27 protein-coding genes and 1 pseudogene are annotated in these 51,808 nt (G+C 37.6%); 16 read left to right on the top strand and 12 right to left on the bottom strand.

Annotated features, from left to right (window positions below; genetic code table 11):
- Positions 1-265 precede the first annotated feature (265 nt).
- The gene (locus ACP6PM_RS18740) at positions 266-601 is read left to right on the top strand and encodes a hypothetical protein (protein ID WP_426587244.1); all 336 of its coding nucleotides are present in this window, start codon (positions 266-268) and stop codon (positions 599-601) included.
- Between the two features lie 502 nt (positions 602-1,103).
- Positions 1,104-16,640: a CHAT domain-containing protein gene (locus tag ACP6PM_RS18735; protein WP_426587242.1), complete on the top strand. Its 15,537-nt coding sequence runs from the start codon at positions 1,104-1,106 to the stop codon at positions 16,638-16,640.
- Between the two features lie 835 nt (positions 16,641-17,475).
- Here ACP6PM_RS18735 and ACP6PM_RS18730 read toward each other — a convergent pair.
- The gene (locus ACP6PM_RS18730; protein WP_426587240.1) at positions 17,476-17,877 is read right to left on the bottom strand and encodes a late competence development ComFB family protein; all 402 of its coding nucleotides are present in this window, start codon (positions 17,875-17,877) and stop codon (positions 17,476-17,478) included.
- A 415-nt stretch (positions 17,878-18,292) separates the two neighbouring features.
- Between ACP6PM_RS18730 and ACP6PM_RS18725 the strand changes: the two genes are divergently transcribed.
- The 3 genes from ACP6PM_RS18725 (at position 18,293) to ACP6PM_RS18715 (ending at position 21,734) form a co-directional block, all read left to right on the top strand.
- Complete coding sequence (locus tag ACP6PM_RS18725; protein ID WP_426587238.1) at positions 18,293-19,741, top strand: sensor domain-containing diguanylate cyclase; 1,449 nt, start codon at positions 18,293-18,295, stop codon at positions 19,739-19,741.
- Positions 19,742-20,121: 380 nt separating this feature from the next.
- Positions 20,122-20,730: a cob(I)yrinic acid a,c-diamide adenosyltransferase gene (gene cobO / locus ACP6PM_RS18720; RefSeq protein ID WP_426587236.1), complete on the top strand. Its 609-nt coding sequence runs from the start codon at positions 20,122-20,124 to the stop codon at positions 20,728-20,730.
- A 428-nt stretch (positions 20,731-21,158) separates the two neighbouring features.
- Positions 21,159-21,734, top strand: a complete 576-nt coding sequence (locus ACP6PM_RS18715) for a tRNA-dependent cyclodipeptide synthase (RefSeq protein ID WP_426587248.1) — start codon at positions 21,159-21,161, stop codon at positions 21,732-21,734.
- Positions 21,735-21,843: 109 nt separating this feature from the next.
- On the opposite strand, the gene ACP6PM_RS18710 is transcribed toward ACP6PM_RS18715, so the two are convergent.
- Positions 21,844-23,571 carry a diflavin flavoprotein gene (locus ACP6PM_RS18710; protein WP_426587235.1) on the bottom strand — a complete coding sequence of 576 codons (1,728 nt, stop codon included), beginning with the start codon at positions 23,569-23,571 and terminating at the stop codon, positions 21,844-21,846.
- 208 nt (positions 23,572-23,779) lie between these two features.
- Here ACP6PM_RS18710 and ACP6PM_RS18705 point away from each other — a divergent pair, with 208 nt between their 5' ends.
- The 3 genes from ACP6PM_RS18705 (at position 23,780) to ACP6PM_RS18695 (ending at position 27,580) form a co-directional block, all read left to right on the top strand.
- Positions 23,780-24,385, top strand: a complete 606-nt coding sequence (locus ACP6PM_RS18705; protein ID WP_293106214.1) for a hypothetical protein — start codon at positions 23,780-23,782, stop codon at positions 24,383-24,385.
- A 216-nt stretch (positions 24,386-24,601) separates the two neighbouring features.
- Positions 24,602-25,726 (top strand): THUMP domain-containing class I SAM-dependent RNA methyltransferase, encoded by a 1,125-nt coding sequence (locus ACP6PM_RS18700; protein WP_426587233.1) that lies wholly within the window; start codon positions 24,602-24,604, stop codon positions 25,724-25,726.
- 927 nt (positions 25,727-26,653) lie between these two features.
- Positions 26,654-27,580, top strand: coding sequence for a spermidine synthase (locus ACP6PM_RS18695; protein WP_426587231.1), 927 nt, complete (start codon positions 26,654-26,656; stop codon positions 27,578-27,580).
- Positions 27,581-28,862: 1,282 nt separating this feature from the next.
- Here the strand turns inward: ACP6PM_RS18695 and ACP6PM_RS18690 are convergent.
- The 3 genes and pseudogenes from ACP6PM_RS18690 to ACP6PM_RS18680 all read right to left on the bottom strand — a co-directional run.
- A complete protein-coding gene (locus ACP6PM_RS18690) occupies positions 28,863-29,282 on the bottom strand; it encodes a peptidylprolyl isomerase (RefSeq protein ID WP_426587246.1) in 420 nt (139 codons plus the stop codon).
- Between the two features lie 227 nt (positions 29,283-29,509).
- Entirely contained in the window at positions 29,510-30,130 is a 621-nt protein-coding gene (locus ACP6PM_RS18685) for a thiaminase II/PqqC family protein (protein ID WP_426587229.1), read from the bottom strand.
- A gap of 589 nt (positions 30,131-30,719) precedes the next feature.
- Positions 30,720-31,013 (bottom strand): annotated as a pseudogene (locus tag ACP6PM_RS18680) (IS630 family transposase); the annotation flags it as partial.
- Between the two features lie 163 nt (positions 31,014-31,176).
- On the opposite strand from ACP6PM_RS18680, the gene ACP6PM_RS18675 reads away from it, so the two are divergent.
- Positions 31,177-31,734, top strand: a complete 558-nt coding sequence (locus ACP6PM_RS18675; protein ID WP_426587227.1) for a GrpB family protein — start codon at positions 31,177-31,179, stop codon at positions 31,732-31,734.
- 1,158 nt (positions 31,735-32,892) lie between these two features.
- On the opposite strand, the gene ACP6PM_RS18670 is transcribed toward ACP6PM_RS18675, so the two are convergent.
- Entirely contained in the window at positions 32,893-34,821 is a 1,929-nt protein-coding gene (locus ACP6PM_RS18670; protein ID WP_426587225.1) for an ABC-F family ATP-binding cassette domain-containing protein, read from the bottom strand.
- 564 nt (positions 34,822-35,385) lie between these two features.
- Positions 35,386-35,904 (bottom strand): CDP-diacylglycerol--glycerol-3-phosphate 3-phosphatidyltransferase, encoded by a 519-nt coding sequence (pgsA, locus tag ACP6PM_RS18665; protein WP_426587223.1) that lies wholly within the window; start codon positions 35,902-35,904, stop codon positions 35,386-35,388.
- Between the two features lie 700 nt (positions 35,905-36,604).
- Here pgsA and ACP6PM_RS18660 point away from each other — a divergent pair.
- Positions 36,605-36,841, top strand: coding sequence for a hypothetical protein (locus tag ACP6PM_RS18660; protein ID WP_426587221.1), 237 nt, complete (start codon positions 36,605-36,607; stop codon positions 36,839-36,841).
- A 213-nt stretch (positions 36,842-37,054) separates the two neighbouring features.
- On the opposite strand, the gene ACP6PM_RS18655 is transcribed toward ACP6PM_RS18660, so the two are convergent.
- Positions 37,055-37,243, bottom strand: a complete 189-nt coding sequence (locus ACP6PM_RS18655; RefSeq protein ID WP_426587220.1) for a hypothetical protein — start codon at positions 37,241-37,243, stop codon at positions 37,055-37,057.
- Positions 37,244-37,340: 97 nt separating this feature from the next.
- Between ACP6PM_RS18655 and ACP6PM_RS18650 the strand changes: the two genes are divergently transcribed.
- Complete coding sequence (locus tag ACP6PM_RS18650; RefSeq protein ID WP_426587218.1) at positions 37,341-37,532, top strand: hypothetical protein; 192 nt, start codon at positions 37,341-37,343, stop codon at positions 37,530-37,532.
- Between the two features lie 325 nt (positions 37,533-37,857).
- Here the strand turns inward: ACP6PM_RS18650 and ACP6PM_RS18645 are convergent, their stop codons facing one another.
- Complete coding sequence (locus ACP6PM_RS18645) at positions 37,858-38,139, bottom strand: hypothetical protein (protein ID WP_426587216.1); 282 nt, start codon at positions 38,137-38,139, stop codon at positions 37,858-37,860.
- Positions 38,140-38,676: 537 nt separating this feature from the next.
- Here ACP6PM_RS18645 and ACP6PM_RS18640 point away from each other — a divergent pair.
- Complete coding sequence (locus ACP6PM_RS18640) at positions 38,677-41,598, top strand: tetratricopeptide repeat protein (RefSeq protein WP_426587214.1); 2,922 nt, start codon at positions 38,677-38,679, stop codon at positions 41,596-41,598.
- 900 nt (positions 41,599-42,498) lie between these two features.
- On the opposite strand, the gene ACP6PM_RS18635 is transcribed toward ACP6PM_RS18640, so the two are convergent.
- The 3 genes from ACP6PM_RS18635 to ACP6PM_RS18625 form a co-directional block, all read right to left on the bottom strand.
- The gene (locus tag ACP6PM_RS18635) at positions 42,499-42,873 is read right to left on the bottom strand and encodes an aspartyl protease (protein WP_426587212.1); all 375 of its coding nucleotides are present in this window, start codon (positions 42,871-42,873) and stop codon (positions 42,499-42,501) included.
- A complete protein-coding gene (locus ACP6PM_RS18630) occupies positions 42,870-43,190 on the bottom strand; it encodes a hypothetical protein (protein WP_426587210.1) in 321 nt (106 codons plus the stop codon). The genes ACP6PM_RS18635 and ACP6PM_RS18630 overlap by 4 nt, the downstream gene beginning before the upstream one ends.
- Before the next feature lie 300 nt (positions 43,191-43,490).
- The gene (locus tag ACP6PM_RS18625; protein WP_426587208.1) at positions 43,491-46,091 is read right to left on the bottom strand and encodes a M1 family aminopeptidase; all 2,601 of its coding nucleotides are present in this window, start codon (positions 46,089-46,091) and stop codon (positions 43,491-43,493) included.
- A gap of 939 nt (positions 46,092-47,030) precedes the next feature.
- Here ACP6PM_RS18625 and ACP6PM_RS18620 point away from each other — a divergent pair.
- The 4 genes from ACP6PM_RS18620 to ACP6PM_RS18605 all read left to right on the top strand — a co-directional run bounded on the left by ACP6PM_RS18620 (position 47,031) and on the right by ACP6PM_RS18605 (position 51,083).
- Positions 47,031-47,399: a hypothetical protein gene (locus ACP6PM_RS18620; RefSeq protein WP_426587206.1), complete on the top strand. Its 369-nt coding sequence runs from the start codon at positions 47,031-47,033 to the stop codon at positions 47,397-47,399.
- Entirely contained in the window at positions 47,396-47,788 is a 393-nt protein-coding gene (locus ACP6PM_RS18615) for a hypothetical protein (protein WP_426587204.1), read from the top strand. Before ACP6PM_RS18620 ends, ACP6PM_RS18615 begins: the two co-directional genes overlap by 4 nt.
- A gap of 582 nt (positions 47,789-48,370) precedes the next feature.
- Positions 48,371-49,612 carry a damage-control phosphatase ARMT1 family protein gene (locus ACP6PM_RS18610; protein ID WP_426587202.1) on the top strand — a complete coding sequence of 414 codons (1,242 nt, stop codon included), beginning with the start codon at positions 48,371-48,373 and terminating at the stop codon, positions 49,610-49,612.
- 304 nt (positions 49,613-49,916) lie between these two features.
- Entirely contained in the window at positions 49,917-51,083 is a 1,167-nt protein-coding gene (locus ACP6PM_RS18605) for a pyridoxal phosphate-dependent aminotransferase (protein ID WP_426587200.1), read from the top strand.
- The last annotated feature ends 725 nt before the right edge of the window (positions 51,084-51,808 follow it).

The raw sequence follows: 51,808 nt of genomic DNA, 5'->3' as shown, positions 1-51,808 counted from the left end.
CTCTCACAAAAGATGTTGTTGTTGTGATGGACGTGCAAAAAAATACACAATGACTCGTGGGAAAACGACATTTTGTGTCTTTTTCTCCGCTCAAACTTGCAATTAAGTGCCTTTTTGGCTTTTGCACAACTGGGTTAGTTAGGATATATGTAATGAAACAAGGACATCAGACAAATGATTTTCATCAACTTGTTTGCTGGACATCATAAATAACAGAGCAGCAGGTTGTTGAGAAGACTAACTTATAATTCCCAGGAGAATAATTATGGTGATTTCTAAAAAAACAGAATCTCAAAATGCAGTTATATCATTTCCTGTTTCCTATACAGACAAAGAGGCGATCGCTCAACTTGCTTCTAGTGATGGAGTTAATTCAGCCGACTTCATAGTATGTTGTGCTTTAAATAAACCTCTAGAGACAGCCAAAATGTACGATCTTGAAGTACAACAGTCATTTGAGGAAATGATCCTAAATGTTTATCAGTTATTAGGTTTAGCTAATGATTTATTTGTAGGTGAAGCTAAGGAACAACTACTCAATGCTCTTCAAGATTTAGCAAAAAATTTGAGTCAACTAGAAGCGCATATTTCTCAACGTTAGATGGATACTGTTGGCGAAATCTTAATTAAATTTTAACGTATACACAGAAAGCCTATTCTTGCTCCTATCTAAAGGTTTTTCTATCTGTTGTATGATGCTTGAGGAATTTTTCTACTTGACATAATCTAATAAAATATGAGATAATTTAATTTAGCTTTATTATTACTATTTAGCAATGCTATTTGAATGTAAAACTTAATTACACCCAAATAATCATCAGAAAACATTGCTAGAGCTAAAAATACTTTTCAAATAGGCTACAAAGTTTACAGGGCAAGGGTTTCGCATCTAAGAATCATATTTTTTATCCATTTGGGTTGGAGTCATTTTCAGGGTTTTGACCTATTTCCATTACCTATGTGGGGTTTTGGGTGATTTTTATCACTGGAAATATCAAAGTTTTACTGAATAATCATGTAGGTGGCCTCCTAGTAGGCAGTCCTATGGCTCCTAATACGTCTGATTTTTATCATTTTTTTAACTCCTAGTATTGAATATTGTTATGAAACCTAATTTTGCAGATTCTTACAAAATTACAGCTCTGACTATAATGCTTGGCACATTAGCAGCAGCACCCGCCAAATCTCAACCTATAACTCCTGCTAACGACGGCACCAACACAACTATTAATCAAAACGGTAATCAATTCAACATTGAAGGAGGAACTCGCAGTGGGGCTAACCTTTTCCATAGCTTTGACCAATTCAATGTCAATTCTGGCCAAACTGCCAACTTTGTTACCACCCCAGACACCAGCAACATTCTCGGTAGAGTTACAGGTGGAAATGCCTCTTATATTAATGGTCTCATCCAAGTCATCGGGGGTAATTCCAACCTCTTCTTAATGAACCCCGCAGGCATAATGTTTGGCCCGAATGCTAGCCTCAACATACCCGCCTCATTCAGTGTCACCACCGCCACAGGAATTGGTTTTGATAACAACAATTACTGGTTTAAGGCCATGGGTACAAATGATTATGCTAACTTAATCGGAGAACCCAGTGGTTATAGATTTAATGTATCTAACCCAGGTGCTATAGTTAACGAAGCCAATTTAACATTAAATCCTGGAGAAAACCTAACTTTTGTAGGTGGAACAGTCATCAACACTGGCCAACTATCCACCCCAGGGGGAAACATTACCATCGCAGCAGTAGAAGGTGGCAGCACCTTGAAAATATCTCAACCAGGACATGTATTAAGTTTAGAAGTACCCTCAACAACAGGAAATGAGTCAGAAACCGTAAGTATTACCCCCCAATCTTTGCCCGGACTTTTAACAGGTGGGAGTGAGATGAATGCCACATCCATAACTGTGAATGAAAGTGGGGAAGTGGTATTGACAGCTTCAAATACAGTGGTTGAGGATGTAGCAGGAACGGCGATCGCTTCTGGAAATATAGATGTTTCGATCCCCCCTAACCCCCCTTATGAAGGGGGGGATGAAACAAACGTCGGAGGTCAAGTAAATGTATTGGGAGATCGCGTAGCTCTGGTTGATACTAATATTAATGCTGATGGTTTAGATGGTGGAGGTACAGTATTAATTGGAGGCGATTCTCAAGAGAATAGCACAGTTTTTAATTCTCAACAAACTTCTGTTAATAGTGGCTCAAATATTTCTGCTAATGCTATTGAGAATGGAGATGGAGGAAGAGTAATAATTTGGTCTGATGGAACTACTAATTTTGACGGAAATATTAGTGCTAAAGGAGGAGAATTTTCTGGTAATGGAGGGTTTGTTGAAGTTACGGGAAAACAAGATTTAACATTTGATGGAAATGTGAATGTTACTGCAGCATTGGGAGAAGATGGAACAATATTTTCACAACCAGAAAGTGTGACGATAGGAGAGTCAGAAAATTCTGATACTTCACAAACAGGAGAAGATAATACTGAGGTAGAAACGACAGAAAATTCTGAAGTTGCTGAGGGTTCTGAAACGACAGAAACAGTAGAAAATAATACTGAGGTAGAAACGACAGAAAATTCTGAAATTGCTGATGGTTCAGAAACGACAGAAACAGAAGCAGTAGAAGATAATACTGAGGTAGAAACGACAGAAAATTCTGAAATTGCTGATGGTTCAGAAACGACAGAAACAGAAGCACCAATAGATCCTTTTGCTCAAGATGAGAATGCAGATGTGACAATTAGTGCAGAAAATATTGGGCAATTATCAGGGAATGTAATTTTAGAAGCTGACAATGATATAACAGTTAATGAAAAGATAGAAACTGATTCGTCTGTAGAATTAAAAGCAGGTCGTAGTATTAATATAAATGCGGATATTGATACATCAGTTGGGAATGGAAATATTGATTTACTTGGTAATAATGATGAGATGAATGTTGCTAACCGGAGTGAAGGGGCAGCTTCGATAAATCAGTTAGATGGAACGACGTTAAATGCTGGAAGTGGAACTATTAATATTCAGTTAGGAAATTTAGGAGAAGTAGGTGATATAAATTTGGCAAACTTAACTACAACAGGAGAGGTTTTAGTTAATGCTAATGGGGGAAATATTGCTAGAGTTTCTGAGAATTCTTTGATTAATGCCGGGAGTGTTTTATTTCAAACGAATGGCAGTGGGGGAATAGGTTTAACTGATGCACCTTTGCGGTTGGATGTGGAAAATTTAGAAGCGGTTAGTGGCAGTGGTGGGGTGTTTTTTGATGTAGGAAATGTGAATATTGGTGGTGTGAGTGAGGATGTGGATGGTATTGTTACTGCTGGAGGAGATATTGATATTAATAGTGATGGAGATGTAATGTTAGCAGAAAATATTTCTGCTGGGGATGCAGATATTAATTTAAGCGCTGACAATGATATAACAGTTAATGAAAAGATAGAAACTGATTCGTCTGTAGAATTAAAAGCTGGTGGAAGTATTAATATAAATGCGGATATTGACACATCAGTTGGGAATGGAAATATTGACTTACTTGGGAATAATGATGAGATGAATGCTGCTAACCGGAGTGAAGGGGCAGCATCAATAAATCAGTTAGACGGAACTATGTTAAATGCTGGAAGTGGATCTATTAATATTGAGTTAGGAAATTTAGGAGAAGTAGGAGATATAAATCTCGCAAATTTAACTACAACAGGGCAGGTTTTAGTTAATGCTAATGGGGGAAATATTGCTGGAGTTTCTAATAGTTCGACTATTAATGCAGGTAGTGTTTTGTTTCAAACAAGTGGCAGTGGCGGAATAGGTTTAATTGATGCGCCTTTGGAGTTAAATGTGGAAAATTTAGAGGCGGTTTCTGGTGAAGGTGGGGTATTTTTTGATGTAGGAAATGTGAATATTGGTGGTGTGAGTGAGGATGTGGATGGTATTGTTACTGTTGGAGGAGATGTTAAAATTGAGAGTGCAGGAGATGTGACTTTAACGGAGGCCATTTCTACTTCCTCTGAGGAGGATGGGGGAGATATAACGCTCTCGACTCAAATTGGTAATATCACGACAAAAGAGCTGAATTCCAGTGGTAACAATAATGGTGGCGATATCACACTCTCGACTCAGATTGGCAACATCACCACAGGAACTCAGAATACCGGTGGCAACGAGACTGCTGCTGGTGGTAATATAACGCTCTCGACTCAGACTGGTGACATCACCACAGAAGCGCTGGATTCTGGTGGCAACAATAATGGTGGTAACATCACGCTCTCGACTCAGATTGGTAACATCACCACAGGAAGCCAGAACACAGGTGGCAAGGAAACTGGTGGTAACATCATGCTCTCCACTAAGACGGGTAAGATAACTATAGAAGGGGTGAATTCTTCTTCAAATAACGGGACGGTGGGAGATATTTCTTTGTCTGGAACTGATATTTCTATAGGAGATGAATTTGATGATCGTTCTGGGGATGGGAATATTAAATTGGAGGCAACAAATGATATTACTATTGAGGATATAGAGGATGATGTCTTGGAATTTCAAGCAGGGGAGGGAAAAATAGAATTTCGGGCTGATGTGGATGGGGATGGAGTCGGTATTGTGGAGATGTTGGATAATGAGAAGGATACTATTAAGACTAATGGGCGGAATTTGACTATTACTGGTGCTGGTATTGTTTTGGGTGATATTGATACTTCTTACCCTAGGGATGGTGGAGATATAACTATCTCGACTCAAACTGGTGATATCACCACAGGATACCTCAATTCCTGGTCGCGTAATAGCAATGGTGGAGATATAACTATCTCGACTCAAACTGGTGATATCACCACAGAATACCTCAATTCCGGGTCGGTTTATGGCAATGTGGGAGATATAACTATCTCGACTCAGGATGGCGCTATCACCACAGGATTGCTCAGATCCTCATCGCGTGATAGCGATGGTGGAGATATAACTATCTCGACTCAAACTGGTGATATCACCACAGGATGGCTCAGTTCCTGGTCGTTTAATGGCAATGCTGGAGATATAACTATCTCGACTCAGGATGGCGCTATCACCACAGAATCGCTCAGTTCCGGGTCGTTTAATGGCAATGGGGGAGAGATGATGATATCAACTCAGGATGGTGATATCACCACAGGATCGCTGAGTTCCGGGTCGTCTGAGGGCAATGGGGGAGATATAACCATCTCGACTCAGGATGGCGCTATCACCACAGAATACCTCGAATCCGAGTCGTCTGAGGGCAATGGGGGAGATATAACGATATCGACTCATTCTGGTAATATCACTACAGAATCGATCGACTCCTCCTCGTCTGAGGGCAATGGGGGAGATATAACGATATCGGCTCAAACTGGTAATATCACCACAGGATCCCTGGATCTCTGGTCGTTTAGGGGGAATGGAGGAGAGACAACGATATCGACTCATGCTGGTGATATCACCACAGAAGGAAGCAATACCGGGTCGCTTTGGGGCAATTGGGGAGATATAACGATATCGACTCATTCTGGTGATATCACTACAGGATCCCTGGATTCCAGGTCGTTTAATGGCAAGGGGAGAGAGATAACGATATCGACTCATGCTGGTGATATCACTACAAGATCCCTGGACTCCAGGTCGTTTGGGGGCAATGGGGGAGAGATAACGATATCAACTCAAACTGGTGATATCACCACAGAGGCACTCCTATCCTCGTCGTCTCGGGGCAATGGAGGAGAGATAACGATATCAACTCAGACTGGTGATATCGCCACGAGAGGATTCGTCAATGCTGCGGGATCTCGTGGCGATGGGGGAGAGATAAAGATATCAACTCAGACTGGTGATATCACCACGAAGAGGCTTGTATCACCTGCGTTTAGGGGCAATGGGGGAGATATAACGATATCAACTCAGACTGGTGATATCACTGCAGACTTCCTGCATTCCTCGTCGTTTGATCGTAATGCGGGAGATATAACAATATCAACTCAGACTGGTGATATTACTGCAACACGAATTGATTCTGCGTTATTTCATACCGACGGGGTAGATCTTTCGTCTGAGGGCGATGCAGGAAATATAACGATCTCGGCTCAAGCTGGTGATATCAGGGTGCAGGCCCTCAATTCCTTATCGGCCAGGGGTAATGGGGGAGATATAACGATATCAACTCAGGCTGGTGATATCACCACAGGACCGCTCAATGCCAGGTCGTATGATGGCAATGGGGGCAATGGGGGAGATATAACCATCTCGACTCAGACTGGTAATTTCACCACAGAATCGCTCAATTCTCTTTCCTTTAGTGAATTTGGTAACTCAGGAGATGGAGGAACTATTACTTTGACTGCAGACACAATAAAATTCAACCCTCCAGAATTTGAAGATGCAGAACAACTAGAAATCAGAACATTCTCAGTAGGAGAAAACGGTTCCGGAAATGGTGGAGACGTTAACATTACCACCAACAACCTTACCAACGCAGAAATACTCACCCTATCTTCCGACAGAAATTCAGGAAAAGTAACAATAGAAAGTAAGTCACAAGGAAACCTTAAACTCAATGACTTATCTATTATTACCAGTAAACAAGTAAGTATACAAGTTGATCGGCGTAGAACAATAGAAGTAGACGTAGGAGCCACCGAAGGCCAATCTGGAAACGTCTCTATCCTCAGCAATGGCGACCTCAACCTCAACAACGTCACCATCGAAAGCGATAGCAAAGGTGACAACCCCGCTGGAAACGTTACCATTGAAAGCGAAGGTGGCGCGATAACATTTGACGACAGCAACATCCTCAGCACCACTAACGCCAAAGGAAACGCCGGAGAAATAACCCTCAAAACCCCCCAAGACATCGAACTCACCAACAACAGCAAACTTCAAGCCGACACCCAAGGTACAGGAACAGCAGGCAACATCAACATCGAAGCCGGAAACCTAAACCTAGACCAAAACACTAGCCTCACCACAGAAAGCAACAGCGCTGGAAAAGCAGGAGAGATCAGCATCAACTCCGAAACAGTAACTATAGGAGAGGGAGCAGAAATTAGTGCTACTGCCAAAGTAGGAGCTACAAGCGCACAAGAGGGAAGCATTAGCATCAGCACCAATGAACTCAACATTTCAGGCCAACTAGGAATATTCGCCGAAACCCAAGGCGAATCTCCCGCAGGCACCCTCACCCTCAAATCTTACAACGACAACCCAGATCTAGACATTAACTTTAGTAACAACGGTTTCATCTCAGCCTCCACCACCTCCACAGGTAACGGAGGTAACATTAATATTACTGCGCCAGAAACAATAGACATTACAGGAGACGGCAAAATCTCAGTTGAAACCACAGGAGCAGGAAAAGCAGGGAATATTAACATTGACACCCAAAACCTGACCCTGAGTGAAGGAGTCAATATATCCGCCGAAACCAACAGCGCTGGAGCAGCCGGAAACATAGAAATCAAATCCCCAACACTCACCATAGGAGAAAACACCTCCATCAGCGCCACAGCACTAGAAGGAGCAACCAACACAGAAGAAGAAGGCGGAAACATCAGGATATTTAGCAACACCCTCAACATCTCAGGAGAACTCGGAATATTCGCCGAAACTCAAGGAGAAGCACCAGCAGGTACTCTGACTATCAAACCATACAACGACAACCCAGACCTAGATATTAACTTCAGCAACTCAGGCTTCATTTCCGCCTCCACCACCTCCATAGGCAAGGGAGGTAACATTGATATTACTGCCCCAGAAACCATAGACATTACAGGAGACGGCAAAATCTCAGTTGAAACCACAGGAGAAGGCAAGGCAGGTGACATTAACATTGATACCCAAAACCTGACCCTGAGTGAAGGAGTTAGTATTTCGGCCGAAACCGACAGTGCTGGAGCAGCCGGAAATATAGAAATCAAATCTCCTCAACTCACCATCGGCGAAAACACACAAATTAGTGCCACAGCCAAAGAAAACTCCAGCAACACAGAAGAAGGTGGGGGAAATATTAGGATATTTAGTAATGAGCTGAACATTTCAGGGGAACTAGGAATATTTGCCGAAACTCAAGGAAATTCACCCGCAGGTACTCTTACTATCAAACCATACTCTGACAACCCAGACCTAGATATAACCTTCAGCAACTCAGGCTTCATCTCAGCCCGCACCACCTCCACAGGTGATGGAGGTAACATTAATATTACTGCCCCAGAAACCATAAACATTACAGGAGACGGCAAAATCTCAGTTGAAACCACAGGAGCAGGAAAAGCAGGGAATATTAACATTGACACCCAAAACCTGACCCTGAGTGAAGGAGTCAATATATCCGCCGAAACCAACAGCGCTGGAGCAGCCGGAAACATAGAAATCAAATCCCCAACACTCACCATAGGCAACAACACCTCCATCAGTGCCACAGCACTAGAAGGAGCCACCAACACAGAAGAAGGAGGTGGAAATATCAGGATATTTAGCAACACCCTCAACATCTCAGGAGAACTAGGAATATTCGCCGAAACTCAAGGAAATTCACCTGCAGGTACTCTTACCCTCAAACCATACAATGACAACCCAGACCTAGATATAACCTTCAGCAACTCTGGCTTTATCTCAGCCCGCACAACATCTATAGGTAGGGGAGGCAACATTGATATTACTGCCCCAGAAACCATAGACATTACAGGAGACGGCAAAATCTCAGTCGAAACCACAGGAGAAGGTGATGCAGGTACTATCAAAATCGACACTACTAACCTCACAATAACCGACGGCATAGACATTACAGCCTCCACCACAGCAGCAGGCGATGCAGGCAACATCAACCTAGAAGCTAACAATATTAATATACAAAACAACTCCGAAATACTAGCCTTTACAGAAGGAGATGGAAAGGGAGGCAACATTACAATAGAAGCCACAGAAACATTCAACCTAGACAGCAACACCCAACTCTCAGTAGAAACTAACAGCGCTGGAAAAGCTGGAGACATAAGCATCGACTCCCCCCAAGTCACCATAGGAGAAGGAGCAAAAATCAGTGCCACAGCAGGAGAAGAAGCCACCTACACAGAAGCAGGCGGAAACATCAGTATATTTAGCAACATCCTCAACATCTCAGGAGAACTAGGAATATTCGCCGAAACCCAAGGCAACTCACCCGCAGGCGCACTCGCACTCCAACCCTACAATGGTAGCCCAGACCTAGACATCAACTTCAACAACAACGGTTTCATCTCCGCCCGCACCACCTCCATCGGCAACGGAGGTAACATATCCCTCTTCGCCCCAGAAACCATAGATATTACAGGAGATGGAAAAATCTCAGTTGAAACCACAGGAGCAGGTGATGCAGGCATAATTGAAATTCTCACCCCAAACCTGACAATAACAGACAGTATAGATATTACCGCTACTACAACATCAACTGGAAGAGGAGGCGACATTTTAGTTGACGCTCAAGAAACCATCAATATTACAGGAGACGGAAAAATCTCCGTTGAAACAACAGGTACAGGAAATGCAGGCAAAATTGAAATAGACACAGGCAACCTCACAGTAGCCGATGAAGTAAAAATTACCGCCACCAGTACAGCAGAAGGAAAAGCAGGCAACATTGACCTAGAAGCCAGCAATATCAACATTCAAAACAACTCCCAAATATTAGCCTTCACAGAAGGAGAAGGAAGCGGAGGCAATATCAAAATAGAAGCCACAGAAACATTCAATCTAGACAACAATACCCAACTCTCAGTAGAAACCAACAGCGCAGGCAAAGCTGGAGATATAAATATTAACTCCCCTCTAATTAATATAGGAGAAGGAGCTAAAATTAGTGCCACAGCACTAGAAAATGCCACCAACATAGAAGAAGGCGGAAACATCAAGATATTTACCAACACCCTTAACATTTCTAGCCAACTCGGAATATTCGCCGAAACCCAAGGAGAGTCACGAGCAGGCTCCATCACTCTCAAGCCCTACCAAGACAACCCAGATCTAGACATCAACTTCAGCAACTCAGGCTTCATTTCAGCCCGCACCACCTCCACAGGTAACGGTGGAAATATAAATATTACTGCCCCAGAAACCATAGACATCACAGGAGACGGTCAAATATCAGTAGAAACCACAGGAGCAGGCAATGCTGGAACCATCGAAATTGAGACCCAAAACCTCACAATAGCTGATGGAATAAATATTACAGCTTCTACAACCGGAACCGGAAATGCAGGGGATATCAACATTGATACCAACAACTTTACCCTAGAAACAGGAACAAGCCTCACCACAGAAACAGACAGCAGTGGTAGCGCTGGAGATATTACCATCAAGTCTCCAACAGTCACCATAGGAGAGGGAGCAAAAATTAGTGCCACAGCACTCTTAAACGCCATCGATACAGAAAAAACAGGAAAGATAACTATCAACAGCAACCAACTTGACATCTCAGGAGAACTAGGAATATTCGCTGAAACCCAAGGCGAAGCCCCCGCAGGCAGCCTAACCCTCAAACCCTACAACGAAAACCCAGACATAGATATCAACTTCAGCAACTCTGGCTTCATCTCAGCTCGCACAACCTCCAGTGGTAATGGAGGTAACATTAAAATTACCGCACCAGAAACCATAGACATCCAAGGCAACGGCAAAATAACAGTAGAAACAGAAGGTACAGGCACAGCCGGAGAAATAAACATCCAAACCCAAAACCTGACAATAGCCGAAGGTACTACCATATCAGCAGCCACCTCCAACGACGGAGATGGAGGGGACATCAAAATCAACCCCACAGAAAAACTTGAACTAAACGGTAAAATAATCACAGAAACCACAAGCACCGGAGTAGGAGGCAACATCACCATCAACACAGGCTCCCTCACAACAGAAAACGGCATTATTTCAGCCCAAAGCACCGAAACAGCTACCGGAAAAGCCGGAGAAATAAAAATAACCGCCCAATCAAACATCACGACAGGCATCATCACCTCCTCAGCCAACAATAAAACAGAAGCAGCAGATGGAGGCCACATCAGCATCACCAGCCAACAAGGAGAAATCAACGCCACCCAACCAATTCAATCATTCTCAGAAAAAGGCAACGCCGGAGATGTCAGCCTCAACGCCCAAACCAACGTCACCACCAACATCATCAGTTCCCACGGCCAACAAAAAGGAGGTCAAATAAACATCACAGCCGAAACCGGAAACATAGACACCAGCAACGGCATCCTAGCCAACTATTCAGGAGGAGGCGACGGAGGAAACGTTACCTTAAATGCCCCCCAAGGAAACATTACCACCAGTAACATCTCCTCCTTTGCCGATGGTAACGGCGGTCAAATTAACATTAAAGCAGGAGGAGAAATCAACCTCACAGAAAACAGCAATATTATCTCCGCCTCAGAAGTTGCAACCGACAGTGAAACCGACAACCCAGGCCAAGGAGGAGATATAACATTAGAAGCAGGCAGTAACATTAATACCACCACAGCCAGAATATATTCCGGTGCCAACATTGGCGACACAGGAAAAATAGAAATTACAGCCGAGAGTACCATAGAAACAGGTCAAATAGACCTAGCATCAGGCTTCGTCAGAGAAAGACTAGAATTCAACGACAACAATAACTTCACCCTCATACCCAAACCAGAAGGAGAAGCCACCCAAGGCTTTGCCGGAGACATCAGTATCAAGAGCAACAACGGCACAATAGACACCACCGCCAGCACGATTAACTCCCGCTCCCCAGACGGCTCCGGCAAAATAACCATAGAAGCCCTAGGCAACATAACCACAGGCAAACTAGAAGCCAGCGCCCTCAATACAACCAAACCCACCACAGGAGGAGATATTACCATCACCAGCCAACAGGGTAAAATTACCGCTACCCAAGCCATAGAAACATTCTCAGAACAAGGAACAGCCGGAAGTGTAAACATAGACGGAGCAGGCCACGTTGAAATCAACACCATACTATCTCAGGGAACTCAACAGGGTGGAGATATTACAATTCATAGTAGCAGTGAGAATAGTATAGATGCTCAAGGAGACTTAAACACATTTTCCACAGAAGGAACAGCCGGAAATATTACCCTGACATCCCCAGGCAGCATAACCATTAGAGGCATTCGTTCCGAAGGACTGCAACAGGGAGGAGATGTCACAATAGAGAGTGGAATAGGTAATATAGATGCCACCGGAGGAGATATAGACTCTTTCTCAGAGCAAGGAATAGGAGGCGACGTACAACTTAATGCCTCAGAAAGCGTCAACCTAGCCAACGTATCATCTTATGGTATGACAGAAAGTGGAGACTTAACCATTCAAAGCCAGACAGCAGAGGTAAACACAGAGAATGTGACAACAGAAGCTCCAGAGGGAAGTAGTGGCAGTATTATAATCAACGGCACAGAAGTAGGCACAGGAGATTTGAGTTCCATCGGTACAACGAGCGCAGGTGAGATTAACGTTGAAGCAACAGATGGTTCAATAGATACTTATGATGTCGAAATCAAATCTGAGGGTACAATAGGCATTTTAAAGCTACGAGCAACAGAAGACGTTGAGACAGGAGATATTACTCAAGAAGCAGGAGAAGGAGACGCGAATACAGATATTTCATCAGGGGGAGACCAAACCACAGGAGATATTAATCAAACTGCTGAGGAGGATACGACTAATAATCAAACCTCAGAGGGTGACATAACCACAGAAGATATTAATCAAACTGCAGGTAATGATGCTACTAATAATCAAACCACAGGTGGAGACATAACTACAGATGATAGTAGTAACAACATAGCCACAGGTGGAGACATTACCACAGGAGATATTAACCAAAATGCAGGTGATGATGCTACCAATAATCAAACTACAGGTGGAGACATAACTACAGATGATAGTAGTAACAACATAGCCACAGGGGGCGACATCAGCACAGGAGATGTCAACCAAACCGCAGGTAACGATGCCACTAACAACCAAACCACAGGTGGAAATATTACTACAGACACTACTACCAATACCACAGACACCACCACTAACATAGCCACAGGTGGCAACATAAGTACAGGAGATGTCAACCAAACCGCAGGTAATGACACTACCAATAATCAAAACACAGGTGAAAATATCACCACTACAGATACTACTACCAACGAAACAGACGGAGGCAACCTTACCACTACAGACACCACCACTAACATAGCCACAGGTGGAGACATAAATACAGGAGATGTCAACCAAAATGCAGGTAACAATGCCAGCAATAATCAAAACACAGGTGAAAATATCACCACTACAGATACTACTACCAACGAAACAGACGGAGGCAACCTTACCACTACAGACACCACCACTAACATAGCCACAGGTGGAGACATAAATACAGGAGATGTCAACCAAAATGCAGGTAACAATGCCAGCAATAATCAAAACACAGGTGAAAATATCACCACTACAGACAACACCAATATTCAAACAGATGGGGGCAATGTAACTACTACAGATACCACCACCAACATAGCCACAGGTGGTAACATAACCACAGGAGATGTTAACCAAAATGCCCAGGATGACACTACCAATAATCAAAACACAGGTGGAAATATAGCTACTACGGACACCACCAATATTCAAACAAACGGAGGCAACGCAACTACCACAGACACCACCACCAACATAGCCACAGGTGGTAACATAATCACAGGAGATGTTAACCAAACCGCAGGTAACGATGCCACCAACAACCAAACCACAGGTGGAAATATTACCACCACAGAAACTACTACCAACGAAACAAACGGAGGAAACTTTACCACCACAGAAAATACTACCAACATAGCCACAGGTGGAAATCTCAATACAGGAAATGTTACTCAAAATGCCCAGGGTGACACTACCAATAATCAAACCACAGGTGGAAATATAGCCACCACAGACACTACCAATATTCAAACAGATGGAGGCAACCTCACCACCACAGAAAATACTACCAACATAGCCACAGGTGGAAATCTCAATACAGGAAATGTTACTCAAAATGCCCAGGGTGACACTACCAATAATCAAACCACAGGTGGAAATATAGCCACCACAGACACTACCAATATTCAAACAGATGGAGGCAACCTCACCACCACAGAAAATACTACCAACATAGCCACAGGTGGAAATCTCAATACAGGAGATGTTAACCAAACTTCAGGTAATGACACTACCAATAATCAAACCACAGGTGGAAATCTTAACACCACAGACACTATTAATATTCAGACCAATGGTGGTGATATTACCACAAATAATACAACTAATATTCAAGCTACAGGTGGCAACATCAACACAGGAGATATAAACCAAAATGCCCAGAGTGATGCCATCAACAATCAAAGTACAGGTGGCAACTTAAGCACCAATGATACCATTAATATTCAAACAGGGGGTGGCAATATCACTACCACTGAGATGACTAACATTCAAGTGATAGGTGGCGATATCACCACAGAAAATATCACTCAAACTGCTGGGAATGATGCCATCAATAGACAAACCACAGGAGGTAACTTCACCAGCAACGATACCATTAACATTCAAACAGATGGTGGCAACATCACCACCAATAACAATACCAATATTGCTCTTGCAGGTGGGGACATCACCACAGGAAATATCAACCAAACTGCAGGAAATAATACTACCAATATACAAACTACAGGTGGTATCTTCACCAACAATGATACAGTCAATATTCAAACCACAGGGGGTATCCTCACCAACAATGACACAACCAATATTCAAGCAACATTTGGGGACATAACTACAGAAAATATCACTCAAACTGCTGGCAATGATGCCACTAATATTCAAGCAACATTTGGGGACATAACTACAGGAAATATCACTCAAACTGCTGGCAATGATGCCACTAATATTCAAATTGCTGGTGGTAATCAAAATATCGGCAATGTGACTCAAAATGCAGGAAATAATGCCACCAATATTCAAACCGCCGGTGGCCAGCAAAATATCGGCAATGTGACTCAAAATGCAGGAAATAATGCCACCAATATTCAAACCGCCGGTGGCCAGCAAAATATCGGCAACGTGACTCAAAATGCAGGAAATAATACTACCAATATTCAAACCGCTGGTAGCCAACAAAACCTAGGAGAAATTAATCAAAATTTTGGTAATGAATCAATCAATATTCAGAGCCAAGAAACCAATCAAAATATCAGCCAGATATCAGTCAATCTTAATGATACAACCCCCAGTAACAACAACCAAACTACAAATACTGGCACTGCCAAAGAACAAACAGAAGAGTCTGTCAACAACATCACCCAAACTCAACAAATATTAAAGATAATTGATACTGTTAATACCAAACCTATAACAGTAGCCACAGGTTCAGACCAAGTAATAATGATGTTAGAAGAAAACCGGATCAAAGAATTTTCAGATTACTTTGGAGAAGACTTAGCCGAAAAATTGGTTAATACAAAAAACGTCAGAGATATCTTGACAGACATGGCTGCTCAAACAGGAAAAGAATCGGCTGTTGTTTATATTAATGCTTATAGAGACCAATTACAAATCATATTATTTACCAAAGACAGTCAGCCAATTATCAAAACAATTCCCGAAGCTAAACGGAAAAAACTTATGAAATCTGTCTTGAAGTTGCGCGGTCAAATTACAAATCCCGCCCGTCGTAATACTAAGAGCTATCTACCACTAGCACAACAATTATATGATTGGCTCATCGCACCTATAGCACCAGAATTAGCAGCAGCAAATATCGACACTTTACTATTTAGTATGGATGAAGGTTTACGAACTTTACCTGTTGCAGCATTACATGACGGAGAAGAATTTCTGATAGAAAAATATAGTATTAGTCTGATTCCTAGTGTGAGTTTAATGGATACTAATTATCGCCCACTTCAAGATACCCAAGTATTAACAATGGGAGCCAGTGAATTTCTGGAAAAAGAGCCATTACCAGCAGTACCTGTAGAGATAGAAACTATCTCCGAAAAGTTATGGCAAGGTAATATGTTCCTCAATGAAAACTTCACTCGCAATAACTTGTTAAATGAACGAAAAAAATATCCTTATCCAATTATTCATTTAGCTACTCATGCTGATTTTCTACCGGGAACAGCTAGCAACTCTTATATTCAGTTGTGGGGGAGTGAACAAATCAAGTTAGACCAAATTAGGCAGTTAGGTTGGAATGAACCTGCGGTAGAGTTGTTAGTATTGTCAGCTTGTCGCACTGCTATAGGAGACAGAAATGCGGAATTAGGGTTTGCCGGATTAGCAGTAGCAGCAAGAGTGAAGTCAGCTTTAGCTAGTTTGTGGTATGTGAGCGATGAGGGTACATTGGGGTTAATGACAGAGTTTTATACTCATTTGAATAATGCTAAGATTAAAGCAGAAGCACTACAACAGGCGCAGTTAGCAATGTTGCGTTCTGAGGTAGTGATTGTAGATGGGGAGTTAAGGGGAAGTGGAGCGCGTGGTACAGTGGTGTTACCATCGGCATTAGGAAAGTTTGGCACTCAAGATTTATCTCATCCTTATTATTGGGCGGGTTTTACTATGGTTGGTAGTCCTTGGTGATTGAATAAGGAGTCAGGAGACAGCAATCTTTGTTCCTGGGGATTTCCCCCTATTTAGGGTTTGCTGAAAAAGTCTTATGATATCATGTCCGCTTGAATACTTCTACTTTGGTAGAAGGAAAGCACAGAGCAGAAGACAGAAGGTTTTCTTGCAATTGTGATTTAATTCTATACACGCTCCGATGCTACCGGACATGAGATTATATCAAATCTGGTAGCATTGGTGTAATTTAGATAAGGAGACAGGAGACAGGAGACAGGAGGTGCCCAGGCGCGAAGTTACCAGGGAAGACAATTTAGATCTTGACTCAGGAGGTGCCCAGGCGCAAAGTTAGCAGGGGAGAGAATTTAGAAAGATTTGGCAATGACACGAAGATGGAACATTTTTTTATACCGAATTAACCGGATTTGATATCATTTTAAAGATGTCACAAATAATTTCCAACTTTAGATGTGAAATTATTTCCTGAAATTACTTTAACGTCAGAGTTTTGAGCCGATCGAATATTAATGCATGACTTTTGTATGGGCGAATGGCCATTCGCCCATACTGACTTTTGACTTCCGTGAAACGGTATGACTTTTGACTTTTGAATAGATCAAAATAGGGACGTTCTATGGAACGTCCCTAAAAGGGTTGTGGTTTTGATTGTGTAGTTCACCCATCTCAAAAGCGCTATAACAGCCTAAAAACAAAAAAATTTTGACTTACAAACAAGCTAATTTTAGCCCTGCATACTGACGTTGCAGGCAATATTTAACTACAATAGCTTTTGGACTTGTCTCAATGTCCTCAACTATTTGCGTATTGCTATAAATAATTTGGTAATGGTGATTCAGGATCTAGCACACCCTAGTCGATAGTAGCGACTATGATGCCAACTCAAGTTTTGATTGCTACTTTCTTGAGTTTCGGAAGATGCTTTTTTGGTTTCCTCTCTAAATAGAGGAGTTGATTTTTTCAGTAGGTCTCTCTGTACTGCAATAAAAGCACGATTTACTACCAGAGCAATCTTTTGTTGATAATCTTTTTCAGCTTTTTTTGTTTGAAATTGCGAACCTTCCTGACTACAAGCATATAATGGTGGCAGACGATTCAGAGCATAAGTTTCTACATCAGCTCCCTTAATATATTTTGCCAACTTTTGAGGCAGCAATTTCATTTTGCGATTGACTTCCTGTGCAACCATCTCTTCCATAATATTGATATATTTCTTTTGAGAGTTAGTCTGAATCATTGGAGATATCCTTATTTATCTTCAAAATATTTCTTGAACCTACATATCAACAAGTAGATGTTAACATTGGTTTGTTGAGTCTTTTTTGTTGTATCCTCAACATATTCTTATTATCAGCGTATTTCTGGATGAATAGCGAGAATGTGGATAAGCTCTCACAAAAAATTATGCTGTTGTTTTGAATGTGCAAAAAAATACACAATAACTCGTCAAGAATTACATTTAGTGTTTTTTTTTAGATTAAACTTGCAATTAAATGCCTTTTTTACTACTTCACAACTGGGTTGGTTAGGATATATGTAATGAAACAAGAACATCAGACAAATTACTTTAATTAACTTGTTTGCTGGAAACAGCTAATAACAGACCATCAGGTTGCTTTGAACACTCACTCATAATTCGCAGGGGGATAATTATGGTTATTTCTAAAAAAACAGAACCTCACAATGCACTCAAAACATTATTAGCTGTCCAGGAACTTAGACAAAAAGAACATTTTTTGGGACTTATTTTAGACCAGATTCATCAGTCTTTAAATTTGGATGAAATATTAGAGACTACAGTAGAGTCGGTACGACTTTTTTTGGAGTCTGACCGTGTGGTGATTTATCGTTTTTTGGAAGATGGAAGAGGTATCATAGAAAAAGAATCTGTTACAGCAGGTTGCAGTCCAATGTTAGGTAAAATTATTGATGACCCATGTTTTCTAAATGCAAATATTATAGAACGTTACAAACAGGGTTGTATTAATCTAATAGATAATGTTGATACCTCAGATGTCAACAAATGCCATGCGGAGCTACTCAGAAAGTTTCAAGTCAAAGCAAGTATGGTACTACCAATCTTAATTAATCAAGAAACAGAAAAACAAGGTACAGACAAGACTACATGGGGGTTAATAATAGCTCATCAATGTACTCACAACCGACAGTGGCCAGTATTAGATACTAATTTATTAGAGCGTTTGGCAACTCAAACAGCGATCGCTATTCAAAAAGCTGAACTGTTTCATAGTGTAGAACAAAGAAATCAAAAATTAGAGAAAATAGCTTATATTGATAGTTTGACAGAAGTTTCCAATCGTCGCTACTTTCAAGAAAAACTAGACCAAGAATGGAAAAGATTAAAACGGGATGATGGTTCTATGTCAGTAATTATGCTAGATGTAGATTATTTTAAGCACTACAATGATACTTACGGTCATCAACAGGGAGACAAATGTTTGCAACAGGTAGCTCAAGCTATTAGTGCAGGAGTCAAACGACCAGGAGATTTTGTAGCTCGATATGGTGGAGAAGAGTTTGTGGTTATTTTGCCAAATACTCCTATAGAAGGAGCATTGAAGGTTGCAGAAAATATCAGAAGAGAAATCGAAGCTTTAGAAATTCCTCATACAACTTCGGCAGTGAGTAACTGGGTGACAAGTAGTTTAGGAGTGGCAAGTAGTAACTGCTCTGCTGAATCTAATCCTGAGATGTTGCTACAAGCAGCAGACATGGCTCTTTACAATGCTAAAAAAGCTGGTAGAAATCGAGTTCAAACATCTAAATCAGCAGATGTTGTGGCAGTTAACTTACAAGTAAAATCTGCAGCTACCTTATCAACAGCTCAAGTATTTGAATATGCAAAATCTTCTCGAAATTTAGTTGCTAAATTATCTTGTTCACAATGGTTAAATCCAGATAAATTCCTTGGTTCTACTAACTGGAAAAGAGCTTCTATGAATATAGGAATGTTGCAGATAAAAATAGTCAATATTAATCAAAATACATTGCATAATTTGACTCAATATTTAGCCAATAAATACAGCAAATTCGTCATTGAAAATTTAAACGTTAGTGGAATGTTTCGCTGCACGATATGAAAAGAGAATCATAATTTAGTTAAATATTTACCATACAAAGGCTTTTATTAGTTAAAATAGCAATTATAATATAAATTTTAATGGTACAAATATATGGTTATTATTGTTGATATTTTTTATTTATCCATCATCAAAGACAAAAAAACTTTTAGCCAATCCTATTTTTTGCCAGAATATCTAAGTGTTAATTATTGATTTTTGAATATTTTTATTCCTTATTCCTGATTTATTAGTCACAGTATTTATAAATTTTTTTTCAAAATGGTATGATTTAGTGTTTGAAAACGCCTTAATATTATTAATATTATTATATATTGATTGACAAATTAATATTAATTATGATATAAACTCTACTTAGTAAAATTTGAGATTATCTAGCAATGACATCCCTAACTCCAGAGCAATATAAACAGAAAATGCAGCGCCGTAAACAAGTACAAGAACAACGAGTATCTCAAGCTGCTCAGGAAAAAGGCTTAATTATTGTGAATACTGGCAACGGTAAGGGCAAAACTACGGCAGCTTTGGGTATGGTAATGCGTTGTTTGGGCCATGGCTACCAAGTGGCAATTATCCAATTTATTAAAGGTGCTTGGGAACCCGCAGAAAAAGCAATTTTTAGCAAGTGGGGCGAACAAATACGTTTTCATGCTTTAGGAGAAGGGTTTACTTGGGAAACTCAAGACCGCGATCGCGACATTCAGAAAGTTTATGAAGCATGGAATTTGGCTTTAAATTTTATCCGCAACCCAGATTTTAAATTAGTCTTGCTTGATGAAGTTAATGTTACTCTAAAATTGGGTTATCTAAAGTTAGAAGATTTATTGGTTGGCTTAGATGAAAAACGAGTAGATTCTCATATTATTCTTACAGGTAGAGGTGCTCCTTCTGATTTAATTGAAAGGGCTGATTTAGTGACAGAAATGAAGATGATTAAGCATCCTTTTAGAGAACAAGGTGTAAAGGCGCAGGCTGGTATTGAGTATTAATTTTGATAGAAAAAAGGAAGAATGTTTGATATTTTGGGGTTTAAGTCTCTTCTTCCTAAAGCAAAAAAGTAGAAAAATTCTAGATTTTATTGCTCAATTAGATCGAGAAGTTTATAGAACAAGGAAAAGTAAGTAGTTATAATCAATATTTTTTATATGAATAGTCATAGCGATCGAAAAACAATAATCGAAAATTTTGACTGGAATGATCTTTCCCTAGAGGAGTTAAAGTTGATTCAATCTAGAATTAATCAAGCAATCGATCTCAAGAGAAACGAGTTATACTTAACCAACTCTACTACCAAAAATACTCTAATTTATGGGTATAAAGCAAGTATATATAAAGTATCTCCCGTTCACCTACGTAGCTCATTGTTTAAGTATCAAAAGTGTATTTTTGGAATCAGTCTTGGAAGTAAAAATGTTGTATCAAATGGATTAGCGAAAACTTTAATGCTTGCCTAGTCCTAGTTACTGATAGTATATACCGACTGACAATTGAGGTAAGGCAAGGATTGAAAGGAGATGAAGCTCGGTTAGAGGCAATTCGCACTGGAGAACAGTTTATTAATCAAAACTATTCGCTGTTTGAGCAGTATTCCCGAAGCTGTCAATTTCAGTTGAAGACTACTTCAGAAATTGAGAAATTATCGGATTTTAAGATATATTATGAAGACCTTGAGAAGCTTTACAAAAAAAATGAATCTTTTCAAGGTTTGGTCAATTTATTTGTTCAACAATATCTGAACCGAGTTCAACAGGTAGAAACAGAAGAAGTGGATGAGCAAAGGCAGCATCTAGGAATAATATACTTTCTTGAGGAGTCCGCTATAAACGCTTACCTTGTAAAACAAGGATGGCAAGTTGCCGTTTATCCAGGTTCAATCAAAATTTTTGAAGATATGTCGGAGGGGCTACACCCAGAAGTACCATTACCGCTCAAGCAAATGGTCTGGGTTCGGCTGCGCCTCAAAAAGCGGAATGCTAAAATTGAGAAGGAATGAGAATTTTTGGAGATGTCTAGTCGTGAATTCTTCTTCTTCAGGGTTGTTTATCAAGTATCCTTTCATTTTGCTTGCGGGCAAGATGCCCGCACTACTAATCTACTCTAAATTAATAATGATTTCCTACTCTTCTATGATGCACAGCAGGCAAAGCATCTGAGTCACTAACTCGCCCAGTATCAACAGTTGCGTAAATCAGCCAATGGTCGCTTGCTTCCATCCGACTTGCTACTTCACACTCTAAATAAGCGAGGGCATCACTTAAAATCGGACTACCATTTTTAGCCGTTTGAGTATTCACTCCTGCAAAACGATCTGCACCGGGTGGGAAACGCTTCAGAAAATGTCGCATCAGACCTTGATAGTTATCTTCCCGCAATACATTTAAGACAAAGCGATCGCCAGCTTGCATTAGTGCCTCAATAGCTCGGTCTTTTGCTACTGCTATAGAAACTCCGAAAGGTTGGAAACTAGCTTGTACTACCCAAGAAGCTAACATGGCACTACTAACTTCACCTTTGGTAGCAGTAATAATATATAAACCTCCACTCAGACGACCTAAAGCTTTATCTAGGTCACTATCGAGAGACTTCATTTGCTTGATAGTTTCCTTGAGAGTCAAAAGTTGCCCTGCATCTGTCCCCGCTTCCTCACATAATTTGTAAGTTAATTCTGAGGGTGTTTCTTTGATTAGAATATTGGGGAATGCTTGTTTGAGACCTAATTCTTTAAACTGGTTGGCAAGAGGATAAATAGATAAGTCGTCCCCACCACCTGATTCAAACAAACCAAATGCTTGCTTTTTATTTGCTGCTGCCAAAATAGTACTGATCGCTATTTCAGCAGTGCTAGCTACCGGACCTGTGCTGGGTGGCGCTCCAATCGCGATTCCTTTTGCCATTTCTACCAATTCCCGTACTTCTTGGGGTTCGGCAGATTTTAAGTCCATCATTTCCACAGCTACCCCTGTTTTGATTATCCCGTGGGCAATAGCTTGGGAGAGGCGATCGCTATAACCATAATCAGAAGTATAAAATACTGCGACTGTTGTCTCTGCTTTGCTTTTTGCTTTACTCCACTCTTCATAACGGTTTGTTAGTTCTACTAGATTATGACGTAGTAGGGGACCGTGACCGGTGGCAATGGTATTGATTTCTCCCAGTGCTTTCATACGTTTCATGGCATTTAAGACTGAGCGAGCATTTGGAGCCATGAGACATTCGTAATAGAATTTATAGTCTGCTTCTATGTCACTGAGGTTTTCATCATAAGTTTTGTCTGAGCAATAGTGCATTCCAAAAGCATCACAGGTAAATAGGGTTTGGGTTTTGCGATCGTAACTAAATATTGTGTCAGGCCAATGCAAATTTGGTGCCGAAACAAATTCTAAAACGTGACCGTTGCCTAAATCTAATTGGTCCCCATTTTTGACAATTTGCTTATTAAATGGTATATGAGTTAAATTTTCTAAAAATTGAATTGCTACTTTTGCTCCAACTACTGTAACTTGGGGAGCTAGTTCGATAATGTCTTTGACTAAACCACTATGATCTGGTTCGGTATGACTAATAATTAGGTAATCTATTTCGGTAGGTTTGATCAGACCCCACAGGGTATCTAGGTATAACTGGCGAAACTTTTCATGGGATGTATCCACCAGGGCATTTTTTTCTCCTCGAATGATAAAGGAGTTATATGTGGTACCATTCTGTAGACCAAATTCTATATCAAAGCGATCGCGGTCCCAATCCAGGGAACGAATGGCCGTTGTATCAGGAGCAATTTTATTTGTCTCTATTGTAAGTCTATTTTTTACTCGGTCTTTTATTGCTACCATCGGAGACCTCTCTCTAAAATAATGATTTTTATTTGCTTTTTAATATTTTTACACAATTTAACTATAAGTTTTTCATAGAAAATTTTATTAGATAGTTAAAAATATCAAATTAGACTGAATTTATTTTATTTTATTAGAGAGATATGTCTCAATTTGTGGTATAATAATCAGGCTTTGCTACTATCCAATGGCAGAAAGGGGAGAAACAATGAAACACCGATTAGCCACCGTTGGAGGTTTGACAACGGCTTTAGTGTTAGGGACTGCAATTCTGCCATCCCAGGGACAGACCTGTTATGGATATGGCTCTGAAAAAGCAAATTATGAAACTACAAACTTTAAGATCAATATTTGCGAAACCCGGAAAGGTGAGTATATATTCATTAGTCAACCCAAAAATGGAACTGAGCAAGATTGGCTGATCGTTGGTAATGCTATAAAAAGAGGTAGTTCTTGGGAAGCTTATGACCCAGTACAAGGGATTGAATATATTATTGGCCCAGACCAATATCGTGTAGATTCAAGAACACAGAATGCACTCACCGAGCGTGTAATTAATTACCAAGCTAAAGGAAGAATTAAGTTAAAAACTTGTTATGTACTCAGACCAAATGGATTATATATTTTTGAGACACGCAACTCGGCAAGTCGTAGAGTTGGGGTAGTAGAAAATGGTCAAAGAATAGAAGTTACGGGAAATGAAGAAATTGGTAGTGGTACCCAAAGATTTATAGAAGTGACAAATCCATATCAAGGATATATAGTTTCTAGAGATAGTAATGGAAATTATATTTCAGATTGTTCTTCAATTTAGGGAATAGGGAATAGGGAACAGGCAACAGGGAAAGAAGATGGGTAAAAATTACCTCACTATCTTAAAAAGTTCTGTTGCTATACAAATAATTTTGTTTACCTATAATAAACTTCTCCAAAAATCAAAAATAAAATCAATTCTTATCCATAAATTATCAATTGCTTTTCCCTACTCCCTACTCCCTACTACCTAGTCCCTATTTTCTGAAGAAGTCTAATGAATCAATATTATGCCAAAGTGGCTAAAGGGTTAGAAACTATTGCTGCTCAAGAATTAGAAAGTTTAGGAGCTAAAAATGTCTCTCCAGAATTTACGGGGGTAAGTTTCACTGGGGATAAGACTTTACTTTATCGGGTTAATCTTTGGGCAAGAACTATTTTTAGAGTTTTAGTTCCCATTGCAGAAGTTAGATGTGTTAACCGAGAAGTTTTATATAAGGAAGTTAAAAAAATTCCTTGGCAAAAGTATATATCTCCTAAAAATACATTGGCAGTTCACTGTACGGGAAGTAATGAGAAATTAAAGCATACTCATTATACTGCTCTGCAAATAAAGGATGCTATTACCGAGCAACAAATAGAAAAATTTCGCTATAGATCGAATATTGATACTAAAAATCCTGAGATATTAGTTAATGCTCATATTGAACATAAGAATTGTATCCTTAGTTTGGATAGTTCTGGTAGTAGTTTACATCAGCGTGGCTATCGGTTGGCAATGGGTTTTGCTCCTTTGAAGGAAACTTTAGCAGCAGCTTTGTTGGAGATGGCAGAATATTCTCCAGACTTACCTTTTTTAGACCCTTTATGTGGTTCTGGAACTTTACCTTTAGAGGCAAGTTTAAAAGCATTAAATATTGCACCTGGATTGTTTAAAAATAAATTTGCTTTTATGAATTGGCGTGATTTTGATGAGTCGCTTTGGCGAGATTTATTAACAGAAGCTAAGAATAGTCAATTAACTGAAGTAAAATCAATAATTATGGGAAGCGACAAAAATTCAGAAGTGCTTTTTCAAGCTCGTAGTAATGCTAAAAAATGTGGTGTTTCAGATAAAATTAAGTTTATACAAACGGATTTATCTAATTTAGAACCTCCAGCAGAAAAAGGAATAATTATTTGTAATCCTCCTTATGGGGAGCGTTTAGGAGAAGTGGAAGAATTGGGTAAGTTTTATACAATGTTGGGTGATGTTTTTAAACAACGTTTTACTGGTTGGACTGCTTTTATTTTGACAGGAAATAAACAATTATCTAAACAGGTGGGGTTAAGAACTTCTGCTAGAATTCCTGTTTATAATGGTCCGATAGCTTGTAAATTATTAAAGTATGAATTGTATTGAAGAAGGAGTCAGGAGACAGGAGACAGGAGACAGAATAGAGAGGGTAGAAGCAAAAAAAGCTTAGAAGGGAGAAAGTTTAATTACATAAGTAATATCAAATCCGCTTGGCAACCGAAGTGTTATAAGAAACAGGGTTTGTAGGAGTTCATTAATGGATAATGGATAATTGATAATTGATAATTAATAATTACCTCTGGTTAAAACCGAGAAGATTGAATATATAGCTTGCAAATTATTAAAGTATGAATTGTATTGAAGAAGGAGTCAGGAGACAGGAGACAGGAGACAGAATACAGAGGGCTGAAGCAAAAAAAAGGTTAGAAGGGAGAAAGTTTAATTACATAAGTAATATCAAATCCGCTTGGCAACGGAAGTGTTATAAGAAATCAGGTTTGTAGGAGTTCATTAATGGATAATGGATAATTGATAATTAATAATTACCTCTGGTTAAAACCGAGAGGATTGAATATAAGGAAATATTATTTATTCTCTTGGTCGATTGGATATGGCGAGGAGACCTCGCCATCCCATCCTAACGGACTGCTCCGCAAACGACCGCTTTTTCTCCTTGAAAGGGGAGGCTTTTAACCGGAATTATTTAATTAACAATTAACAATCAATAATTAATAATTATTAATTGTTAATGCCATAAACTTTGGCTTTAAAACAAACCGGGTTTCTGGCGGTATTAGATACTACAGGATTTGATATAACTACCACAGGTAGAATAACTTTTTTGATAATTATTAGCCAGGAATGTATTAATTAAATTTTGAAAAAAGGGGAAAATGCTAGATATATAGCAATTCTAATCTAAATAATTTATGAATAAAAAACTGTAGGGGTTTGGTCTCCAAATTCCTATTTTAATCCGGCTGCTTCAGCCAAATAACTGATAACTGATAACTGAAATAATTCCCTAAAAAAATGAATAATCAAAAAGATTGGCAAGCTAAAAATTTAGAAGCAATTCGACAAAGAATTTCTTGGCTGCACGAACAACCTGATGGAGTAATTTTTTCTCAACCTTCTGGCATACATTTTTTAACTATAAAAAAAATTCAATTCATCATTCAGCTAGTATTGGTAGAGCAAGTAACTTTAAAAATGAATTGGGTTCAATCAATACTTAATTTGAATCACCCTACATATTTAATTTTTCCTTACACTCAGGCAATGATGTTAGCTTTGCTGTGGAATAGTCAGCCAAAAAAAATTTATATCGCAGGTTTTGGTGGGGGTAGTATTCCTCAAGTTTTACATCACTATTTTCCAGATGTAACAATAGAATGTACAGAAGTAGATGCTAATATACTGGCAATTTCTCAGAAATTTTTCGGAGTCGAATTAAATGAAAGATTAAAAGTAAAAATTCAAGATGGTAGGGAATATTTAGAACAAAAAAACGATGGGGATAAGTATGATATTATTATGGTCGATGTGGCTTTTGGCAATGGCTATATGTCTTATAATTTAGCGACTCAAGAATTTTATGAGTTGTGCGATCGCCATTTATCAAAGTCTGGAGTTATAGTTGTCAATACATTACAAAGTAATCGTTTTGAAGCGGAGTATGTGAAAACTATTCAATCTATTTTTCCATCTATTTATGTCTGTCATACTAGCGGTAAAAATACTATTATTATTGGTACTCGTGACAATCGAATTGAGAAAGCAGAAATTATAGAAAAAGCTAAGTATATTCAAGATAAACATCAGTTTTCGTTTCCTTTGGTAGACATAGCAAAGAATCTAAAAATCATTGAAGAATTATCTGGTTTAAATTTAGAGAAAGTTTCAATTCTCCAGGATAATACTTCACCTGGTAATTATTTTGATTCATGGTTATTTTAATGAAAAGGCAAGAAAGAATAAATAAAAAAAAGTGGAATGAAGTAACTATCTGAGACCTAAGCTATATTAGAAATCGTAGAATATTTTTACTGGCGTTGCACAATTATGGGATGATTTATAAGGAAGGATAAACTTTTCTAATAGGCGATCGCTGAAAAATACAATTTTAATTTTGTTTTTTTGGTTTATATCAATGGAATGTCTTATTGGTCTAGATTATTCTTTGCTCAGTAATAAAGTTAAATGTGAAAACTTTGGTTATTGTCAGGAATTAGTTGAACCACTCCCCTTGACTGGTTAATATATTGATATTAATTTGGTAAGTTGTGATGCAAATATATAGCTAAAAAAGGATTATTAGGACAATTACTGATGATGAATTTTAGACTAGGAAATGTTTTTCCAACTTTTCCCAGTGCGCGTGTTCCCTGTTCCCTAGTATAGAAAGACTTTCTTATTTAATGGTCGTTTTTCTGGGGTATTATCTGTGAGGAGATACGATAAAAGAGTTAAAAGAATGTGGATGATCTCCAGCATCTTATTCTGAATATTTAGATAGACACTTCACTTAAATCAAAATTCTACTTTTATTACTAACTATTTTGAAAAATACGGCGACCTTAATACTCTTTATTTTTCTGTCGATCCACCTATAGCTTCTAGGAAAAATTGTCTTGAAGTTATCAAAGATATACCATCCGTAGGTTGCAATAAACCTGTTCCTTTAAGAGCAAGAAAATCTCACTAAATAAAATAGTAAATAAGTAGAAAAAATGAAAATTTTACAAGACATTTTAGTTTTATACAAACTCCCCATCTAAATCAACAATTCATAGATATAGATGGGGGTAGATGAAAATTACTTCTCAATCTTTACAGAAAGAATTTTGTCACCCTGACGAATAGCATTTACAACTTCCATATCTAAAGAGTTAAAAGAATGTGGATGAGCTGCAGCATCTTATTCTGAATATTTAGATAGGTACTTCACTTAAATCAAAATTCTACTTTTATTACTAACTATTTTGAAAAATACGGCGACCTTAATACTCTTTATTTTTCTGTCGATCCACCTATAGCTTCTAGGAAAAATTGTCTTGAAGTTATCAAAGATATACCATCCGTAGGTTGCAATAAACCTGTTCCTTTAAGAGCAAGAAAATCTCACTAAATAAAATAGTAAATAAGTAGAAAAAATGAAAATTTTACAAGACATTTTAGTTTTATACAAACTCCCCATCTAAATCAACAATTCATAGATATAGATGGGGGTAGATGAAAATTACTTCTCAATCTTTACAGAAAGAATTTTGTCACCCTGACGAATAGCATTTACAACTTCCATATCTTCAGTTTTTCCAAAAGTTGTATGAACGCCATCTAAATGAGGTTGGGGAGCGTGACAAATAAAGAATTGACTGCCACCTGTATCGCGACCAGCATGAGCCATTGATAAAGTTCCAGCTAAATGTTTATTACTATTAATTTCACATTTAATTTTATAACCAGGGCCACCTGTACCTGTACCTTTGGGGCAACCTCCTTGAATCATAAAATTAGGAATAACACGATGAAAATTCAAGCCATCATAAAATCCTTTTTCACTTAATTCAACAAAATTTTTCACAGTATTGGGAGCATCATTATCAAACAATTCTAAATTGATTGTTCCCTTTTCTGTTTCCATGATAGCTCGTGTCATTTTTTGAATTTCTCCTAAAGTTAAAGAAGCAGTCAGCATTCAGCATTCAGCAGTCAGCTTTGAAGCTAATAAGTTACTTAAGATTAGCAATTAATAACCTTTTTTTCATTACTTTTAATTCTACTTGGAGACTAATTTATTATTCCAAGATCATGAATTAATAACTCATAGCTGTTAACGAAGTTCCTCTGAAAGAGGCAAGCTAAAAGCTGATGACTGATAGCTAGTTAATTAGTGGCATTATACGCCATTTGCCAAAAGTCTTTTTCTAGTCTAGCGACATTTAAAAAAGTAGCTTCAGCTTGATTTTGTACTGTTATTGAGGCACTTTGTAATACCTCATTAGTTTGTGCCTCTAGCAGTTTAACATAGTTTGTAAATTCTGGATTTCCCCAACGGTTGGCAAATTCATTATAAGGTAGTGGCATTTCTCCTGGTAATTGCCAACCTTGATTATAAGCTAGTTCAATTTCCCATAATGCAGTTGCTTGTACTGGATATGGCATCTCAGTTATCTTATTCATAAAATCACAATATTCTGTACAAGTTAATTGTTTTTTTGTATTCAAATCTAATTGTCTTTCTGTTGCTTTATCTTTAAACCAATTTAGTTCATCTTGGAGAGCGTTTAGTCCGCTAAGAATTAAATTAAAATGAGTGGTAGGGGCATAAGTTAAAATTCTGCCTACCATCCGAGTAAATTCCACAACAAATAGATAATCTTGTACTAGCCAAGTGTTAAATTGTTGAGCTTTAATAGTACCTAATTTACATTCATTTAAAAATGGATGTACGGTTGCTGCTTGCCATTGTTGAGAGTATTTTTTTAATAGTTCTTGACAGTTCATAAGTTTCAGTAAGGAATAAGGTTTTCGATACTCTATCAAAATATAGCAATATGATTTGAGTTGTGAGATATTGGATATTTTTAGGGAACGGGGAACAGGGAACAGGGAACAGAGAAAAAGAAAAAATTAATATATATGAATATGATAACTTCGTAAGCATTCAGCTATTAGCATTCAGCATTCAGCTTTTTCAAGTAATAACTTGACTTCGGTTAGCTAATGATCTTTATTTTTTCCTGCGGAATGCTGCGCAAACATAATTTTGAATTCTTCTTGGAAACTAATTCCTGCTTATCAGGCAATGAATTAATAGCTAATAGCTGATAGCTGATAGCTGACAGCTGAATGCTTACATAACTTCTATATTCTATACCTTTAAGCAACACCTCAATTCTCACATCTGATTCCTGATTGCTACATAGTAATTCTAAATTGGTTGTGGCAAAATTCCATACTGAAAAAGTTTGGGGAAATCAAATATTTGACCATCTGCAAAAAACTTAAATAGCCACTTAACTACTTTAAAATAACTGCAAAGATGATAAAATTGTCTGATTAAATTTTTTGTTTTTAACCAAATATAGCAATCCTAAATTGGTTGTGGCAAAATTCCATACTGAAAAAGTTTGGGGAAATCGAATATTTGACTTGACCACCAGTAAAAAACCTAAATAGCCACTTAACTACTTTAAAATAACTGCAAAGATGATAGAATTATCTAATTAAATTTTTGGTTTCCAACCAAATATCTTCAACAGGGTTTTGCTCCGAATGCTACGGAGTAAATTTTGTACAATTTATCAATCATTCCTATAATCAATAAATCTTGATTAATTGTCATTAAATATTCTCGATCTGCTTGATAATTATGATATAAAAATCCTAAATTGGTTGTGAAAATTTTTATAACAGTTAATATTAACGAAAAATCTTTAAAATTCTAACTTCTGACTCCTGTAGAGGCGATTCGCGAATCGCCCCTACCAGCAAAAATATTACAACTCAAATAGGATTGCTATAATTTAGCAAACATTTATGAAACTGATATGAAAATCATGAGAAAAGTAGAAGTAGTTAATCATAACCCAATATGGCATGAAAAATTTCAGATAGAAGCACAAAAAATTAATCATATTCTAGGAGAAAATATAATTGCCATACATCATATTGGGAGTACAGCTATACCTCATATTTACGCTAAACCTATTATTGATATATTGGTTGAAGTAAAGAATCTTGTAAAAGTTGATGAGCGAAATTCCTTAATGGAGTCACTAGGTTACAAAGTAATGGGTGAATTTGGTATTGCCGAGCGTCGTTATTTTCGTAAAAATAATCAGGAAGGTACTAGAAGTCATCATGTTCATATTTTTGAAGTTAATTCAAAGCAAATAGAACGACATTTAGCATTTCGGGATTATATGATTTATCATCCTGAAGATGCACATAAATATAGTGAATTAAAGCGGAGTTTAGCACAAAAATACCCTACAGATATTGATAGTTATATGAATGGCAAAGATAGCTTTATTAAAGAAATAGATCGAAAAGCAGCACAATGGCGTTTAAGCATTCAGCAGTCACCCCGTGAGACTATTTATTAGAGAGAAAACCATTAAATAAAACCATAACTAATACTATGACTAAATAGATTTTAACTGTTAAATGCTCATCTCTGAATTATATTCGCTTAATCCTTAAACTATTTCTTCCCAATTTTCTTTTATCTAGCTCCTTTTTTAGATTTATTTGACTAACAATCTCTGATATAGAATCCGGATAATTACTATCGCTAAATCATTGCGACTGGAACGGAGTGGAAGGAAGAAATCTCTTATGTTTAGGAGATTGCTTCCTATCGTCGCAATGACGACTGTTCAACCGGATTTTATATGAACTAACAATCTCTGCTAATTCTAACCATCTTTATGTAGCAATATCTATATTATTTCCCTAAAATTTCTACTTTTTTATGGATTTTTTGAATAAGCAAGAAGCAAAGAGGGATGAATAAATACATTCAATAATGAATAATGAATAATGAATAATGAATAATGAATAATTACCTCTCCTTGAAAATGGATAGGATTGACTAATCATGAAAATTTTTATTTATTATCCCCTTAAAAGGGGAGGCTTTAAACCAAAATTTTTCGGTAATTGTCCTAACCAATTCTTTCTTAGCCATAGTAATTAGGAATTAGATGTGAAATAAACTGTAGGAGTTTGGTTTCCAAATCCCATCTTAAGCTTGGGTTTGGAGACCAAACCCCTACGATAAAATACTACAACTTAAGCGCAGATTGTTATATCTTTTGCCTACAACTGAAATAAAAAAATAGAGAAACCGGGTTTGTATTAAATACCTCACCATCTAACATCTACCCTCGACAAATCCGGTTTCTTAGGTTTCTTAAAAAGTCAAGAATCTATCTCTGCTAATTCTAACCATCTTTATGTAGCAATATCTATATTCTTCTCCTAAAATTTCTACTTTTTCATAGAGTTTTTGAATAAGGAATAAGGCATGAATAAATAAATAAGATATAGTGTTTTTAAATCAGATTTAAATCTAGATTCAGGTTTTTTCTGATAAAAAAAGAATGCTAATTGGGTATCCATTGTCTTGTATTTTTCACTATTTAATCCTGTTTTCTCTTCCTTACTATTGCAAGTTCCCCCAAACTTATTCCTTTTTTAATAGGACTCAGTTTTCACATCTTATTCAGAAACGCTATAGTGGTCAAATGTTCCGGAAAAGCTTAGGAATCTATCTCTGCTAATTCTAACCATCTTTCTGTAGCAATATCTATTTCTTGTCCTAAACTTTCTACCTTTTCATGGAGTTTTTGCACTTCGCTGACCTCTGTTGGAGGTGCATTATAAAGTTCATTTTCTGCCTCAGCTTTTTCAGCTTCTAACTGAGCAATTTTTTTCTCTAAATTCTGATATTCTCGCTTCTCTTTTGATGATAATTTTCTTTGCCCAGTCTTATCACGAGAAACTCTTTCTGCTTTTTGCTGTTTAGACTGAGTTTCCTTTGGTTTTTCCTCAACTTCTACAGATTTTTTTGCTGCTGCTTCTACTTCTTTATAATCTAAATAAAGGGAATAATTTCCCGGATATTGTCGTAAATTTCCTACTCCTTCAAAAGCAAAAATTCTCTCTACAGTTCGGTCGAGAAAATAGCGATCGTGAGAAACTACTATTACACAACCATTAAACTCTTCGAGATATTCTTCCAACACTGCCAAAGTTTGTACATCTAAATCGTTAGTCGGCTCATCTAAAATCAAAACATTAGGGGCACTCATCAATACTTTTAACAGAAATAATCGTCTTTTTTCTCCACCAGAAAGTTTATAGATAGGAGCATATTGTTGATTCCCAGGAAATAGAAATCTTTCCAACATTTGAGAAGCACTAATTTGAGTACCATCTGCAGTTTGAACATACTCTGCCACATCTTTTATATAATCAATTACTCTTTGATTTTCCGTCGCAGCATCAAGCAAATTTTCTGAATGTTGGTCAAAATAACCTATATGTATTGTTGTTCCTATTTCTACTTTGCCAGAATCAGCTTCAACCCTACCTGTGATAATATCCATTAAGGTTGATTTTCCCACACCATTACCACCAATAATTCCTACTCTATCTTCTGGGATAAATTCGTAGGTAAAATCTTTAATCAAGGTTCTACTGTCATAGGATTTAGAAACATTTTCTAGCTCAATAACTTTTTTCCCAATCCTACGACCAGGAGTAGAAATATCCACCTTTCCTAAAGCTTGTTTAAACTCCTTCCCTTCCATTTCTTCTATGCGTTGAATTCTGGCTTTTTGTTTAGTGCTGCGAGCCTTCGGACCTCGTTTCAACCATTCTAATTCTCGACGTAATATGCCTTGATGTTTCCTTTGAGAACTAACTATTGATTCTTCAGCTAAAGCTTTTTTTTCTAAATAGTAGGAATAGTTACCCGAATAAGTGTAAATATCGCCTCGGTCTATTTCCAGAATTTTATTAGTAACTCGGTCGAGAAAATAACGGTCGTGAGTAATTAATAAAATTGCTCCAGAAAAAGTATTTAAGTAACTTTGTAACCATTCTACAGAGATAGCATCTAGATGGTTTGTTGGCTCATCCATTAACAAAACATCAGGTTCAGAAAGTAAGGCTGTCGCTAAAGCAATTCGTTTACGATAACCTCCAGATAAGTTGCTAACTTTAGCATCAAAATCTTGAATTCCTAATTGGCTGAGGATAATTTTTGCCTTAGTTTCTAATTCCCAAGCATTGGTAGAATCCATCTTTTGAGTTAGTTCGGAAAAACGCACCATTAACCGATCGTCTTCTGGATAATGAGCTAATTTTTCTGATAATTCTTCGTACTCTTTTACCAGTGCCATTTGTTCGCCACTATCGGCAAAAACTTGTTCTAAGACAGTGTTATTTTCATCTAAATCTGGTTGTTGAGGCAAATAAATAATCCTCACATTTTGATTGACTAAAATTTGACCGCCGTCTGTAGGTTCTAAACCAGCAATCATTTTTAATAGGGTTGATTTTCCCGAACCGTTTGTACCAATTAAACCTACTTTATCGTTAGGGTCTAAACTGAAATTGGCATCTTTCAAAATTTCTTTAATGCCAAAGTCTTTTTTTACTGATTGAAGTGTGAATATACTCATTTGTTTTAGGGAATAGGGAGTAGGGAGTAGGGAGTAGAAAATAAGAAGAATAACTGTATTTCAGTAACTTGAGAAACACTATAACTAATTAAGCTAAGTTTAGATTATACATCAATTCTAGCTTCAAGCCAATATCGTCAAAAATTGTTTAATATTAAGGATGATTTTTAATATCAGCTAATAGCTGAATATTTAGTGTATCAAAAAGCAATTGCAACGGTTTTAATTTGGATAGAGTAGGGACGTTGCATGCAACGTCCCTACAGAATTATCATTTTCTTAACATAATTCGTTGACCTGAAAACTGCTGTAAATATTGACTGAAATATAGTTATTCTTATGTGGGGGGTTTGGAGACCAAACCCCTACTTATTACAGGATTAATTTTCATTATGAACAGATATTAAAAATTAGTTCAAAAATACAACTTATCAAAATAATTAGGTCGCACCACTCCGCTTTTTAAGGCGAAATGTTTTTGGAGGGTTGCTCAAAATCCCCGTGACAAAAACAACTTCTGTACGTCCCCAATCCGACGGCTCCCCTATCTGACTTCTGACTTCGTTAAGTATTGCTAGTTTCTTGAGGAGGTAATAAGTAAATTATCCCTGAAATTATTGTCAAAGCAACAGAAATCCAAAACATAATTATTGCTATAGTTGCCCAAATTTTAGGTAAAGGAGCAATTAATAAAGCAATGGCAATAATTTGACTTACAGTTTTTAATTTTCCCCAAATATTAGCTCCTGAAATTTTTGTTTGATTAACGCGCCAACCAGCTATTGTTAACTCCCGACCTAAAATTAAAAATACTCCCCAAGCGGGAACTTTGCCTAATTCAATTAATGCTAATAGGGGTGCTAAAACTAATAATTTATCTACTAAAGGATCTAAAAATTTACCTAAGTCGGTGATTTGATTAAGTTTTCGTGCTAAATAACCGTCTAAAAAATCTGTAGCTGAAGCAATTAAAAAGATAACTAAACATATCCAAAGATTCTGATTAGTTGGAGTCTTGAGAGTGTAAAGAATAATAGGTACTCCCAACAGACGAGAAAAAGTAATTGAGTTAGGTATGTTCATAATTTTAAGAAGGAAGAAGGAAGAAGGAAGAAGGAGTAAATATTATTAGTAGATCCCCCCCCCGCCCCCCTTTTTAAGCTATGCTTTATCAACATCTTTCTTAACATAAAACTTGACAAAAAAGACCAGTTATGTATAAGTATTGGAGCGGCTTTTTCAGCAGAAAAGTGTGTTGAATTAGACATTTTTTTGAGAATTGTAGACAAGATTTTTACCCCCCACACTCCCCACACTCCCCACACTCCCCACACTCCCATAAGGGTTTCAGGAGTTCCTTATCAGGGATAGCTTTTTAAGGGGGGAGCCAAGAAAAAGTCCCCCTTAAAAAGGGGGATTTAGGGGGATCTTAAATGTACATCATTTTTATGATAAATGTTATAGCAATCCTAAATTTATTGTAGATATTTGATCTCTAAACCCAAGCAAAAATAGGATTTGCTTTCCAAATCCCTACAGTTTTTTTCACAAGTCATTTAGAATTGCTATATATTAGTATATTCAGGCTATAGTCTTGATTTTAATTGAGTAATATTATGTCAGGATAATCAGTAATAAAAAACTATTTGTTTGTAGTAGGGCTTCAGCCCGATTTATACTTAGGGCTAAAGCCCTACTACGAACTTTAATTATAACTATTCAACCAGATATAATATAATTGCTACAATTATTGAAATTGATTTTATTAGTTAAAATTATAATTATGTCTGTATCAAAAGAAGAAGCAAAAGAATTATTAGAACGTTTGATTTTTGATAAGGAACTTCCTCAAGATTGGGTGCAAGATGTTTGGGGAATGAGTCCTACTTTGGGAGAAACCGCTGCTAAGTTGTTAGATGTTTTTGACGTGTTAATTGCATCTTGTCCAGAGGCTCAATTAAATGATGTATTGCAAACTTTTGAGGCAGAATTATTGGAGGAAGATAAGGATATTTATTAATAATAAGTAGGGACGTTCCATGAAACGCCCCTACAGGAGTTTGAAAAGTTAAAAATTGTATAATTTATGCTCAATTTTTTTGAGCAATAGATTGTGAGTCTGCTGTGGCGATCGCTAAATCAAAATTAGTGGAGCAGGGGAATAATTTATCTGGATTAATATTCAGATTTTCCTGCTCCTAAATTACTTAGTTAATTCTGTAGTTAACTAGAATTAATCCAAGTAGAAATCTGAATCAAGGTCATAAGTATCGTCACTAATATCAGCATTCTCTACTTCACGAAGAAGTAAACCAGTCGCTTTGCTGGCTAGACGACCAGCGTCTGGACCAAATTCTTCTGAGACTACACCTCCTACTAAAGAAGTAGCGGCAAAATTTAATAAAGTAGTAAAGAAATTCATTGTTTTTCCTCAACAAATTGAACTATTGTTTTTTCAGGATACCTGCCTCAATTTATAAGATGAGACTGGTATTAATTAGGTTAAGAGGTAATAAATTTTGTCGATTTTTAATCTATTAAAATTAATCTCGAAATATCTACCTCTGGAATTAAGTCGTCATCATCACTATTTGTTTCATCAACACCAAAAGACTTTTGCTGGAAAAGACTATAACGGTGAAAATGATTGTTTTGAAGATGACTTGGGCTATGGAAAATTTCGCGGTCAAATATCATTTCTGGTGGCATAATACCCCAAAGTATTTTTGACTCAAATTAGAGGTTTTATTTCCCTCATATTTCTATTACATACTGATTATTTGTTCTTGTCTACTGACATATTGGCATTGTCTTTTTTTTCTTCTGTGGTCTTGACAAAGTTAAATGCAAAAAATCAGGATTTATTTCATAGATGAACAAATATTTATTTCTCTATTTTAATGTAAAATAAAGACCTATAGCAACATTGTAGGGTGCGTTTCCGCTAAGAGCGGACATGAAAATACGGCCTAAACTCAGGCTATAAAAAGGATTTATGAATCCGTCGTAACGCACCATTTTAGATATGTCGATCCACTACTTCTCTGATTTTAAATGTCTTACAATTATGTAAACTAAATCTGGCTGAATTTCTTTTCCTTCACTAATTAATTGATGGGCTAAAATTGCTCCTAATTTTCTGATTGGTAGGGGTGGTTGTTTATGTTCATAACGATAAAAATGGCGCAGAGATACGCCTACCATTTCTGCTGCTTTTTCGTTGGTTATGCCAAAACTAACTAATGCCTTGGGATTCAGATATTCGGCTGCCTTGATTTGAGATATTAAGTCTTCTTTGGTTGTAATTTGTTGAGACATTTTGACCTCCTAAAAAACCATAGCATTTCTCTGTTGGATGAAGTACACCTACGATCCCCCTAAATCCCCCTTATAAAGGGGGACTTTGAAGTTTCCCCCTTTTGAAAAAGAGTTTGGAAGTTCCCCCTTTTTTGAGAAGAGTTTGGAAGTTCCCCCTTTTTGAAAAAGAGTTTGGAAATTCCCCCCTTTTTTTCAGAAGAGTTTTCAAGTTCTCCCCTTTTCCAGAAGAGTTTTCAAGTTCTCCCCTTTTTCAGAAGAGTTTTCAAGTTCTCCCCTTTTCCAGAAGAGTTTTCAAGTTCCCCCCTTTTCAAGGGGGGTTAGGGGGGATCGAATATCTGTACCTCACAGATTTAAAGAATTGCTACATGACTTTTTGTCTGTTTGAATTTAATGAGTCAATTAAAACTTAGGGGATATACCCCGAAGCAACAGTTTTGATAGATTCCTGAAAGCCTTGCTATAATTGACAAAACACTAACTTCGGGGAATAAAAGTTTGGGGATTCCCCGAAGTTTCTTTCTCAAGGAAGTTGCAAAAATGCCAAGACAATCTAAAGGACTAAAAGCTAAAGAAAATGCCAAATTTTTATTGGAGGCTTTATTAGCATTTGTTAATCAGGAATTAACAGATTTATCTGGTGTCGAAATAGAAGCAAACTGGCAGGGTAAAGATGCCGATTTATTTGTCAAAACTGAACTGAAATATTTGGCAAATTTGACTGAAAAATACAAAAATGATGGTAAAAATTTGACTACAGACCAAATTAGTGCAGTCCTGAAACAACTGGAAGAATTTTTACAGATTTTGGAAGATAAACGGGAAAAAACTCAGGGTGCAAAAGAATGGAAGTTTGTGCTGAAGTTGTGGAGTACGGATAAGCAAAGAAATTTAGAATTTTTAGAGCAAGAGTGGGAGAAACGAAAATCAAAATCTGGTGGTGAAAAACAAACTAAGTCTGATACAACTATTCCAACTCAAAAATACAATATTCCTGGGGAGGAATGGTTAGACAATAAGGTTTTTGTGGGTAGGGAAAAGGAACTTGCCGAACTCCACGAATTGCTAAAAAATGATCGACGGGTTGCTGTTGCTTCTGTTTCGGGAATGGGGGGTGTGGGTAAAACGGAACTTTCTCGTCGATACGCTCTTGCTCATAAGTCTGCTTACCCTGGTGGTATCTGTTGGTTGGAAGTACCTGCGGAGAATGTGGGTATTCAGATACTCAGGTTTGCTCAGAATAATCTCGGACTTATTCTACCGGAAGATGAAGACTTACTGGGAAGGTTGCGCTACTGTTGGCAATATTGGTCTGGGGGTGAGGCGTTACTTATATATAATGATGTGACTGACTACAAATCTCAGGTTAAGCCTTTTTTACCTCCAGACTCTCGGTTTCGGGTACTGCTGACGACTCGTAAAAGTTTTGGTTCGGCTTTTCGGGAGTTGCGTCTGGATGTTTTGAAACCTTTGGCAGCGATGGAGTTGTTAAAGTCAATATTGGGTAGAGAAAAAGTTTTGCAGGAACCTTGGAAAGCAAGGGAGCTTTTGAAATGGTTGGGTTATTTGCCTCTGGCGATCGAATTGGTGGGGCGGTATTTGGATGAGTATTGGGAATCTTGGAATATGGATAATTCAGCTTTGACAGAAATGCTCCAGTGTTTACAGGGAGAAAGTCTGAAACACGACGCTATGTCAGCTAACGAGTTGATTAATTATCCTCATGGTGTGGCAGAGGCGATCGCTTTGAGTTGGAAGAGCTTCAATAAGAATAAGAAGAAGACTCAAGAAATAGCTTTGAGGTTGGGGTTGTATGCTTTAGCACCTATTCGTTTTCGTTTGTCGTTGTATGGAATAGAAGATTATAAGGAAAAGCAGGTTTGGAAAATTGCTCTTGGGGATTTGCTAAATCTGAATTTACTCAAGGAAGTTGAGTCTGGGGTTTATAGTTTGCATCCTTTGGTGCGGGAATTTTTGCAGATAAAATTGAGAAAATATCCAGACGCGGATGAGTTGAAACGTGGTTTTGTTGTGGCGATGGTGGAGGCGGCGCGGAAAATTCCTGATGACATTACACTGGAGCAAGTTGAGGAGGTTGAAGTTGATATTCCTCATGTTGCAGAAGTAGCAGAAAATTTGACTGAGTATTTGAGTGACGATCATTTAATTACTCCTTTTGTTGGGTTAGGTCGGTTTTATGACGCTCAAGGATTTTACCCAAAGGCACAATCTTGGTATGAGAAGTGTAAAGAAATAGCAGAACAATGTCTAGAAGGCAAGCCTGCTGTTGCAAGTGTCTATATCTATCTCGCAGAATCATACCGTTTCCAAGGAAAATACAATGATGCCGAACCCTTGTACAAACAAGCCATAGAAATTGATGCGGTTGCTGCTTTTGGGTATGATTTGTATTTGTTGGCGGTCGCTAAACTATCGAATGACAAATACTTCAGATTATTCAATTTTTATTTTCATACTTTAATTCAGCAACGCCAAATTGATAAAATAGCTCTGCCAGAAAATCATCTTAACCTTGCCATTGACCTCAATAACCTAGCTTTATTATATAAATCTCAAGGAAAATACAACGATGCCGAATTATTATACAGACAAGCTATAGAAATCAATAAAATAACTTTGCCAGAAAATCATCCTGAACTTGCTCAAGTGCTTAACAACTTAGGAGTTTTATTAAATGTTCAGGGACGTTATGAAGAAGCAGAGTCTCTTTTGGCAGAAGCATTAAGAATGAGAAAGCACCTATTTGGAGAACTACATTTAAATACTGCCGAAACTCTTAACAACTTTGGAGCTTTATACTATGAACAGGGTCGCTACAATAAAGCAAAAACTTTTGATCTCCAAGTCTTAGAAATAAGGAAGCAACTGCTTGGGGAGGCACACCCATCCATTGCCCAAAGTCTTAACAACCTGGCCAACCTATGTGTTAAGCAAGGGTACTATGAAGAAGCAGAGTCTCTACATCTAGAAGCACTGGAAATGAGAAAGTGCTTTCTTGGGGAGGAACATCCAGACATTGCCAACAGCCTCAACTGCATGGGATCTCTATATTGTTTCCAGGGACGTTATGAAGAAGCGGAACCTCTATATCAAGAAGCATTGGAAATGAGAAAGCGCCTGCTTGGAGAGACACATTCATCGGTTAGCACCTGTCTCAACAATTTAGCATTTTTATACTTTCACCAAAAGCTTTACAGTAAAGCAGAAACCTTTTCTTTACAAGCCATAGAAATTGACAAAACTGCGCTGCCTCCTAATCATCCATTCCTTGCCAGAGACCTCAACAACCTGGCAAATTTATATCGTGACCAAGGGCGTTGTACTGAAGCTGAAAATTTGTATTTGCAAGCAATAGAAATTTTTGAACAGAAATTGGGTTCTGAACATTCTCGCACGATTAAGGCGCGAGAAAATCTCGAACTTTGTCGGCAACAACAATAGAGCTAGACACGGATTTTGCCACAGATGCACGGATGATGCCAAATAATTAATCCGTTTATCCGTGCCCGAATCTTTGTCTTGCCCGGATGATGCCAAATAATTAAATAGAGTATATCTGAGCACACCTTTCCCATTGTCTAAATAATAGCACAAATTTATTGAAAATCAACCCTTTACTAAAATTTTTTTGTGGGAAATATGAATAGGAGCGATGGCGTAGCGGTGCGTAGCACTATCGCCTGAACAGAGCAAGACACGAATTTTGCCACAGATGCACGGATAATGCCAAATAATTAATCCGTTTATCCGTGCCCGAATCTCTGTCTAGCCCGGAAGATGCCAAATGATTAATCCGTTTATTCCCGCCCAAATCTTTGTCTAACTACCGATAACTGAAAAAGAGCAATAGCTGATTTTTCCGAGATTGATGTTTTATTCATCTATTGTCCAATAGTTAGGGCTGGCTAATTTAATCTAAAACCATTTACAGGCAAAGGTTTTAGGCTTTTTAGGTAGAAAAAAATCCAGCTTTTCCGCAGATTGATGTTTTATTCATCTATTGTCCAATAGTTAGGATGTGCTAATTAATCAGCAAAGCATTAATATCATGTCTGGATAATCAGTGATATCATGTCCGTTGGTATCGTTTGTGTAAAAGTTGGGTAAATATCTACCTTATGTAAGGTTTTTTCTTCTCTTCTTCCTTCTTCCTTCTTCCTTCTTCCTTACCTTCTCTATACAATACCGATGCTACCGGACATGATATGATAAAAAAGTTTTTGTTTGTAGTTGGGCTTTAGCCGGAACTGTAGATAGGGCTAAAGCCCAACTACAAGCTTTAATTATAACTATTCAACCGGACATGATATAAATTGCCAAATCTTTCTATAGCAGTTTTCATTAATCTGAAAAGCTCTGCAAAGTGAGGATACCAGCTTTTTTATCCACTACCAACCGCCTGTCTTCCAGCCAAGGCAAACCGATTAAAATCTCTGGTATTCCATCACCAACAACAACAGGAAGTTTCATTTCTTGACCGTCAAAACAAACTGCACCTTGGTACAAATTAAAAGTTGCCACTCCCAATGCTGTCCGCCTTTCTTCTTGTTCTTGAAAATGCCATCCCAAGCTTTCTGCATCTTGAGTATCTATTGCCAACCAGTCAGTAAAACCAGTATCTAACAAAGCATCAACTATTATTCTCGAACCGTCTGCAGCTATTAGCTCAATTTCAAAAAATAACTCTCCTTTGTCACCAAAGTATCCTTGAATCATATTTTCCCAACTGCTCCTGTTTCATTGACGCACATTGCCATCAATAAAGCACTAGGGTATTTTTGTTTAGCTTTTTGGCGGGCAACATCCCGATCGCTATCCAGAAAATAATCTCCACTATCGGGTTCGATATAAATAAACCAGTCGTAATGTTCCTTAACTAAGTCTGGATAAACTTGCCAAAAAATTTCCCGACACCGATTGGCAAAAGCTTCATTTTCTGCTTTCTGTCTTGCTATTTCTTCTGGGGAAAGACGGGGGCGATCGCTAAATAGTGACGTACCTCTGGGTACTTTTCTGCGTGTTGTTTGAGTCATATTTAATTATAGAATTTAGAATTAGTCAATTTACCTTTAATTCTAATCTTGTCTGCTCAAAATATCAACTTTTTCAACTTTAGCAACTGAAAAGTCGCATTCGTTTAAAGGAAGAGGGAAGAAGGAAGAAGGAGTAGATAACAATGTGGAAAAAAGCAATCTCTTAAACCTATGAGATTGCTTCCTATCGTCGCAATGACGACTGTTCAACTATAACTTCCTACTCCCCACACTCCCCACACTCCCCACACTCCCCACACTCCCCACACTTCCCGCTCCCCTACTCCCCTACTCCTCTACTCAAACTTTCGCCTTCGCTTCCAAATTTTCTAAACGACTCCTCAATTCCTGATTTTCCTTTTTCATCTTATCTAGTTCGTCACGCAACTGTTTCAGCGCTTTGTCAGAACCAATATTTTTCTGTACCTTCTGTACTGCTTCCTCTGCTCGACGACGCACCCTGCCATCAGGAGTCTGGTCAGCTAAACTCTGCAATATTTCAATTGCTCCAGCAGTTTCCATTTGCGACAAGGCAGCAACTACAGAAACTTGAGTCAAGAAAAACGTTTCCCGTGATAATTCTGTCAGTCGTTGCAAAATTCGTTCCAAATTAACAGGAGACTGAGCAGTAGAAATAGTTCCCAAAACACGAATGGCATTCAAACGTAACGCTTGCGGTACACTAAGAGCAGTGTATTTCAAAATCAGATTCAGAGCAGTTTCAGAAGTCTTCATCTTACCCAAACCTGATATTGCACCCGAACGCACTACCTCATTCCAACCCTTTTTCTCTTTTAATACCCACTTCAACAACTTAATTGCTTTTTCCCCAATGGGTTTTTCATCAGAATTAGCATTGGCAGCAGCAATATCTCCAATACCAGACACAGCAGCAGCTTCCACATAATAACTGGCATCCCCATTTTTCACCAAAGACTTGAGCAACTTATAACTTTTTTGGGTTTTTATCTGTATTAGTGCTTCTACCACAGCACGACGCACGCGAGCATCTTCGTCTTGTAAACCTACAGCTAAACCATCAAAAACTTGGTCTAGTTTAATTTTCCCTAGTTGTTTGGCGACTTCAACCCGCACACCCCAGAAAGGTTCATCTATCAGTGCTTTGGAAAGCACTTTTACAACTTCTAAACCGCCCTTTTTCACCAATGCTTCAGCAGCATAAATACGAGATATGGGGTCTGGGTCAAATTGTAATTGCGCTTTTAGTTCCGCTAATGGATATTCTAATTTCACTGTTTTCAGATAATTATTACCCACATCAAAACTGATGAATTTTGGTTTTTCTGATAGGGGGAAATAGAAAGTTTGTTCTTGTTCGTGTACGCGTACAGTAAAGTTAATTAGTTCTGGTTTTTCTTCTTTCAGATAACCAAAAGCAATAGGAATTTTGAGGTCAAATAATTCTTTGCTTACATCAGCATTTTTGTCTTTTTTAGCTAGGATTTGTGTAACAGTAATTTTTGCTAATTTACTATTACCATCCCAAGCATAATTAACTTTATAATCTGGATGACCGCCGCGAAAAACATATTGATCGAATAAGAATAGTAAGTTCCTTCCAGTTGCCTGTTCAATTGCTCTTAATAGATCGATAGTTTCAACAGTTTGATGAGCATTACTTTGAACAAAATTATGAATAGCTTTATTAAATAATTCAGCTCCTAATTCTGTTTTAATCATGTGATAAACACAAGCACCTTTTTCATAAAGATGGCGGTCATAAAGTTCGATCGCTTCTCGATAAATATTAGTCACAATGGGGCGACGATAACGACCTCTATCCTCAGCAATATAACTTCGAGCTTCCTTCAAAAGATAATAAGCAGCATCATCTTGACCATACTGGTTTTCCGTCCATAATACTTCCGAGTAGGAAGCCATTCCTTCTTTAATCCAAGCATGAGACCAATGTTTAATTACTATCAAATCTCCGAACCATTGATGTGCTAATTCATGAGCAACTAAACTTTCAGAATTACGGTTATCTAAAGCTGCTTTTTCGTCTAATAAACATCTGTCTGTAAGTAAAGTTGTCGAGGTATTTTCCATACCGCCAAAAATAAAATCACTGACGCAAACTTGAGCATATTTAGGATAAGGATATTTATAGCCAAATTCTTGACTAAAAAATTCTATCATTTGAGGAGTTTTACCCATAGTGCGCCGAGCATCATCTTGGCGTTTTTTTTCTACATAATAGGTTACAGGAATACCATTCCATTCATCTTGAATTTCGGCAAACTTACCTACTGCTAAAGTCATTAAATATGTAGGATGAACTTGCTTTTGCATCCAGTGATAAATTTTATCATCTCCACTCTCTTCAGTCTGAATAAGTTCGCCATTAGAAATAGCAACAAATTTATGGGGTACTTTGACACGAATTTCTGAAGTTGATAGTTGACCAGGATAGTCGAAACAGGGAAACCAGAAACGAGAGTCTTCGTCTTCCCCTTGAGTCCAAACTTGCGTAGGTTTGTTTGGGTAATGTTCGTTAGGAGCAATAAAATAAATACCTCGTTGCGGGTTATTGGAACTGTAGGCGATCACTACTTTAATTTGTTCACCTGTTGTAGTGACTGGTTGTAGGTAAATGTCTAATTCGTTGCCATCATAGTCAAAAGTTTGTTCTGTATCGTTGATTTTAACAGAATTAATTTCTAGGTCAACTGCATCAAGAGTTAATTTATCAATGTTACTTCTGACAGGGTTTAAACTAATAGTACAAGTGCCGTGGAAACTTTTGTTAGGAATGTCAAGTTCTAGGTCAAGAAAAATATGCTCTACTTGACCTGGACGGTCAGGGTTATAATGTGGCCTCGCACCTGGTAATTCAAAGGATTTGGAATTATTTTCAGAATCAAAGTAAATATTGGACATTCGGTATAATTATTAATATGTTTTGGACAAAGCAATAGTTCTTGTGATGCTAGTCCTGACAGCGATATTTAGATTATTGTAGAACATTACTATACAATTATCCCAGAAGCTCAATCCTCAATTGGGAGTTAATTTAAGAGACTGTTTGTAAAGGAAATATAAAAAGGATATAGGGAACAGGGAACAGGGAACAGGGAATAGGGAATAGGTATGGAGGGAGGAAGAAATCAAGACAACTATTTGTAAGTTAAAAATCTGGGAATATATGTACCTTTAAACCTCTGGTATCTAGGAAATTTCAATCTCTTGAAGTACTACCGCTTTTAGATTTTAGTCATTATTTGCTCTGTTAAGACTTATTTTACAAACAGTCTCTAAGTAGCAAGGCATAATTAAGCAGGTAAACAAAATAAATTATACATTTGAGAAGCTGAAATTCTTGCTGTGTGAACATCCCTTGTGTAAATAATTCTGTGTAGGTGCTTAAATGTCACTATTTCCCTAGTGACTAGAATGGAGTGGAAGAAATATCAAGAGTTTAAGCTGCATAAACATTTGTTTACACAGTTAAGTTTATTGCTGGCTACCTACTTAACATTTATTAAAAATTAGATTCAATCATATACATAATCGTGAAAAACTCTGTATAACCTGATACTATAAACCAGGATAAACTACTAAAAGTTTAAAATATTATTAACTTACTAATTTATTTTATCTAGGGTTTTAAAGTTTGTGAAGTACAGTTTTTTTTCTTCTTTTCTGCTGTATCTTCCCTCAAACCTATAATTTTGTACGTTACCATTATGAGAATTGTTCTATAACAATATGTTTTTTTGTTAAGACAATAAACTTGTGTTGAAAGAGAACAGGCAACAGAGGGATTTTCTAACCTGAATCACTGCTATATAATTAATATATTCAACAATAAATATCATAATGACTAACCAACAAATCTGTGATTTAAGGATTACTGAAATTTATCATTTCGGTATAAATAAATTACAGCAACTTTATTATTTTAAAGAAGCAGAAGCAATTTGGCAGTTTCTGAATAAATACCCTTTTATCTTGCCAATACTATTAACAGCGCCAGACAAAATTCATCAATATTTTCCAGGTGATCGCTTAGGTTTAAAAGTTCATCTAGACCCTGGTGCAACTGAACATGACGAAGAACTATTCATCATAATTTTTACCAAAATTGAATGCAATGAAGCAGTAGAAAAACTGTGGAAACTTGATGAATATTGGTCACTGCATATTTGTAGAGAAGCTCAACATAAATTGGAGATTCATTTAGGATGAGTTTTAATTGTTCTGAATATTTAGCTTTAGCCAAACAACTAGCTGGAAAAGCTCTGATGAGTGCGAGTGAAGAAGCTCGGTTACGCTCTGCTATTAGTCGCGGTTATTACGCGGCTTTTATTTTGGCAAGAAATTATTTGCGCGATCGTCAAGGTATAACTATTCCTGTACAACAGACTCATCAATTTGTAATTAATCAATTCCGACATAGCTCTGATTTACTTAAGCAAAAAATAGGCAAAGATTTATCCCGTTTAAGATTCAATCGTAACCAAGCAGATTATGATGATAATATTGATAATTTACCCGCTATTACTACAAGAATGCTTAAGTTAGCCGAGCAAGTTATGTCAAATTTAGAAAAACTAGCATCTGTAGAAAAAAGATGATTTTAAATGTATATTAAGTAATTAATAATTAATAATTACCTCTAATTTTTCAGGATTTAATTGATTAAAAGTAACTTTTTTATCCCTAAAAATAGTGGCTTTAAACTTTGGTTTTTCGGGAATAGAAAAGAGAGCAAAATACCAGATATTATTAATATGAAAATCGTTATTAAAAAATTCCCTCGGCAATTATTAAAAAAAATACTAAAATTGTACCCTAATAGCAAATTTTAAGAAAGATAGTTACAGTAAAAAAGGCAATAGGGAGCATCGGTTTTGGGAATATTTCACAACGTAGGAATTTGGTCTCCAAACCCTTACAAAAAATCATAAATTATCATGACTTATTCCTCTATGTTGCCATTTTCTACTAGACTGACACAGAAGATCGAATGTGCATAATTATTATTGGGGTGGGTTCATCTGAATAATTTGTTACACCATTAACTTAACGGGGAACCCGCCTCTACACTTTGCAACATTTTAGGTGTCTCACACTACTACCCATTAAAAAAAAATTGAATGTAGCAATATTTTTGAAACTGAATATAAATCATCTCTAATTTTTTTATGAGTAAATATATGAATGAATTTGAAACCTCTGACTTCTTACTACCTTTACCAGTAATGCCTTCAGCAGAAAATACATTTGCCCATTATACAATAGTTTGTAGGTTACCAGGTGTCATCGAACGAGTCATCAAAGACAATGATTTTCCTCCAGCTATTGTGCAAGAATTAGAATCTTTAGTAGCAGACTTATTTGAAGGATGGGTACGCCCTTTGGCAGAAATTGAAGGGCCAGATTTAGTTGCCTGGGAATCCTATTTAAAACCTTTTGAGGGCAAAAGTTGGTTTGATTTACCATTTTATTTTGCTGAAGCTTATTTCTTCCGACGTTTACTAGAAGCAACCAATTATTTTATACCTGGAATTTGGCAAGGTATAGACCCTTATGGCTATCAAAAACGCTCAAGTTTAGAAAAATCAATGGATGCTATCCGAACAATTAGCAATCGCTTTGCTGCTTTAAACATTGGTTTACCACAACAACAGAGTTATCAAACCTGTATAACTACTCTGCTTCAAACTGCTTTATGGGGTAATCAAGTCGATCTTAGTTTATGGCCACTTGTAGGAGGAGATAATACTCATAGAGACCTTCACCAACAACAAACTCACATTTTAATAGATGATACCTACGATCTACTCAACTATTTAAACAATATTCATGGACAACGCATCGATCTAATTATAGATAACGCAAGTTTTGAATTAGTTTGCGATTTTTTTCTGATAGACTTCCTTTTATCTACTCAGACTGCCAATACTGTTTACCTACATTTAAAAGCACACCCAACTTTTGTATCTGATGCCATGAGTCAGGATGTCTTTTACACTCTAGAAACATTAGCTAATGATATCTCAGAAAATGTCAGAATGTTGGCAACTCGCTTACAAGAATATATTGCTTCTGGTCGTTTAATTTGCCGAGATGACTTTTTTTGGAATGCTCCCCTAGCTTTTTGGGAAATGCCACAGTCTTTAAGGGAGGAGTTAGCTAAAGCTAATTTAGTTTTGATTAAAGGAGATGCTAATTATCGACGCATTCTTGGCGATCGCCACTGGTTATTTACTACACCTTTGTCAGATATTGCTAATTATTTTCCCACACCATTTGTTGCTTTGCGTACCTTGAAGTCAGAAGTAGCAACTGGGTTAGAACCCGATCAAATCGAAATATTAAGTGAACAAGACCCTTTATGGTTAACTAATGGTCAGTGGGGTGTAATTCAGTTTGTAATACCAGAGAAGAGGGAGTAGGGAGATAGGGAGATTGGGAGGTAGGGAGATTGGGAGGTAGGGAGATTGGGAGATGGGGAGATTGGGAGATTGGGGGGATTGGGAGATTGAGGTGTGGATAGAATTATGAGTATACAGAGATTACTTTTAACTTTTGATTTGCAGGTAGTGCTATAGTATCTTCTTAAAAACTTTAAAAACAGACATCCGCTACATCTGCTACTAAATTTATTACTTTGAATGTCATTATTTCCTAATAGTCCAGGTTGAACCAAATTATTGTCCAACCTAAAATGGAAAGCTTAATCACCTAAACAGATAAAAAATGAAACTGGCAGCAAGAGTTGATAAAGTATCACCTTCCCTAACTTTGGCTATCTCAGCTAAAGCAAAAGCAATGAAAGCTGAGGGAATAGATGTCTGTAGTTTTAGTGCCGGGGAACCTGACTTTGATAGCCCAGAACATATTAAAGCAGCAGCTCAAAAGGCGCTAGAAGCAGGCAAAACTAAATATGGCCCAGCAGCAGGAGAGCCTAAACTTAGAGAAGCGATCGCTCATAAGCTCTCTGAGGAAAATGGCCTAAACTACAAAGCGGAAAATATTATTGTCACAAATGGGGGTAAACATTCTTTGTTTAACCTGATGTTGGCATTAATTGAACCAGGGGATGAGGTTATTATTCCGGCACCCTATTGGTTGAGTTATCCTGAGATGGTTAAACTGGCAGGTGGAAAACCAATAATTTTGACCACTGGTGCTGAAACTGGTTATAAAGTTACACCGGAGCAACTGCGTCAAGCTATTACGGATAAAACAAAATTATTTGTGCTTAATTCACCATCTAATCCAACTGGGATGGTTTATCAACCAGCAGAAATTAAAGCATTAGCAGAAGTAATAGTAGAGAAAGATATTTTAGTAGTCTCAGACGAGATTTATGAAAAAATTATTTATGATGATGCCCAACATCTGAGTATTGGTGCGGTTAGCTCAGATATATTTAAAAATACTATTATTAGTAATGGTTTTGCCAAAGCTTATTCAATGACTGGTTGGCGGATAGGATATTTGGCAGCACCTGTAGAATTGATTAACGCCACATTGAAAATTCAAAGTCATAGTACATCGAATGTTTGTACTTTTGCTCAGTATGGAGCGATCGCTGCATTGGAGTCATCTCAAGACTGTGTTGAGAAAATGCGTCAAGCTTTTGCTCAACGGCGAGAGGTAATTTATCGGTTAGTTAATGGTATACCCGGTCTTTCCTGTATTCAACCGGAGGGAGCTTTTTATATGTTTGTTAATATTAGTAAGATTAGTAATAGTTCTCTGGAGTTTTGTAAAGCTTTATTGGAAGAGGCAAATGTGGCTGTTATTCCTGGTATTGCTTTCGGAGCAGACGATCATATTCGGATATCTTATGCTACTGACTTAGCAACTATAGAAAAAGGGATGGCAAGGTTAGATAAATTTGTGCGTTTTTCAACCTAAAGGCGTTTTCGGCTGTCACCGACATGTTTGCGAAGCATTCCGGAGGTAAACGCTGCGCGACATGAAAGGCGGAGCAAGTGCAGCAGCTACATCCCTTGCCTGGCAAAAATTCAAGCTATCGGTCTTATTTCTAAGATTGCTTCGTGAAACTCCGTTCGAGTCGCAATGATTTTTGCCTTTGAGCTATCTCTGGCTAGAGCAAAACTAGGAGCCTATTTTTGTTTGTAGTTTTGTTCTAGCCCCTCAAAATATTCTTCAGGAGATATCTACTGAAAATAAACTTGCCCTTTATTTAGGGTTTGCTGAAAAAAGTATGAGTGGTAAGGGTAGGAGTCAGGAGTCAAGACTCAGGAGTCAGGAGGAATAGGAATTATAGAGGAGGTAGGAGTCAGAATTTGCCCTTGGTTTTTCTGCCGTTGTCTGCCTTTTATCCTAACTTTTTGAGTTCGATCAAGGGAAAAGCTCGTACTTTTTTAGATTCAAAAAAGCTAAAACCTTTATATTTCAATGCTTTTATGATTATTCAGCAAGCCCTATTTAGAATAAGCTAGAGTTGTCATTTCAGTTATCAGTTAGTCTCCTGTCGGAGGAACTGCGTTAACAGTTGTAAAAGTTCTGAGCAAAATCATTTTTCGTACCTTTTTCCTAAAAATATCTTCCCTGTTCCCTATTCCCTGTTCCCTGTTCCCTGTTCCCTGTTCCCTGTTCCCTGTTCCCTGTTCCCT

The organism is Dapis brunnea BLCC-M229 (assembly GCF_050015995.1).
In the GTDB taxonomy this organism is placed as follows: domain Bacteria; phylum Cyanobacteriota; class Cyanobacteriia; order Cyanobacteriales; family Microcoleaceae; genus Trichodesmium.
The sequence above is the reverse complement of the archived record's forward strand: the minus strand, read 5'-3'. Positions and strand labels throughout refer to the sequence as shown.

Excerpts from the sequence above, each read along its gene's own strand:
- ACP6PM_RS18605 (WP_426587200.1), top strand. The coding sequence starts at position 49,917 with ATGAAACTGGCAGCAAGAGTTGATAAAGTATCACCTTCCCTAACTTTG.
- ACP6PM_RS18645 (WP_426587216.1), bottom strand. The coding sequence starts at position 38,139 with ATGTCTCAACAAATTACAACCAAAGAAGACTTAATATCTCAAATCAAG.
- ACP6PM_RS18675 (WP_426587227.1), top strand. The coding sequence starts at position 31,177 with ATGAAAATCATGAGAAAAGTAGAAGTAGTTAATCATAACCCAATATGG.
- ACP6PM_RS18640 (WP_426587214.1), top strand. The coding sequence starts at position 38,677 with ATGCCAAGACAATCTAAAGGACTAAAAGCTAAAGAAAATGCCAAATTT.
- ACP6PM_RS18660 (WP_426587221.1), top strand. The coding sequence starts at position 36,605 with ATGTCTGTATCAAAAGAAGAAGCAAAAGAATTATTAGAACGTTTGATT.
- ACP6PM_RS18705 (WP_293106214.1), top strand. The coding sequence starts at position 23,780 with ATGAAACACCGATTAGCCACCGTTGGAGGTTTGACAACGGCTTTAGTG.
- ACP6PM_RS18615 (WP_426587204.1), top strand. The coding sequence starts at position 47,396 with ATGAGTTTTAATTGTTCTGAATATTTAGCTTTAGCCAAACAACTAGCT.
- ACP6PM_RS18740 (WP_426587244.1), top strand. The coding sequence starts at position 266 with ATGGTGATTTCTAAAAAAACAGAATCTCAAAATGCAGTTATATCATTT.
- ACP6PM_RS18610 (WP_426587202.1), top strand. The coding sequence starts at position 48,371 with ATGAATGAATTTGAAACCTCTGACTTCTTACTACCTTTACCAGTAATG.
- ACP6PM_RS18655 (WP_426587220.1), bottom strand. The coding sequence starts at position 37,243 with ATGAATTTCTTTACTACTTTATTAAATTTTGCCGCTACTTCTTTAGTA.
- pgsA (WP_426587223.1), bottom strand. The coding sequence starts at position 35,904 with ATGAACATACCTAACTCAATTACTTTTTCTCGTCTGTTGGGAGTACCT.
- ACP6PM_RS18735 (WP_426587242.1), top strand. The coding sequence starts at position 1,104 with ATGAAACCTAATTTTGCAGATTCTTACAAAATTACAGCTCTGACTATA.
- ACP6PM_RS18690 (WP_426587246.1), bottom strand. The coding sequence starts at position 29,282 with ATGACACGAGCTATCATGGAAACAGAAAAGGGAACAATCAATTTAGAA.
- ACP6PM_RS18630 (WP_426587210.1), bottom strand. The coding sequence starts at position 43,190 with ATGACTCAAACAACACGCAGAAAAGTACCCAGAGGTACGTCACTATTT.
- ACP6PM_RS18685 (WP_426587229.1), bottom strand. The coding sequence starts at position 30,130 with ATGAACTGTCAAGAACTATTAAAAAAATACTCTCAACAATGGCAAGCA.
- ACP6PM_RS18700 (WP_426587233.1), top strand. The coding sequence starts at position 24,602 with ATGAATCAATATTATGCCAAAGTGGCTAAAGGGTTAGAAACTATTGCT.
- ACP6PM_RS18710 (WP_426587235.1), bottom strand. The coding sequence starts at position 23,571 with ATGGTAGCAATAAAAGACCGAGTAAAAAATAGACTTACAATAGAGACA.
- ACP6PM_RS18695 (WP_426587231.1), top strand. The coding sequence starts at position 26,654 with ATGAATAATCAAAAAGATTGGCAAGCTAAAAATTTAGAAGCAATTCGA.
- ACP6PM_RS18620 (WP_426587206.1), top strand. The coding sequence starts at position 47,031 with ATGACTAACCAACAAATCTGTGATTTAAGGATTACTGAAATTTATCAT.
- ACP6PM_RS18725 (WP_426587238.1), top strand. The coding sequence starts at position 18,293 with ATGGTTATTTCTAAAAAAACAGAACCTCACAATGCACTCAAAACATTA.
- ACP6PM_RS18730 (WP_426587240.1), bottom strand. The coding sequence starts at position 17,877 with ATGATTCAGACTAACTCTCAAAAGAAATATATCAATATTATGGAAGAG.
- ACP6PM_RS18670 (WP_426587225.1), bottom strand. The coding sequence starts at position 34,821 with ATGAGTATATTCACACTTCAATCAGTAAAAAAAGACTTTGGCATTAAA.
- ACP6PM_RS18625 (WP_426587208.1), bottom strand. The coding sequence starts at position 46,091 with ATGTCCAATATTTACTTTGATTCTGAAAATAATTCCAAATCCTTTGAA.
- ACP6PM_RS18635 (WP_426587212.1), bottom strand. The coding sequence starts at position 42,873 with ATGATTCAAGGATACTTTGGTGACAAAGGAGAGTTATTTTTTGAAATT.
- cobO (WP_426587236.1), top strand. The coding sequence starts at position 20,122 with ATGACATCCCTAACTCCAGAGCAATATAAACAGAAAATGCAGCGCCGT.